Annotated in this window: 42 protein-coding genes, 1 pseudogene and 1 riboswitch; of the genes and pseudogenes, 23 read left to right on the top strand and 20 right to left on the bottom strand. The window is 67.9% G+C overall.

The genetic code is table 11. The annotated features are described in order from the left end of the window. The 4 genes and pseudogenes from G3N96_RS39275 to G3N96_RS21000 all read right to left on the bottom strand — a co-directional run. Positions 1 to 102, bottom strand: a pseudogene (locus G3N96_RS39275) (MotA/TolQ/ExbB proton channel family protein); the annotation flags it as partial. Positions 103 to 187: 85 nt separating this feature from the next. Then, complete coding sequence (locus tag G3N96_RS21010; protein ID WP_206138341.1) at positions 188 to 886, bottom strand: energy transducer TonB; 699 nt, start codon at positions 884 to 886, stop codon at positions 188 to 190. A gap of 824 nt (positions 887 to 1710) precedes the next feature. After that, positions 1711 to 2196, bottom strand: a complete 486-nt coding sequence (locus tag G3N96_RS21005; protein ID WP_031401741.1) for a YbaK/EbsC family protein — start codon at positions 2194 to 2196, stop codon at positions 1711 to 1713. Positions 2197 to 2320: 124 nt separating this feature from the next. After that, positions 2321 to 3298, bottom strand: coding sequence for a cysteine synthase A (locus G3N96_RS21000; RefSeq protein WP_206138340.1), 978 nt, complete (start codon positions 3296 to 3298; stop codon positions 2321 to 2323). Positions 3299 to 3443: 145 nt separating this feature from the next. Between G3N96_RS21000 and G3N96_RS20995 the strand changes: the two genes are divergently transcribed. After that, positions 3444 to 3932 carry an adenosine-specific kinase gene (locus tag G3N96_RS20995; RefSeq protein ID WP_206138337.1) on the top strand — a complete coding sequence of 163 codons (489 nt, stop codon included), beginning with the start codon at positions 3444 to 3446 and terminating at the stop codon, positions 3930 to 3932. Between the two features lie 223 nt (positions 3933 to 4155). Then, positions 4156 to 4449: a YciI-like protein gene (locus G3N96_RS20990; protein ID WP_089494917.1), complete on the top strand. Its 294-nt coding sequence runs from the start codon at positions 4156 to 4158 to the stop codon at positions 4447 to 4449. A gap of 7 nt (positions 4450 to 4456) precedes the next feature. Here the strand turns inward: G3N96_RS20990 and corA are convergent, their stop codons facing one another. Then, positions 4457 to 5434 (bottom strand): magnesium/cobalt transporter CorA, encoded by a 978-nt coding sequence (gene corA / locus G3N96_RS20985; RefSeq protein ID WP_206138336.1) that lies wholly within the window; start codon positions 5432 to 5434, stop codon positions 4457 to 4459. A 179-nt stretch (positions 5435 to 5613) separates the two neighbouring features. On the opposite strand from corA, the gene cydX reads away from it, so the two are divergent. Both cydX and G3N96_RS20975 read left to right on the top strand, forming a co-directional pair. Then, positions 5614 to 5760, top strand: a complete 147-nt coding sequence (gene cydX / locus G3N96_RS20980) for a cytochrome bd-I oxidase subunit CydX (protein WP_124583446.1) — start codon at positions 5614 to 5616, stop codon at positions 5758 to 5760. Then, positions 5757 to 6374 (top strand): ATP-binding protein, encoded by a 618-nt coding sequence (locus G3N96_RS20975; protein ID WP_124583444.1) that lies wholly within the window; start codon positions 5757 to 5759, stop codon positions 6372 to 6374. The genes cydX and G3N96_RS20975 overlap by 4 nt, the downstream gene beginning before the upstream one ends. Positions 6375 to 6470: 96 nt before the next feature. Here the strand turns inward: G3N96_RS20975 and G3N96_RS20970 are convergent, their stop codons facing one another. Continuing rightward, positions 6471 to 7571 carry a saccharopine dehydrogenase C-terminal domain-containing protein gene (locus G3N96_RS20970; RefSeq protein WP_124583442.1) on the bottom strand — a complete coding sequence of 367 codons (1101 nt, stop codon included), beginning with the start codon at positions 7569 to 7571 and terminating at the stop codon, positions 6471 to 6473. Positions 7572 to 8072: 501 nt separating this feature from the next. Next, positions 8073 to 8537, bottom strand: coding sequence for an Lrp/AsnC family transcriptional regulator (locus G3N96_RS20965; protein WP_006481526.1), 465 nt, complete (start codon positions 8535 to 8537; stop codon positions 8073 to 8075). A 255-nt stretch (positions 8538 to 8792) separates the two neighbouring features. Here G3N96_RS20965 and G3N96_RS20960 point away from each other — a divergent pair, with 255 nt between their 5' ends. Beyond that, a complete protein-coding gene (locus tag G3N96_RS20960) occupies positions 8793 to 9344 on the top strand; it encodes a Spy/CpxP family protein refolding chaperone (RefSeq protein WP_206138335.1) in 552 nt (183 codons plus the stop codon). A 134-nt stretch (positions 9345 to 9478) separates the two neighbouring features. After that, positions 9479 to 9910, top strand: coding sequence for a PGDYG domain-containing protein (locus tag G3N96_RS20955; protein WP_089494924.1), 432 nt, complete (start codon positions 9479 to 9481; stop codon positions 9908 to 9910). Positions 9911 to 9943: 33 nt separating this feature from the next. On the opposite strand, the gene G3N96_RS20950 is transcribed toward G3N96_RS20955, so the two are convergent. The 10 genes from G3N96_RS20950 to G3N96_RS20905 form a co-directional block, all read right to left on the bottom strand. Beyond that, positions 9944 to 10306 carry a DUF3022 domain-containing protein gene (locus tag G3N96_RS20950; RefSeq protein ID WP_047850836.1) on the bottom strand — a complete coding sequence of 121 codons (363 nt, stop codon included), beginning with the start codon at positions 10304 to 10306 and terminating at the stop codon, positions 9944 to 9946. Positions 10307 to 10319: 13 nt separating this feature from the next. Further along, the gene (locus tag G3N96_RS20945; RefSeq protein WP_206138334.1) at positions 10320 to 11111 is read right to left on the bottom strand and encodes a YhfC family glutamic-type intramembrane protease; all 792 of its coding nucleotides are present in this window, start codon (positions 11109 to 11111) and stop codon (positions 10320 to 10322) included. Between the two features lie 54 nt (positions 11112 to 11165). Further along, positions 11166 to 12209: a LacI family DNA-binding transcriptional regulator gene (locus G3N96_RS20940; protein WP_124583436.1), complete on the bottom strand. Its 1044-nt coding sequence runs from the start codon at positions 12207 to 12209 to the stop codon at positions 11166 to 11168. 158 nt (positions 12210 to 12367) lie between these two features. After that, complete coding sequence (locus G3N96_RS20935) at positions 12368 to 12583, bottom strand: hypothetical protein (RefSeq protein WP_206138333.1); 216 nt, start codon at positions 12581 to 12583, stop codon at positions 12368 to 12370. Positions 12584 to 12682: 99 nt separating this feature from the next. Then, on the bottom strand, positions 12683 to 13648 hold the full coding sequence (locus tag G3N96_RS20930) for an NAD(P)-dependent oxidoreductase (RefSeq protein ID WP_206138332.1): 966 nt from the start codon (positions 13646 to 13648) through the stop codon (positions 12683 to 12685). Positions 13649 to 13653: 5 nt separating this feature from the next. After that, the gene (locus G3N96_RS20925; protein ID WP_124583428.1) at positions 13654 to 14934 is read right to left on the bottom strand and encodes an MFS transporter; all 1281 of its coding nucleotides are present in this window, start codon (positions 14932 to 14934) and stop codon (positions 13654 to 13656) included. 212 nt (positions 14935 to 15146) lie between these two features. Then, entirely contained in the window at positions 15147 to 16139 is a 993-nt protein-coding gene (locus G3N96_RS20920; protein ID WP_206138331.1) for a sugar kinase, read from the bottom strand. 28 nt (positions 16140 to 16167) lie between these two features. Next, on the bottom strand, positions 16168 to 16932 hold the full coding sequence (locus tag G3N96_RS20915) for a sugar phosphate isomerase/epimerase (RefSeq protein WP_124583425.1): 765 nt from the start codon (positions 16930 to 16932) through the stop codon (positions 16168 to 16170). 173 nt (positions 16933 to 17105) lie between these two features. Next, on the bottom strand, positions 17106 to 17453 hold the full coding sequence (locus G3N96_RS20910) for an aminotransferase class V-fold PLP-dependent enzyme (RefSeq protein WP_206138330.1): 348 nt from the start codon (positions 17451 to 17453) through the stop codon (positions 17106 to 17108). Beyond that, a complete protein-coding gene (locus G3N96_RS20905) occupies positions 17450 to 18457 on the bottom strand; it encodes an iron-containing redox enzyme family protein (protein ID WP_124583423.1) in 1008 nt (335 codons plus the stop codon). Before G3N96_RS20905 ends, G3N96_RS20910 begins: the two co-directional genes overlap by 4 nt. 350 nt (positions 18458 to 18807) lie before the next feature. Here G3N96_RS20905 and G3N96_RS20900 point away from each other — a divergent pair, with 350 nt between their 5' ends. From G3N96_RS20900 to G3N96_RS20875, 6 genes are all read left to right on the top strand, one after another. After that, positions 18808 to 19014: a hypothetical protein gene (locus G3N96_RS20900; RefSeq protein ID WP_226207652.1), complete on the top strand. Its 207-nt coding sequence runs from the start codon at positions 18808 to 18810 to the stop codon at positions 19012 to 19014. 144 nt (positions 19015 to 19158) lie between these two features. Next, positions 19159 to 19338, top strand: a complete 180-nt coding sequence (locus tag G3N96_RS20895) for a hypothetical protein (protein WP_089494932.1) — start codon at positions 19159 to 19161, stop codon at positions 19336 to 19338. A gap of 76 nt (positions 19339 to 19414) precedes the next feature. Then, positions 19415 to 20380, top strand: coding sequence for an iron-containing redox enzyme family protein (locus tag G3N96_RS20890; protein WP_124583421.1), 966 nt, complete (start codon positions 19415 to 19417; stop codon positions 20378 to 20380). Positions 20381 to 20390: 10 nt separating this feature from the next. Then, positions 20391 to 21386 carry a hypothetical protein gene (locus G3N96_RS20885; RefSeq protein ID WP_241022751.1) on the top strand — a complete coding sequence of 332 codons (996 nt, stop codon included), beginning with the start codon at positions 20391 to 20393 and terminating at the stop codon, positions 21384 to 21386. 8 nt (positions 21387 to 21394) lie between these two features. After that, entirely contained in the window at positions 21395 to 22882 is a 1488-nt protein-coding gene (locus tag G3N96_RS20880) for a hypothetical protein (RefSeq protein WP_206138329.1), read from the top strand. 37 nt (positions 22883 to 22919) lie between these two features. Beyond that, entirely contained in the window at positions 22920 to 24416 is a 1497-nt protein-coding gene (locus G3N96_RS20875; RefSeq protein WP_206138328.1) for a GMC oxidoreductase, read from the top strand. 16 nt (positions 24417 to 24432) lie between these two features. Here G3N96_RS20875 and G3N96_RS20870 read toward each other — a convergent pair whose 3' ends face one another. After that, positions 24433 to 25326, bottom strand: coding sequence for a LysR family transcriptional regulator (locus tag G3N96_RS20870; RefSeq protein ID WP_089494937.1), 894 nt, complete (start codon positions 25324 to 25326; stop codon positions 24433 to 24435). Between the two features lie 112 nt (positions 25327 to 25438). On the opposite strand from G3N96_RS20870, the gene G3N96_RS20865 reads away from it, so the two are divergent. Together G3N96_RS20865 and G3N96_RS20860 are read left to right on the top strand one after the other, a co-directional pair. After that, a complete protein-coding gene (locus tag G3N96_RS20865) occupies positions 25439 to 26506 on the top strand; it encodes a YeiH family protein (protein ID WP_206138327.1) in 1068 nt (355 codons plus the stop codon). Between the two features lie 103 nt (positions 26507 to 26609). After that, positions 26610 to 28343, top strand: coding sequence for a ClcB-like voltage-gated chloride channel protein (locus G3N96_RS20860; protein ID WP_206138339.1), 1734 nt, complete (start codon positions 26610 to 26612; stop codon positions 28341 to 28343). 54 nt (positions 28344 to 28397) lie between these two features. Here the strand turns inward: G3N96_RS20860 and G3N96_RS20855 are convergent, their stop codons facing one another. After that, positions 28398 to 29018, bottom strand: a complete 621-nt coding sequence (locus tag G3N96_RS20855; RefSeq protein WP_089494940.1) for a TetR/AcrR family transcriptional regulator — start codon at positions 29016 to 29018, stop codon at positions 28398 to 28400. A 186-nt stretch (positions 29019 to 29204) separates the two neighbouring features. Here G3N96_RS20855 and G3N96_RS20850 point away from each other — a divergent pair, with 186 nt between their 5' ends. The 9 genes from G3N96_RS20850 to G3N96_RS20805 all read left to right on the top strand — a co-directional run bounded on the left by G3N96_RS20850 (position 29205) and on the right by G3N96_RS20805 (position 41239). Further along, the gene (locus G3N96_RS20850) at positions 29205 to 30314 is read left to right on the top strand and encodes an efflux RND transporter periplasmic adaptor subunit (RefSeq protein ID WP_124583409.1); all 1110 of its coding nucleotides are present in this window, start codon (positions 29205 to 29207) and stop codon (positions 30312 to 30314) included. Further along, positions 30311 to 33442 carry an efflux RND transporter permease subunit gene (locus G3N96_RS20845; RefSeq protein WP_206138326.1) on the top strand — a complete coding sequence of 1044 codons (3132 nt, stop codon included), beginning with the start codon at positions 30311 to 30313 and terminating at the stop codon, positions 33440 to 33442. The genes G3N96_RS20850 and G3N96_RS20845 overlap by 4 nt, the downstream gene beginning before the upstream one ends. Positions 33443 to 33444: 2 nt before the next feature. Continuing rightward, positions 33445 to 35274: an amidase gene (locus tag G3N96_RS39270; protein WP_241022749.1), complete on the top strand. Its 1830-nt coding sequence runs from the start codon at positions 33445 to 33447 to the stop codon at positions 35272 to 35274. Between the two features lie 139 nt (positions 35275 to 35413). Beyond that, a complete protein-coding gene (locus G3N96_RS20830; RefSeq protein ID WP_089424765.1) occupies positions 35414 to 35926 on the top strand; it encodes a disulfide bond formation protein B in 513 nt (170 codons plus the stop codon). Between the two features lie 631 nt (positions 35927 to 36557). Continuing rightward, on the top strand, positions 36558 to 37574 hold the full coding sequence (gene xdhC / locus G3N96_RS20825; protein WP_206138325.1) for a xanthine dehydrogenase accessory protein XdhC: 1017 nt from the start codon (positions 36558 to 36560) through the stop codon (positions 37572 to 37574). Between the two features lie 18 nt (positions 37575 to 37592). Beyond that, entirely contained in the window at positions 37593 to 38618 is a 1026-nt protein-coding gene (locus G3N96_RS20820) for an adenosine deaminase (RefSeq protein WP_206138324.1), read from the top strand. A gap of 26 nt (positions 38619 to 38644) precedes the next feature. Beyond that, on the top strand, positions 38645 to 38992 hold the full coding sequence (locus tag G3N96_RS20815) for a hypothetical protein (RefSeq protein WP_206138323.1): 348 nt from the start codon (positions 38645 to 38647) through the stop codon (positions 38990 to 38992). Continuing rightward, complete coding sequence (gene guaD / locus G3N96_RS20810) at positions 38989 to 40305, top strand: guanine deaminase (RefSeq protein WP_124576041.1); 1317 nt, start codon at positions 38989 to 38991, stop codon at positions 40303 to 40305. The genes G3N96_RS20815 and guaD overlap by 4 nt, the downstream gene beginning before the upstream one ends. Positions 40306 to 40450: 145 nt before the next feature. Then, a riboswitch (yybP-ykoY riboswitch) is annotated at positions 40451 to 40588 on the top strand. Between the two features lie 78 nt (positions 40589 to 40666). After that, positions 40667 to 41239: a TMEM165/GDT1 family protein gene (locus G3N96_RS20805; protein ID WP_046545165.1), complete on the top strand. Its 573-nt coding sequence runs from the start codon at positions 40667 to 40669 to the stop codon at positions 41237 to 41239. A 52-nt stretch (positions 41240 to 41291) separates the two neighbouring features. On the opposite strand, the gene G3N96_RS20800 is transcribed toward G3N96_RS20805, so the two are convergent. Further along, positions 41292 to 41990 (bottom strand): DUF4136 domain-containing protein, encoded by a 699-nt coding sequence (locus G3N96_RS20800; protein WP_206138322.1) that lies wholly within the window; start codon positions 41988 to 41990, stop codon positions 41292 to 41294. Positions 41991 to 42325 lie beyond the last annotated feature (335 nt).

Raw genomic sequence — 42325 nt, 5'->3', positions numbered from 1 at the left:
GCTTGCCTGCGCGTGGGCGAGCTGCGGTGCAACGAACCCGTCGATTGCGGCGACGGACATCAGGATGCTTGCCGCCAGCGCGGCCAGTGAACGCTTCGTCATACCTCACTCCAGTTATTTCGGTGAACTTAGCACGTCAGTTCGAGATGGTTTTTCCGGCCCGGATCGCACCGGGCCGCCCACTGCATCAATTCAGATTGAACGAGAACGGAACCTGGACCCGTACCGACTGGCCCTGCGCGACGCACTTGAAGCGCTTCACGGTGTTGAAGGCAGCACGATCGAGCACCGGATCAGCCGACTGCGCCACCCGCTCGTTCGTGATGTTCCCTTCCGCATCCACGACGAACTCGATCGTCACGTCGCCCGTGATGTTGTTTTCCTGCGCCTCTTTCGGATACTGGATCGACGCGCGAAGCGTGTCCGAATTCGGGCAGACCACCCCCACGTCATGGCTGACGGGCTTGGCCAGCGCGGGAGGCGCCACGACCGGCGCCTGCACGGCCGGCGCGGACGGTACCGGGGCCGACTGGTGCGTGATCGTCGCCTGCGGCGGCGCCTGCACCGGCACTTCCGGCGGCGGGACGAACGGCGGCGGCGGCGGCGCGAATTTCGGCGGCGGGAGCTTGACCACGGGCATCGGCGGTGGCGGCGGCGGCTTGACCGGCTCGATGATGCGGGTTTCGATCGGGTGCTGGATCACCTGCACGACTTTCGTCGCGAGGCCGTTGAGCAGTGCGTAGATCAGCACGGCATGCAGCACCAGGACGATTCCGATGCCGCCGAACCGGCGTACCGGATTCTGTTGCTTCTTGCCGAACTCTCGCGGACGGCCCAGCGTAGCCAGTCCGCTGTTCGACGTAGCCAGACGTTCTTCGACTTTCATGCCCACCATCCATCCCCCAAGCGATTCGCCCAGTATCGGATTGCTGCCGGCGGCGAAGCCAGGTCGGCATCGCCATCGCATCAACCCGAACATTTCATTTCAAGTTCAATTAGCAATCCGAATTGAAAGAATTCAATTCGAATGCAAATTCATTCTTTTTCAAGGAATCGTTCCGGCCGGCGCGGCGCGGTTATGCACCAAAGAAAAACGCGCCAGCACGTTCAGGCAATTGTTAGCTGAGCGGGCGGCACCTTACATTTCGTATGACGACCCGCCGTTCGTTACACGGTGATGTCAGTGGCGCCGTTCACTTGGGTGCAGACAATAGCAAGGAAAAAATTTTGACGTCAAACTTTATTTGATGCCCGAATACAAAGTTTGGAGGATTTATTCAAATAATATTCCGGTAAGCACAAATAAAACTTTTATTATAAAAACGGTAATTGAATTGTATGGATATATGCAAAAACGGATATTAAGCTGTTTCGACATAAATATCGGCATATTTCCTGCGGCGCATCAAGACCCGCCTCCGCGGAAGCGACCGGGGGTTCCCCCTTCCCTCGTCAATCAACATTCGCATCGGTCGCGCGATGCGCCGCCCGTCCACTTCGCGCTAGCGACACCACCTCCTCGCAACAGCCCACGTGCCACGGTTATCCGAACGGTTAATCCGGAATGCGATTCAAACTTCATGCCGACCCTTTCACCAGAAAATATGTCGCGATTATTTCGCATATCGAATTAACCGTGAGGCAACACACCCTCTGCCCGGGCACAACCCTGTCACCCGGGCATCGACCGGCGCCCTTGCACCGCGCGCGTCAGGAGTGCATGCCCTGCATCTTGTGCGAGAAATGCGCGCGCTCGGCCGTCTCCATCAGCATCAGGAATTCGTCCTGCATCATGTGGATCAGCGCCTCGTGGTCGCCGGCCTCGAAATAGACTTCCGGCTGCTGCGCGAGACGTTCCTCGAGAAACGTCTTCATCCCGTACGCCATGCACACCGGCGGCAACGCGCCCATGTCGCAATCCTTGAACAGCTCGCGCAGCTCGACCTCCCGGGCGAGCACGAGATGGCGTCCCGTCTTCACCCAGAGATCCGACAGGCGCACGGCATGCGTGGTCGGCAATACGGCGGCGACGTAGCCTTCGTCGTCTTCGAGGAGCACGGTTTTCGCGAGGCGATCGCCGGGAATATGCGCGGCGGCGGCCGTCTCCATGCTCGTATGGCTATAGGGGTGGTACACCACTTCGTAACGCGATGACTTCTGACGCAGGCAATCCTGCAGGGTGGCTGACACAGGCATGGCACACCTCGTCTGAACGAAACGGGCGAACGGCGTTCGCACCGGATTCGTTCAGCATAGGTCGCATTCCGGCGGATGGAAAACCTCGCCGCTCCCGTGCTTCGCACGGACTCGACCCACGGGTTCAGTCCCCCGGATCCAGTCCCTTTTCGCGTAGCCATTCCCGATTGAAAAGCCGCGTGCGATAGATGTCGCCACGGTCGCACAGCAAGGTCACGATCGTGTGCCCCGGCCCCATCCGGCGGGCCAGCCAGACCGCCGCCGCGACGTTGATGCCGCTCGATCCGCCGACGTACAGCCCCTCCTCGCGCAGCAGCCGGTAGACCATCGTCACGCACTGCTGATCATCGATCCGCACGGCGTCGTCGATCGGCGTGTCCGCAAGGTTCATCGTGACGCGCGTCGATCCGATGCCTTCGGTGATCGAACTGCCTTCCGCGCCGAGGTCGCCCATTTTCACGTAGCCGTAGAGCCCGCTGCCGTGCGGGTCGGCCAGCACGATCCGGACGTCCGGATTCTGCTCTTTCAGATAACGGCTCACGCCGGCCAGCGTGCCGCCCGTCCCGGTCGCGCACACGAACGCATCGATCGTGCCCGCCGTATCGCGCCAGATTTCGGGCCCGGTCGTCTCGTAGTGCGCCTGGCGATTGACGACGTTGTCGAACTGATTGGCCCACACCGCGTTGTCGAGTTCGTCCGCGAGCCGGCCGGCAATCTTCTGATAGTTGTTCGGGTCACGGTAGGGCGCCGCGGGCACCGGGCGCACCTCGGCGCCGAGCGTGCGCAGGATCGCCAGCTTGTCCGGCGATTGCGTGTCGGGAATCACGATCACGCAGCGATAGCCGCGCGCCGCGCAGATATGCGCCAGGCCGATGCCGGTGTTGCCCGCCGTGCCCTCGACCACGGTGCCGCCCGGCTGCAGCGCGCCGCGCCGCTCGGCGTCGCGGATGATGTAGTGTGCCGCGCGGTCCTTCACCGACCCGCCCGGATTCATGAATTCCGCCTTGCCCAGGATCTCGCAGCCCGTCTCGGCGCTGAGCTTCGTCAAGCGAATCAGCGGCGTGCGCCCCACGCAGTCGACGAAGCCTTGTCGCACGTCCATGTCGTCCTCCGGTGCCTTCGTGCGGCGCACGCGCCACACACAACCAAGGATAGGCCGACCGCGCCGCTTTCGTCGCCGGCCGCCGCGTACTAAGCTTGAAGCGCCCATTGCGGCGCACGCGCCGCATCGCGAGACGAGGTCCGCCATGCTGCAACTGCAAACCGTTGCCGTCGACAAGCCCGAGACCGTGAACTTCATCCTCGGCCAGTCGCATTTCATCAAGACCGTCGAGGACATCCACGAGGCGCTGGTCGGCACCGTGCCCGGCATCCGCTTCGGGCTCGCCTTCTGCGAGGCGTCGGGCAAGCGGCTGGTGCGCCACTCCGGCACCGATGCGGCGCTCGTCGACCTCGCCTGCCGCAACGCCAGCGCGATCGGCGCCGGTCACGCGTTCATCGTGTTCCTCGGCGACGGATGCTTCCCGGTCAACGTACTCAACGCGATCAAGGCCGTGCCGGAAGTCTGCCGGATCTATTGCGCAACCGCGAACCCGACCGAGGTGATCGTCGCGGAAACCGCGCAAGGACGCGGGATCGTCGGCGTCGTCGACGGCTTCGGCCCGCTCGGGGTCGAAAATGACGACGACATACGCTGGCGCAAGGATCTGCTGCGCACGATCGGCTACAAGGCGTAGGGATGCCCCCGCCGGCGGCCCTGTAGACCTGGCTGCATGGAAAGGGCGTTGCGGCTGGGATTCGAAGATGGGCAACATTCAGACCGTTAGTTGCATTTATGGGCGCAGAAGCGCGCCGCCCTCCGCGTCGTGTCGCCGCCGTCGGCCTGCCCTATACTGCCCGCAGCAGACTGACTGACGGCGCGCTGATGCACCGGCCGCCGCGATTCTTCCCGGAGCCGCCATGCATTACCAGTTGACCTACGAACTCGTCGACGATTACCTGTCCCGTCGCGAACCGTTCCGCGCCCAGCACCTCGCGCTTGCGCAGGCTGCGACCGAGCGCGGCGAACTCGTGCTCGCCGGCGCGCTGTCGGACCCGGCCGACCAGGCCGTGCTCGTGTTCGAAGGGGATTCGCCGGAGGCGGCCGAGTCGTTCGCGCGCGCCGATCCGTACGTGCAGAACGGCCTCGTGAAATCGTGGCGCGTGCGTCCGTGGCGCGTCGTGGTCGGCAAGCATGCGCCGCCCCGCACGTGAAGCGGGACTACAGCCACCCTGCCCGCTTGAAGCGCCACCACAACCCGAAGTCGGCGGCCACCATCACGGCGATACAGCCGTAGAAGCCGTATTTCAGGTGCAGTTCGGGCATGTTCGCGAAGTTCATCCCGTAGATGCCGGCGATCATCGTCGGGATCGCGAACAGCGCGGCAAACGAGCCGAGCCGCTTCGTCACCTCGTTCTCGGCCAGCGAGATCATCCCGAGGTTGACCTGGATCGCCGTGACCACCATCTCGCGCCGCCCTTCGATCGTCTTCACGATCCGCTGCAGATGGTCGTACACGTCGCGAAAGTACGGCTCCATGCCGCTGCAGACTTGCGGAATGCGCCCGCCGGTGAGCTTCGCCAGCGGCTCGAGCAGCGGCGCCGTGTGCTGGTACAGCATCACGAGCCGGCGCTTCAGCGAATAGAGATCCTCGATGATCGCGCGCGACGAGGCGGGCGTGGCCTTCGCGAAGATGCGGTCCTCGAGTTCCTCGAGCTCGGCGCCGAGCGTTTCGAGGATCGGGAAATAGCGATCGACGACCTGGTCCATCAGCGCGTAGAACACGAATGCCGAACCCTCCTGGAGCAGATGCGGCTCGCGCTCGCAGCGCTTGCGCACGTCGCGAAAATCGTGCTCGGTATGGTTGCGGATCGACAGCACGTAGTTCGGGCCGACGAACACGTTCAGCTCGCCGACATTGAATTCATCGTCGTCGTCCAGCTCCACCGTATGCAGCACCGCGAACAGCGAATCGCCGTACTCCTCGATCTTCGGCCGCTGATGCCCCTTGCGGGCATCCTCGAGCGCCAGTTCGTGCAGCCCGAATTCCTCGCCCATCAGGTCGAGTTCGTCGGGTGTCGGATCCTTCAGCGCGACCCACACGAAGCACTCGGGCTTCGACACGTAGTCGCTGATGGCGTCGATATCGATATCGGCCAGCTTGCGGCCATCCTGGTATGCAGCACAGTTGATCAGCATGGTGTCCGTGACGTTGCGGTTTGCGCATCAGTTTACCGGTTTGCTGCGCGGGCGGCCCGGCTTGCGCGGCTCGGCGATATTGGTCATGATCGGGCTGCGTGCGCCGCAGCATGCGCACCCGGCAAGTTCGGACCACCCGCCGCACGGCCGTGCGGCCCAATCGTCAAGGAGACGGACCCATGTGGTATTTCTCGTGGATACTCGGCATCGGCGTGGCGCTCGGCTTCGGCATCATCAACGCGATGTGGCTGGAAGCGGAAGTCTTCCCGCGCGGTGACAAGCGCAACGGCGCGTCGAGCCCGCGCTCGGGAGGCAAGGCTTCGTGACGCATCTGGTGTTCTTCTGCGGTCACGCCGGCACCGGCAAGACCACGCTCGCGAAGCGGCTCATCGGGCCGCTGATGCGCGCGACCGGCGAGGCCTTCTGCCTGCTCGACAAGGACACGCTGTACGGCCGCTACAGCTCGGCCGCGATGGGCGCGCTCACCGAGGATCCGAACGACCGCGACAGCCCGCTCTACCTGAAGCACCTGCGCGATCCCGAATACCAGGGCCTGCTCGACACGGCCCGTGAAAATCTCGCGCTCGGCATCGGCGCGCTCGTGGTCGGCCCGCTGTCGCGCGAAGTGCGCGATCGTCGCATTCTCGATCGCGCGTGGCTCGGCATCTCGCCCGACGTCACGCTGACGGTCGTCTGGGTCCACACGTCGGAAGACGTCGCGCACCAGCGGATCGTCGCGCGCGGCAACCCGAACGACGCCTACAAGCTCGCGCACTGGGACGAATACCGGCAGCGCCGCTTCGTGCCGACCGGCCACGAATGCGACGGCATCGTGATGTTCGACAACACCGCGCCCTCCGATGCCGACGTCGATGCGCTGCTGTACCGCATCGCGCCGCCTCCGCAGGCGGCCACGATCGTCCCGCCGCTGCCGGCCTGACCGGCCGCTCTTTTTCGTCACCCGCAAAAAACAACGCCGGAAGCGCTGTTGCGCTCCCGGCGTCGTACGGCCCTCGTGCCAGAGGCTGACGGGTGGTCAGGCCACTTCGTGCACGCGCTCCATCGTGCCGCCTTCGTACAGCTTGCCGAAGCGGTTCGACAGGAACGCCTTCAGCGACACCTTTTCCTGCGGGATGAAACCGCTCTGCGGCAGCTTCTTTTCGCGGAACAGATCCAGCACCGCGCACATCGCGCCGGCCGTCGTGATCTGGATCGCGCTCATGTGCATCCCGCACACGTCCTTCGCGAAAATCTTGCGCGTGAACACGTCCTGCACCAGCTGGCCGTCCTTCACGCCCGTCACCGTGATGAACACGAGCACGACGTCCTGCTTCGTCGACGGCACCGCGCGGCGCATGATCGACTTCAGCGTGTCGCGGTCGGTCGACAGGCGCAGGTCTTCCAGCAGGAACTGCACGAGATCGCGGTGGCCCGGATAGCGCACCGACTTGTAGTCGAGCGTCTCGACCTTGCCCGACAGCGTCTCGCACAGCGTGCCGAGGCCGCCCGACGTGTTGAACGCTTCGTATTCGGTACCGTCGAGCGAGAAGTGCTCGAGGCCTTCGAGCGGCTGCACCCACTGCTTGCGGCCGTCGCGGATCGCTTCGCACGGCTGGCAGTATTCGTTGATCAGGCCGTCGACGCTCCACGTCAGGTTGTACTTCAGCGCGTTGGTCGGATACTCGGGCAGCGCGCCGACGCGCATCTTCACGTCGCGCACTTCGCTGAAGCCGTTCACCAGCTCGTGTGCGGCGAGACCGATGAAGCCCGGTGCGAGGCCGCACTGCGGCATGAACGCACGGTCGGAGCCGTCGGCCAGTTCGCGGATCGCGTGGGTCGCGCGCACGTCTTCGGTCAGGTCGAAGTAGTGGACGCCGGCCGCCTTCGCGGCGGCGGCCACGTTGACCGCGAGGTAGTACGGCAGCGCGTTGACGAGCGCATCGAAGCCCTTCACGGCTTCGCGAATCGCGTTTGCATCGGCCGAATCGACCCGTTGCGTCGCGATGCCTTCACGCGACAGCTTCGCAAGCGCATCCGCGTCACGGTCGAACGCGACGACTTCATAGTCGCCCGTTTCACGCAGCATGTGAGCAATGGTGTGGCCGATCAGACCTGCGCCGACGATGGCGATTTTCATGCGCTTATCTCCTGATGATGGGTTGGTGTTGTGAACGGCGTTGAGCCATGAACACAGTGTAGGGACGCGCAAAATCAGTTCCAAGACGAAGAATGATGCGAAACGACCGATAATTTCGACGTTTCGACCACAAATTTCGTCATAACGACCAATTCATCTAAAAATCGCGTATCGGCGTTGGTGCAAACACGCTGCCTGGGGCTGCGTTCTCGATGACAACCGGGAGGATCGACCACGACGTGCAGGACGAGCGAACCGCATGCTCGCCAGGCTCGGCGAGACGGTCGACGCAGACGCGCAAGGGAATACTGCTGAGAAGCGTCGGACGACGCGGAGGACGCGTTGTCGCCCGAGCCCGTCATGAAACGCCGTAGCGTCGAGCGCGAACACATGGCGCGTGTGATTGCGACGTGCGTCAACCGCCGCATACGCAAAGGAAAGAAGACGTGCTCAGCACATGCGCTCGCACGATCGATCATGCGCCGCGCGGCGCGCGGCCCGTCAGCCGCCGATCGTCCCGCGATCGATCTTGCGCGACAGGATGATCGACGTCGTCGTGCGTTCGACGCCTTCGAGCGTGCCGATCTGGTCGAGCAGGTCGTTGAGCCGTTCGGGCGAATCGGCGCGCAGCCACGCGACGTAGTCGTACTCGCCGCTCACCGCGCACAGCAGCTGCACCTCGGGCATCCGGTCGAGCTTGCGCAACACGTCCTTGCCGAACTTCGGCGTGAGGATGATGCCGACGTACGCATAAATGCTTGCATCGAGCACGTCCTGCCCGAGCCGGACGCTGTAGCCGGCGATCACGTTGGTGCGTTCGAGCCGCGCGATGCGGGCGACGACCGTCGTGCGCGCGACATCGAGCTGGCGCGCGAGATCCGCGACGCTGGCGCGCGCATCGGCCTGCAGCAGCGCGACCAGTTGCCGGTCGAGATCGTCGAGTTGGTCGAGGCGGGGTGGACGCATGAGACTGGGCCGGGGCACGACGCGCCGGCTGAGTGGAAGGTGACGCGATGATAGCGCCGAACGCCGGCCCGCCCAAACGGCGCCGCCACGATCCGGCGAGAACCTTTCAATTTCGATTCGTATCGGATGTAAGCAAGTGTCGCATTCGCTGCTGCACCGCATTCAACGTGCTACTAATAGCTGGCGACGCGAGAAGCGCGCTTGCGGCAGTTGCCGCCGCGCCCGCTCGCAAGACACCACCCCGGAGAGCCAACCATGAAGAAAATCTCGCTCACCCTCGCTACGCTCGCCGTTGCAGCCAGCGCGTTCGCGCAAACCCCGGCGCAGCCGCAAGCGCCCGCGCAGGCCCCCGCAACGACGGCCGCGGCGTCGGCCCCGAGCGCCGAGCAGCGCGCGGCGCGCCACGAAGCGCGCGTCGAGCAGCGCATCAAGTACCTGCACGACCAGCTGAAGATCACGTCGGCGCAGGAACCCCAGTGGAAGACGTTCGCCGACACGATGCGCGACAACGGCGACACGATGGGCCGCCTCTATCGCGAGCGGATGGCGAAGCACGACGTCTCCGCACTCGACGACATGAAGCAGTATGCGGAACTGTCGCAGGCGAATGCCGACGGCGCGAAGAAGCTCGCCGACGCCTTCGCACCGCTCTACGAGAGCTTCCCGGCCGACCAGAAGGCGCTGGCCGACACGACGTTCCGCAGCTGGCTGCACCACGGCGGCGAGCATCGCGGCAAGGGCAAGACGAAGGGCACGGAGGGCAAGGCGGCAGCCGCGCCGGCCGCCACCGCACCCGCGCAACCCTGACGCCCGCCCTGCCGGCGCCGTACCGCCCGCCCGGGCCGAACGGCGCCGCGCCGCTCCAGGCGACCGGCGCGTCACACGGCGCGCCGGATTCGGGATAAGCTGCCGGCTTTTACCGCTTCCCGCCCTTTCCCGCCATGCTCGAACTCAAGCACCTCGACCTGCGTACCGATCCGCAGGCCCGTCGCGTCGTCAAGGACGAAACCGTCGCCGTTGCCTTCGCGGAGGCCGACGGCGAACTGATGAGCCTCGAAGGCCCGAACCGCTATGCGGCGGGCGACGCGTTGATCACGGGCTCGACCGGCGACCGCTGGGTCGTGTCGCGGGCGCGCTTCGACGCCAAATACCTGCCCGCCGATCCGGCACTCGCACACGGCGCACCGGGCGCCTACCGGAACCGGCCGGCCGTCGTGCTCGCGCGCCGGATGGACGAGCCGTTCACGATCGCCCGCTCGGAAAACGGCGACACGCTGCGCGGCGTCGCCGGCGACTGGGTGATGCAGTACGCGCCCGGCGACTACGGTGTCGTGCAGGCGCAGCGCTTCGCGCAGGTCTACCGCGACGCGTAATGCAGCGCGCCGGCATGGCGCCGGCGCGAACGGTCACGCAAAGTCTTCGTCGAGTACGAGTTCCGCGTCGCGCTCGACGGCCTCGCCGGCCGCGTGACGCTCCTCGAGCGACCCGAGCATCGCTTCCGTATACGCATGCAGCACCGCATGGCTGCGCGCCCGTTGCATCGGCTTGAGCGCCAGGTAGCGCGCGAGCGCGGCCGGCACGATGCGGATATCGAGCGTCATCCGCTTCGGCGCCGAGCCGAAACGCATCGCGAGCCACTGCACGGACAGGAACCGCCCGCGTGCATCGCTGCTTTCGGCGAAACGCGTCTGCTCCGGAAAGAGATCGCAGATCACGCGTGCGAGCGCGTCGAATTCCGCGCTCTGGCATTCGATCAGATAGTCATCCATCCCGTCTCTCCCGTCAGGCTGCCGATTGCGACGGCCGGCATGCCTTCACCAGCACGACGACCAGGATCGCGGCAAGCACGCAATACGCGGCCTCGACCCAGCCGGCCGGCAGCACGCGCACCTGGTACAGCAACGCCGGCGCGGCCGCGAGCGCATGCAGCACGATCGCGAGCGGCAACACACCCGCGCGGCCGGCGCGCACGCCACGCCAGACCAGCACCGACAGCGCGAGCTGCAGCACGAATGCCGTGCAGCGTTCGAGCAGCAACAGCAGCATCGACTGCGCCGACAGCGTCGCGAGCATCACGTGCAGGCGCACGACGGTATCGCCCGGCAGGTCGGCGAGCTGCGTCTCGAGCTGGCCGCGGCTCGCGAGCCACGCGAGATACGACCACTGGCCCCACACGAGTACGCCGACGAACCATGCTTCGGCGCCACCGTGACCGATCCCGTAGCCGATTCCGCGGCTGTCGCCGGCCGACGACGGGCCGTAGCGGCGGTTCAGGAAACGCATCCCGAGATAGCGGCCGACTTCCTCGAACACGGCGGTCGCGAGCGCGCTGTACGCGACGAACGCGAGCGGCTGCGTGAGCCAGCCATCCGGCGGCGTCTGGCTCAGCACCAGCCCGTGGAACGCGCGTTCGAGGATCATCGCGAACAGCGTGAAGACGGCCACACCGACGATCGTGTCGCGACGGTTCAGGGCCAGCGGCTTGCGCAGGATGCGGTAGAGGACGAGCGGCAGGAGCGCGATGATCAGCGTGGCGGCGATCAGCACCGCCAGCGTGACGGGAGCGACAGTCATGTATTTCCTTGTTCGGGGCAGCGCACCTGGCGCGCTGCGTGCCCCGAATGATACTCAGCTTGCGGTCGACGCGCGCGCAACCAGCTCGCCCGGCAGCAGCGAGACGCGTACGTCGCCCGCCGCGCCGTCGATCCGCTCGTGCACGAATTCGACGGCCTTGTAGCCGATTTCGTAGGTCGGCTGGCGGATCGTCGTGATCCCGATCAGCTCGGCCCATTCCGGATCGTCGATCGACAGCAACGCCGCCCGCTGCTGCCATGCGGTGCCGAAACGCGCGCGCAGGTGGCGCGCGATCGCGAGTGCGACCGGCGCGTTCGCGGCGAACAGCGCCGCGCGCACGCCACGCCGTGCCGCGTCGTCGATGCGGGCATCGATGTCGGCCAGCGCCGCCGCGACCGCGTCGGGTTCGTTCAGGTCGAGCACGACCGTCGACGGCACCGTCAGCCCGCGCGCCGCCAGTGCCGCGCGGAATGCGGCCTCGCGCAGGCGCCGCGAGCTGACGCGCTCGAACGGCTGCACGACGAAATGGATCGCGTCGAAACCGTGTTCGACCAGGTGCGCGAGTGCCGTCTCGATCGCGTCGGCGTTGTCGAGGCCGATCAGGTCGGCCTCGAAGCCTTCGACCGTGCGGTCGACGAGCACGGCCGGGATGCCGGCGCCGCGCAGCGGGCGCAGCACGTCCTCGTCGGCGCCGAGCGCGTTGACGATCAGCCCTTCGACGCGGTAGGTCGTGAGCAGCTGCAGGAAGCGGCGCTCCATCTCGACTTCGTTTGCCGCGTGGCAGATCAGCGGCATGTAGCCGAGCGCGTGGCATGCGGCCTCGACGCCCTGCAGCACTTCGACGGTATAGGGATTGGTCAGGTCGGCCGCGAGCATGCCGAGCAGGCGGTTGCGGCCGCGCTTGAGCCCGCGCGCCATCTGGTTCGGCCGGTAGTTGAGCCGCGCGATCGCCGCTTCGATCCGCTGGCGCAGGTCGGTGGACAGCACGTGCGTCTCGCCGTTCAGGTAGCGCGACACACTGGTCTTGCCCGTGCCGGCCTCGCGCGCGACATCGCTGATCGTCGCCGGACGCGTCGTGGTTGGTTGCGAATCGGTCACTGTCGTGCCTCGCGACGTACGATCCGCGCCGCTTCGTGAGCAGACGGACCTTTGTTGTTGGAAACGTAAGCCACCCGGTGGAATCTCCCTGTCGACCCGCGTTAGCGCTTTAGCGCTTACGCGGGTCCCATGCTTCGCGGTCGGTCAGCGTTAGCGCTTTAGCGCTTACGCTGACCCCATGCTTCGCGGTCGACCAGCGTTAGCCCTACAGCGCTTGCGCCGATCCCCTGCTTCGCGATGATCAGCGCCGGCGCGTCGGCATCCGCCCCGGTCACCTGCAACAGCAGTCGGCCGCACCGGACCTGGCGCGGATACCCGTCGCGAAACGCCGCCGGCAGCATTGCCGGGCCGTCGATACGACGCGCGGGGATCATAACGCAGGCAGCCCTCCGGCACCAAGACCATCGACTCTAACGAAGCCGGCGCCCCGCTGGCCGGGGGGCGGCCGCGGGTCGCCCCGCTACCGCCGCGGCTCAGGCGCGCGCGAGCGCGTCCGGATTGACGAGATTCGTGCGCAGCGTGCCGGCCAGCGCGCCGACCAGGTTTTCCGCGGCGCAGCGCGCCATCGCGTGGCGCGTCTCGTGCGTCGCCGAGCCGATATGCGGCAGCGCGACGACGTTCTTCATCTGCAGCAGCGGCGAATCCGCCGCCAGCGGCTCCTTCTCGAACACGTCGAGCCCCGCGCCGCGGATCGTGCCCGCGCGCAGCGCATCGATCAGCGCGGCTTCGTCGACCACCGGCCCGCGCGATGCGTTGATCAAAATCGCACCGCGCTTCATCTTCGTGAATTCGGCCGCACCGATCAGGTGGTGGGTTTCCGGCGACAGCGGCACCTGCAGGCACACGAAATCCGATTGCGCGAGCAGTTCGTCGAGCGTGACGCGCCGCGCGCCGTACTGCGTCTCGGCTTGCGCATGCGCGGAGCGGTTCGCGTACAGCACCTGCATCCGGAAGCCGAGCGCCGCGCGGCGCGCGACCGCGCCGCCGATCCGCCCGAGCCCGACGATGCCGAGCGTCTTGCCCTGCACGTCGGTGCCGTACAGGTCGGGACCGATGCTGCGATGCCAGTGGCCGGCCTTCACCCACTCGGCCAGCTCGACCACGCGTCGCGCGGACGCGAGGATCAGCGAGAACACCGTATCGGCGGTCGATTCGGTCAGCACGTCCGGCGTATGCGCGAGCACGATCCCGCGCCGCGTGAGATCCGCGACGTCGAAGTTGTCGTAGCCCACCGAGATCGTCGACCACGCCTTCAGCCGCGGTGCGCGGTCGAGCATTTCCGGCGTGACCTTCAGGCTCGCGCCGATCGCGCCGTCCGCGTCGCCGAGCGCATCGGCGAGGGCGGCGGCGCCGTCGGCCTGCACGACGTTCGCATGCTCGCGCAGGTACGCGAGGACGTCATCGGGCAGCGGCTTGTACGCGACGATACGGGGCTTCATCGGATTCATTTTCCTTGCAGCGGCGTCGCGAGCGGATGCGTATCGCGCGCCTGGGGTTTGACGGACAGCGTGAGGATCACCGCGGCGACGAGCGCGGCGCTCATGAACGCGTACGACGCGACGGGCGAGCCGGTCGCCCCGTTCAGGTAGCCGACGAAGTACGAGCCGACGAACGAGCCGAGCGCGCCCATGCTGTTGATCAGCGCCATCGCGCCGCCGGCGACGTTCTTCGGCAGCAGTTCCGGCACGATCGCGAAGAACGGGCCGTACGGCGCGTACATCGCGGCGCCTGCCACGACCAGCAGCGCATACGAGATCCAGAAGTGCGACGAACCGAGTGCGTACGATGCGGCGAACGCAGCCGCGCCGATCAGCAGGAACGGCCACACGAAACCGCGACGGGAGCCGACCTTGTCGGACGCCCACGATGCGGCAATCATCGCGATCGTCGCGGCGAGATACGGCAGCGCGGACAGCCAGCCGGTCGCGACCATCCCGAGGTCGGAGCCGTTCTTGACGATCGACGGCAGCCACAGCACGAAGCCGTACACGCCGATGCTCCAGCAGAAATACTGTGCGCACAGCTTGATCACGGCCGGCGAGCGGAATGCTTCGCCATAGTTGCGCACGGGCTTGATCGTCGCCTGCTCGGCCGCGAGCGCGGCGTCGAGGTCGCGTTTTTCCTGCGCGTTGAGCCACGGCGAATCGGCCGGCTTGTCCTGCACGAGGAACCACCAGCACACGGCCCAGAGCACGGCCGGCACGCCTTCGGCGATGAACATGTGGCGCCAGCCGAATTCGTGCACGAGATAGCCCGACACGATCGACATCCACAGCACCGTGACCGGGTTGCCGAGGATCAGGAACGTGTTCGCGCGCGAGCGTTCGTTCTTCGTGAACCAGTTGCTGATGTAGATCAGCATCGCCGGCATCACGGCCGCCTCGACGACGCCGAGCACGAAGCGGATCGCCATCAGCGACGGGATGTTGCTGACCACGCCCGTGAGTGCCGCGCAGGCGCCCCACAGGATCAGGCTGACGAACACGAGCTTCTTCACGCTGCGGCGTTCCGCATAGATCGCGCCGGGAATCTGGAAGAAGAAGTAGCCGAGGAAGAATAGCGCGCCGATCAGCGACGACAGGCCCTTGCTGATCCCGAGGTCCTGGTTGATGCCGGCCGCGGCCGCGAACCCGTAGTTCGCGCGGTCGAGGTAGGCGAGGCTGTACGTGATGAAGACGATCGGCATGATCGTCCACCAGCGGCGGGCAGCGAGAGAGTTGGCCATCAGAATGTCTCCTGTGTCGATCCACGTTAGCGCTTTAGCGCTTACGTGGATCCCATGCTTCGCGGTCGATCAGAGTTGGCGCTTCAGCGCTTACTCTGATCCCATGCTTCGCAGTCGACCAGAACAAACGCTTCAGCGCCCGTCCCGGTCCCGTACCTTGCCGTGCGCATGCACGACGAAATGAGTCCGCGGATTGTGCCGTGTCCGGCCTCTCATTGCGCGGTGAAGCTTTCCTCTAAGCGATCGGTGCGATTGCTGACGTTTTCGAATCGATCGAGCGCGGCGCGGGTCGGCAACCCTTCCGAGTCGCCGATCACCTGGATCGCGAGCGCACCGATCCGGTTGCCGCGCGCCACCGCCTGCTCGATCGTCCTGCCCTCCAGCAGCGCGCTGACCACGCCGACCGCGAAGCCGTCGCCGGCGCCGACCGTATCGACGACGTTCTGCACGCGCTCGCCCACCACGGTTCCGTCGCGGCTGTCGGCCGTCCGGTAGTACGCACCTTCCGCACCGAGCTTGATCACGACACCGCGCGCGCCCTGTGCAAGATAGAAGCCCGCGATGTCGGCCGGCGTGTCGTGCCCGGTCAGTTGCCGCCCTTCGGCGATGCCCGGCAGCACCCAGTCCGCGAGCGATGCGAGCGCGTTCAGCGTCTTCGCCATCACGTCGGCGGACGGCCACAGCGTCGGGCGCAGGTTCGGGTCGAACGAGATCGTCTTGCCGGCCGCGCGCATTTCGCGCGCGAGCTTGAACGCGAGCTCGCACGACGTCGCGGAGATCGCCGGCGCGACGCCGGTCAGGTGCAGATGGCGCGCGCCGAGCACGTAGTCGGCCACGTAGTCGTCGCACGACAGGTGGCTCGCGGCCGAGCCCTTGCGGAAATATTCGACGGTCGGGTCGCTGCCGTCGTCGTTGCGCGACTTGAGCTGGAAGCCGGTCGGGTAACGCGGATCGACGGTCACGCACGACGCGTCGATGCCCTCGCGCGCCAGCGTGTCGAGCACGTAGCCGCCGAACGAATCGCGGCCGACACGGCTCATCCAGCCGACCCGGAAGCCGAGCCGCGACAGGCCGATCGCGACGTTCAGGTCGGCGCCCGCGACCCGCTTCGTGAACTGCGTCGCGTGCGCGAGATGGCCGGGCTCGGTCGCGACGAACATCGCCATCGCTTCGCCGTAGGTCACGACATCGAGTGCTGCTTTCATGAATGAACTCTCCAGGATCCTTCCGCCGTCACGCCGTGGCGAGCCACGCAACGCGCCGGCATGCATCGCCCGCCAGGTCGGCCGCGTCGAACGGGAACTCGATGCCGCGCGGCGCGTGTTGCGGCAGCACCGCGAGCACGCCGGTCACGAGCGGGTCGTTCGGGGCCGGCGCGGTGGCGAAACGACGCGCGCCCTCGCCCGCGACTGCCTTGCAGTGAATGTATTCCACATGCGGCGCGAGCACTTGCGCGCAATCAAGCGGCGCTTCGCCCGGCCACTGCCAGTTGCCGATGTCGAACGTCATCCCGAGCGCATCGGGCATGCCCGCCGCGGCCAGTGCGTCGAACAGCCCGCGGAACTGCGCGAGCGCGCCGCCGACCGGAAGCTGACCGTTCTCGACCACCACCCGGGCCCGCGCGCCGCGCGACAGCGCGACGATCTCGGCCGCGTGCGCGGCGCCGGCGAAACCGCCGAGCTGGAATTTCACGAAGCGCGCGCCGAGCGCGTCGGCTTCCGCGAGCGCGCCGCGCAAGGCGTCCGCATCGAGCGCGCCCGTTTCCGTGTACAGGTTGGCCGGCGTCGAATAGACCGACCACAACCCGTGGCTGGCCAGTTGCGCGCCAAGCGCGGCCAGCGCGCCGGGCGCCGTGTCGTCTTCCGACGCGAACAGTTCGCGCCGCACCTCGAAACCGGTCGCACCGGATGCCGCCGCGGTCGCGACGAATGCACGGTGGCCCTCCTGTCGCACCCGGTCCATCCCGAATGCGCTCGCCACGATCACGATGTCTGCCATATTGCCCTTCTATTTCCGGTATGGAACCGGTTCCATTCATTTGAGACGGATGGTGCGCCTCGGGCGGGGTCCGCACCATAGTGGAAATCCCTAGGGCCTGTTCATCGCCGGGCGGCCGGCGCCATCACGCTGCGCGGCGGCCGCGGACTGGATCGACGGATGCTCGACCGCGCTCACGATGATCCGCCGGGCCGATGTAGGGATGGCGAAGGCCCGGCGCGCGCGTCGTCCGACCACGCGAAGCCGGCAAGTGCGAGGTCGTTCGCTTCGGTCGCGCCGCTCGTGAACACGATCCATTCGGGCGTGGCGCCGACGAGTGCCGCGACGGCCGCCCGCGCGCCGTCGAGCGCATCGCGCGCGAGCCGCCCCTGCCGGTGCGACGCCGACGGGTTGCCGTACACGTCGCGCCAGCACGGCGCCATCGCGTCGATCACTTCCGGCGCGACGGGCGTGCGCGCATTGAAGTCGAGGTCGACGAACCGTTCGCCCGCGCCCCGCCCTGTCGCGTCGGCCCCGCTCATAGCGAGAAGAAGTCGACCTTCAGCCGCGGCACGTAGTTCGACATGTCGGTGTAGTACTGGATCACCTGGTCATGGAACTGATCGAACGCGTGCTTCACGTCGTGCATGTGATTGATCGCGACGTGTGCGGCGTCGGCCGACACGTCGGGCGTGCGCGCGAGCGCCTGCTCCAGCAGGCCCGCATGGCCCGCGCCGACGTCGATGCGCATATGGCGCATCAGGCCGTCGAACACGTCCGCGTCGAGCCCGGCGGCGCGCGCGATCTCGCCCCACGCGCCGCGCGCGCCGGCCTCGTCCTCCGGGCTCGCCTCGATCAGCTTCAGGCAGCACAGGTAACCGAGCGACGACGCGCGGCCGACCTCGCACAGCATGTTCACGAGCGACAGCGTGCCGATCACGGGATGCGCGTCGCGGATCTGCTCGCGCGGGATGCCGAGCTTCTCGACCGATGCGGCGATCAGCCCGTGATGCGCGTACTCGTCGGCCAGGTAGCCGCACAGCAGCTCGGCCGTCGCCTGGTCGCGGCAGTGCGCGATCGCCGCGCCGACGTGACGCGGCGCGAGCCGAACGAAGTGGTAGGTCTCGAGCAGCAGCCCGGCGATCAGGTCGCGGCCGGCCTCGCCCCGCTCGAGCATGCCGAACAGCCGGTGATAGCCGATCTGCGCGCGCCACATCCGGGCGCTGCGCTCGACCCGCTCGAGAAAGTCCGCCGCGGCGATCGTGGCGGCCGGCCGTTCGCGGCGCAGCAGGCCGAGTTCGTCCAGTTGCCCGACGATCGTCCGCACGCTGCCGAACGACACGTCCGAGCGCTGCGCGATGTCCTCGAGCGTGTGCCGCCCGTCCAGGTAGCGCTTCATGCGCAGGAACGCGTCGCGCGTGCCCTGCACCTGCTCGAGCTCGAAGCGCTCGTCGCCCACGATCATCGCCAGCCGCTCGCCGGCCAGTGCGACGAGCGTGCAATGCCGCAGCCTCGGCCGCGCGCCGGTTTCCGTCGTCTCGCCCATGTCTTGGTCTCCTGGTTCGCTCGACCACCCGTCGATGCATTTTTCGAAACGATCGACGCATGTGCTGATTCAGGGAAAATAATCGCACATGCCATTAAATCGATCTTGAATCGCGCAAACGTTGTACTAGATTATCTCCAGGATTCCGGTAATTCAAGAAATCCGCAGATGCTTAAAATAACTTTCATTTTTACAAGAAGATAAAACGGGGCTCCATTCCAGCGAATCATTCCACCGTATTTGAAGATCGGAGATGCCGCCGCTCCGGTGCCGCCTTGGCCGCGGCATGGCTGCGTGCCGCGCTAATGGCGGCTGGGCGCTTGCGCCCGTTCTCATCGTCGGAGGTTGCTATGAGTGAACCGCTTACTGTCATCGTGCCGCGAGGCACCAAGGTCGCCGTCAAGGAGGTCGACGCGTTGCAGACCGTCGACCCGCGCGCCGGCGCCGATCGCCACGCGCTGATCGTCGGCGGTGCGGATCTCAAGGTCGCGATCGCGAAACAGGCGGACGGCCTGCCGCTTTCGGCACGGGCCGCATTCATGACCATGTGCGGATGAATATCGACCAATTAATCATCCGCACAACGGATGAAAGGAAATAAACCAGACATTCTCATTTCGTTCCGGATTTCGCTGTAAATTCTCCAGCCCGATTATTCGAATCAGGCCGGATGCCCTTTCATTTTTCAAACGGTGATCGATATGGCAAATACGCAGCAGGCAACGGTTCATGAAGTGAAAAACGCCGAACCGGGCAAGAACGTGTTCGACGGCCACAAGGTGGATCTCTACATCAATACGGGCACGCTCGGCGGCAAGCACTACCTTGTCACCGTCAACAAGCCCGATGGCACGCCGACGCTGATCGCGATCCACCTGTAATCGCCGCCGCACCGGTTCAGCCAGTTGCGGGGCGAGCCGCACGCCCGCCCCGCGCACCCACTTCGGGAGCCTCATCATGGAACGGATCGAATCACCCGCGCCCCGCCCGCGGCTGGTGGCGCCCGTGACGCTGCGGCACGTCGACGCGCTGCCCGGCAGCCCGCATGCCGCCGTCGCGCTGGCCCGCACGCTTGACCAGTTCGACGGCCGCCACGATCTCGACGAGATCGCGCGCGACGAGCCCGAGCTGCCGCGCGCGCTGCTCGACGAACTGGTCGGCACGCTCGACGAGGCCGGCCTGATCGACGACGACGCGCCGGTCGCGAGCCGCGCGGGCTCGGAAGTGATCCTCGAGATCGAGGATCTGGTCGAGCAGTACTGCGAGCAGACGCTCTACCGCAATCCGTTCTGGCGCGCGTGCCTCGACACGCGCTCGCCGGGCGACCTGCCCGAACGGCTCGCGATCGGCATGGTGATCGAGAACTGGCACTTCCTGTTCCGCGAAAGCTATTTCGATGCGCCCGTGCTGTCCTACGTGCCGAGCACGCCGGTGCGGCTGACGCTCAACCGTTTCTTCTCCGAGGAGTACGGGCACGACGAGATCCTGCTGCGCGCACTGAATTTCGCGGGGCTGAGCCGCGCCGACATGCTCGATGCGATCCCGCTGCCCGAGACGATGGGGCTGTGCAACGCGCTCGCGTACTGGTCGCACAGCGATCCGCTGTTCTTCTTCACGACGCTCGGCCTGCTCGAAGGCCAGGGCATGCAGCACGACAGCTTCATCCAGGCGTGCGAGCGCGCGCAACTGCCCGACGGGCTCGTCGGCCCGCTCAAGACGCACGCGAACATCAACCTCAACGCCGCGCACGGCAGCCTGACACGCGCGATCTTCCAGGACGTCCCGGTGCTCGACGCCGCTACCGTCGCGCGCGTGAAGGCCCAGCTGCGGCTGTTCGTCGAGCTCTACGACGACTTCTACACGGCCGTCTGGCATTACTACACCTCCGACGCGCCGCTGCTGCGGCGCGTGTCCGACCTGTGAGGCGACCACCATGGACAGCTCGCTAGCAGCGCCCGCGATGCCGAAATTCCGCGGCATCGTCACCTCGCAGCTCACGGATACCGACGCCGTGCTGTGTGCCGGCGGCCGGCAGTGCACGTTCCGCTTCGCGCCGGACGAGGCGACCGACGTCGCGCGCCTGATCGGCGACCTGCACGTGGGCGGCCTGACGCCCGAGGAACTGGCCACGCGCTCGCGCCGCATCGCCGACAAGATTCCGCCGCTGCTCGCCGATTTCAACGCGCTGCGCCTGCTGATCGAATCGGATCCGCGCCGCGCCGCGGTCGCGACGAGCGGCGCGCAGCTCTACCGCGACATCCGCCGGATCGCGGATCGCACCGCCGCGCGCAGCGCGCGATCGGCATTCCTGCGCGCGCTGGTCGAACAGCGCGCGACACGCCGCCAGCTGATCGGCTATGCCCTCGAGTATTACTGGATCGTGCGCGCGGCGCCGGGACTGATCGGCCCCGCGCTCGGCTGGGCCGCCAGTACCGCAGAGCGTACGCTGCTGCAGGACTTCCTGAAATCGGAGCTCGGCCACGACCGGTTTCTCGCGGCGGCGCTGAAGGCCGCGGGGCTCGCCGATGCCGAGATCGAGCAGCACCAGCCGCTGCCCGCGACGTTCTCGCTCGCGGCCGCGCTCGGCGTGCACGCGCGCCAGCATCCGCTGTCGTTCAAGGCGAGCCTGTTCCTGTTCGAGCGCGCACAGCCCGCGTTCATCGACGCGTTCGACGCGCGCTGCGTCGCGCTCGGCCTGCCCGAAGGGTTCTACCGGCCGCTGCGCGCCCACGCGGACCTGAACGACACGTACCGGCACGAGGACATCTCGCGGCAGTTGATGGCGCTCGACACCGCGATCGATCCAGAAGCCTGCACGGTCACCCAACGCAACGTCTCGCTGATGGTCGAGACGCTGGTGCGCCAGGAACACACCATCCTCGCCTACTACGCAGACGACAGCGCGCCGCTGCCGCGCATCTTCCACTGAGGGCCGCCATGGAGCTCTGGACATTTCAGCGTTATCAGTCGCCGCGCCTCGTCATCGACGCGATCCACCACGAGCCCGGCTCGGCGCTCGTCAGCATGCGCGCGGGCGCCCACGAATACCGGCTGGCGTTCGACGCGAGCGACGCCGCCGACCAGATCGCCGCGCAGCTCCACGGCCTGACCGACACGGCGTCGCCGCTGTGGTCGACGCTGCTCGACAGCGAACCCGACTCCGGCTGGCACGCGCTCGGCACGTTTCTCGACACGCATTCGCTGATTGGCGAGGCCGTCGATACGGCCGCCGATGCGCTCGCCGCGCAGGCCGCGCGGATCGACTCGTGCATCGCGCAGACGGTCGCCGCGAGCCTGGCCGGGCTCGACTCCGCGCGGCGCGACGCGATCGCGCGCGACGCCGCGACGCTGCGGCGGCACCTCGACCGGCCCGCCTCCGCGCGCACGCTGTTCGACGCGCACGACGATCCGTTCGACGCGCAGGTCGAACCCAACTTCCATCTCGCGCTGCTGCGCATCGAGTTCGAATACTTCCGCCGCGCGGCGCCGCTCACGCTGGCTGCCGTCGACCTGATGCTCGACGTGTTTTCCGGCGCGCCCCGCGCGAGCGCCGCGCAGGATGCGCGGTTCGACACGGCCGGACTGTACGACGAGCACGACCTGATGTCGCATCTGTGGCTCGTCGCGTCGAGCCTCGTCGCCGCGAGCGGCGCCGACGCGCCGCGGCTGCCGTGCGCGGACCTGCCGGCCGTGTCGCTGTCGAGCGGGCTCGAGTTCATGCGCCAGACCGAACTGATCACGCGCGAAACGCTGAACCGCTGGGGCGCGAATCCGTACGTGAGCGCGATCGACGCGCTGAACGGCGACTATTCGCCGCTCGTCGCGGGCCCGTTCATCGAGCAGTACCACGTGACGCGGCGCTTCGTCGAAATCATCGCGCCGCTGCTGAGCATGCGGCTCAGCATCCCGCTGCGCGCGATGTTGTTCCGCTACTACGGCGAGGAATACGGCCACGAGGCGCTCGAAAGCACGACCTGCGAGGCGCTCGGCGTCGCGCGCCACCTGCTCCCGCAGATCGTGCCGCTGCCGCTGCACTTCGCGTTCGTCGACGCGCTCACGCTGCTCGCCGATGCCGATCCGGTGTCGTCGTTCGCCGCGATCATGGTCGTCGAGGGCATCTTCGGGGAGCCGCCGAAGATGTCGCTGCGCCTGATGGCCGCGGTCAAGGACAACGACGCGTTCCACAGCGTGTCCGGCGATCACGAGGAGCTGAACGAATCGCTGAACCACAACAGCATCTCGCGCGACATGTTCGAGCGGATCGCCGCGATCGACCCCGCGCGCCAGGCAATCGCGATGCACCGCATCCTGTTCCTGCTCGAACTGAACCACCGCGCGTGGAGCGGCATCGCCGGCTTCTACGGCGCGCAGTCCACGCTCGCGCTGCACGGCCCGTACGGCCGGCTGCTCGACCCGCGCGGCTGACGGCACCGCGCCGGCTCACACGCACCAGGGGAACCCCATGGACGAACACTACGACTACATCGTCATCGGCTCCGGCTCGGCGGGCAGCATCGTCGCCGCGCGACTCGCCGCCAATCCGTCGATCAAGGTGCTGCTGCTCGAGGCCGGGCCGCTCGCGTCGCATTACCCGCCGATCCGCGACCCGAACCAGATCAACTGCCTGTATCGCATCGACGCGATTCACTGGGGCTACAAGAGCGTGCCCCAGACGCGCATGAACGACCGCGTGATGGACGTCTGGCGCGCGAAGGTGACGGGCGGCTGCACCGCGCACAACGACATGGTCTACGTGCGCGGCGCGCCCGCCGACTTCGACCAGTGGGCGAGCCAGTACGGCTGCGCCGGCTGGCGCTACCAGGACGTCGCGCCGCACTTCGAGCAGGTCGAAAGCATGCTGCAGCCGACCACCACGACGCGCAACGCGTTCGGCGAGGCGTTCGTGAGCGCGAGCGAGCAGCTCGGCCACCGCTACAACCCGAACTACAACGACGGGCGTCCGATGGCCGGCGTGTCGCCGCTGCGCTCGACGATCGACACGCGCTTCCAGCGCGTGACGAGCTACCAGCGCTACGTCGAGCCGCTGCTCGCGCGGCAGTCGAACCTGACGCTGGCCGCCGAATCGCTCGTCGAACGGATCGAGTTCAACGGCAGGGGGCGCGCCGCCGCGGTGTTCTACATCCGTGGCGGCACGCGCGTGCGCGCGGCGGCCGACCGGGAAATCCTGCTGTGCGCCGGCGCCATCAACTCGCCGCAGATCCTGATGCGCTCGGGCGTCGGCGACGCCGCGCAGTTGCGGCGGCTCGGCATCCCCGTGCAGGCGGACCTGCCGGGCGTCGGCGCGAACCTGATGGACGCGCTGATCTTCCAGGGCATCTGGACGTCGCGGCAGCCGATCCTCGACCAGCCCGTCAACGAGGGCTACGCGATCGTCTGGGCGAACGCGAATGCCGACGGCCAGCCGGCCAATGCGGCCGAGATGATGCGCGGACGCTATACGTGCGGCCAGTCCGAGCAGGAGCTGCGCGGTTTCTATTCGGTCACGGGCGACATGATGCGGCTGCAGAGCCGGGGCCGCGTCGCGCTGCGCTCGGCCGATCCTGCCACCGCGCCGCTGATCGACATGAACTTCCTGTCGGCACCGGGCGACTTCGAGCAATGCGTGCAGGGCTTCGAGCTGATGCGCTCGCTCGGCAACGCGCCGGGGCTGTCGGCCTGGCGCGGCGAGGAGCAGACACCCGGGCCGTCGGTACGCACGCCCGCCGAGATCCGCAACTGGATCCTGAGCAATGCGGGCTCGCTCAGCCACCCGGTCGGCACGTGCCGGATGGGCACCGGCAACGATGCGGTGGTCGATCCGCAATTGCGCGTGCGCGGGGTCGAGGGGCTGCGGGTCATCGACGTGTCGATCATGCCGCGCATCACGTCCGGGCACACGCAGGGACCGGCGCTGATGATCGGCGAGAAAGGCGCCGCGCTGGTGCTCGCACAAGAGTGACGGCGCGCGCGGCCCGTCACGCGGGCGTCTGCGCGAGGCTCATCGCGAGGAACTGCGCGGCGAGCCGCGACGGCGCGCCGCCATGCGGCACGAGGATCGAGAAGTGCCGCGTGAGCGGCTCAGGCGCGAGCGATCGCATCGCGAGCGCGGCATCGTCGTGACGCAGCGACATCGCGGATACGAACCCGACGCCCATCCCGGCCCGCACGGCTTCCTTCACGGCCTCGACGCCCGCGATCTCGAACGCGACGCGCATCGGCGCCGCGCCTTGCGCGAACGCGCGCTCGACGAGCTGCCGCACGGCGGAACCCGCCTCGCGCAGCACGAGCGGATGGGCGGCCAGCGCGTCGAGCGTGACCCCCGACGCGTATTCGGGCGCGGCCAGCGGGTGCCCGGTCGGCACGATCGCCACGATCTCGTCCTCTCGCCACGCGTGCACCGCGGTGCCCGGCGGCAGCGCCTCGCCGGGCGGCCCTTCGATCATCGCGATATCGAGCGACGGCAACGCCGCGACCACGTCGGCCGTGTTGCCGCTCATCGTCTGGATCGCCACTCGCGGCGCGCGCGGCTGGAACGCCGCGATCAGGTACGGCAGCAGGTAACTCGCGGGCGTCGTGCTCGCGCCGATGCGCAGCGTACCGGCCTCGAGGCCGCGTACCGCGTCACGAAACGCACGCGCCTGCGCAAACGTGTCGCGCTGCGCCTTCGCGTACTGCGCGAGCTGCTCGCCGACCGGGGTCAGGCGGATGCCGCGGCCGTCGCGCTGGTACAGCGGCTCGCCGAATTCGTCCTGCAGCAGCCGCAACTGGCCCGACACGGCCGGCTGCGACAGATGCAGCGCCACGGCGGCGTGGCTGATGTTCAGGTGCTCGGCGACGGCGGCGAACGTTATCAGTTGATCCGGGGTCATGGGGGTAAATTATCGGCTTTCCGGATAGTTTACGTCACAAATCACAATTTTTCATATCGATATAACGAAATTAGGATTACACCATCGCCACACGCTCCATCACGGTGCTTCCATGTCCACTGCTCCGAGTCCCCATCTCAGCCCCGCCGCGCCGTCGATGCGCGGCCAGTTGAACGGCGTGCTGTTCGTCGCGCTGTTCGCCGCCGCCGTCACGAGCCTGTCCCAGCTTCCCGCGATCGCGGGGCTCGGCCTGTCGCCGCTGATCGTCGGCATCGTCGCAGGCGCGTTGTACGGCAACGCGCTGCGCGACGGCATGCCGGCCAGCTGGGCGGCCGGCGTCAATTTCTCCGCGCGCAAGCTGCTGCGCATCGCGGTCGCGTTCTTCGGGTTGCGCGTGAGCCTGCAGGAAATCGCGCAGGTCGGGCTGCCGGGCCTGACTGTGTCGGTGCTGGTCGTCGTCAGCACGCTCGTGATCGGCACCTGGGCCGGCATGAAGATCATGAAGCTCGACCGCGATTCGGCCCTGCTGACCGCCGCCGGCAGCGCGATCTGCGGCGCGGCCGCCGTGCTCGCGTTCGAATCGACGCTGCAGTCGAAGCCGCACCAGAGCGCGATGGCCGTGGGCAGCGTCGTGCTGTTCGGCACGCTGTCGATGTTCCTGTACCCGATCGCGTATCACGCCGGGCTGCTGAACCTCGATCCGGCCGGCCTCGGCCTGTTCTTCGGCGGCACGATCCACGAGGTCGCGCAGGTGGTCGGCGCGGCGAGCGACATCAGCCCGCAGGTCGCGCACGTCGCGACGATCGTCAAGATGACCCGCGTGATGCTGCTCGTGCCGGTGCTGCTGGTGCTCGGCGGGTGGCTGGCCCGCTCGGCACGTGCGACCGCCGGCGGCGCGCACGGCAAGCGCAAGGTGGCCGTGCCCTGGTTCGCACTCGGCTTCCTCGGCTTCGTGATCGTCAATTCGCTGAACGTGCTGCCCGCCGACGTCACGCACACGCTGAACGTGCTCGACACCTTCGCGCTGACGATGGCCATGACCGCGCTCGGCATCGAAACCCGCGTCGCGCAGATCCGCGCAGCCGGCCCCCGGGCGCTGATGACCGGCCTGATCCTGTACGTGTGGCTGATCGCCGGCGGCTACGGGATCACCTGGGCCGTGCAGCACTGGCTTGGCTGAGTTGCCCGCCCGTGACACTTCGCGCGCCGCGCCCGACGGGAAGGTCCCGCGGGCGCGGCGCAGTGCTATGCTTCGCGTCGTTTTCCATCGCCCTCTTTCAGCCGTGCTCTCGTTCCTGCTGAAGCTGCGCACTCGCGCCCAAACGCTGTTCCGCCTGTCGGACGCCCATACGATGCTGATCTGGTCGGCCATCGTCGGCGTCGGCGGCGCCTTTGCCACGATGGCGTTCCGCGAAGGCATCGACCTGATGCAGCACCTGATCTCGGGGCAAAGCGGCAGCTTCGTGCAGATGGCCAAGCGCCTGCCGTGGTACGTGCGGTTCTGGATGCCGGCCGCGGGCGGCTTCCTCGCCGGCTGCGTGCTGCTGCTCGCCACCCGCGGCGACAAGCAGGCCGCCAAGACCGACTACATGGAATCGGTCGCGCTCGGCAACGGCATCGTGCCGGTCCGCCAGAGCCTGTGGCGCAGCGTGTCGTCGCTGCTGACGATCGGCAGCGGCGGCTCGATCGGCCGCGAAGGCCCGATGGTGCAGCTCGCGGCGCTCGCCGCGTCGCTGGTCGGCCGCTTCGTGCACTTCGACCCGCCGCGCCTGCGCCTGCTGGTCGCTTGCGGGGCGGCCGCCGGCATCACGTCCGCGTACAACGCGCCGATCGCCGGCGCCTTCTTCGTGTCGGAGATCGTGCTCGGCGGCATCGCCATGGAGAGTCTCGGGCCGATGATCGTCTCGTCGGTCGTCGCGAACATCGTGATGCGCGAATTCGCCGGCTACCGGCCGCCGTACGAGATGCCGGTGTTCCCGGCCGTGACCGGCCCCGAAGTGCTGCTGTTCGTCGTGCTCGGCGCGCTGTGCGGCGTGCTCGCGCCGCAGTTCCTGCACCTGCTCGATGCATCGAAGAGCCAGTTCAAGCGGCTGCCCGTGCCGTTGCCCGTGCGGCTCGCGCTCGGCGGCCTCGTCGTCGGCGTGATCTCGGTGTGGGTGCCGGACGTGTGGGGCAACGGCTACAGCGTGGTGAACCTCATCCTCCACTCGCCGTGGACCTGGCAGGCCCTCGTCGCGGTGCTCGTGTTCAAGGTGATCGCGACCTCCGCCACCGTCGGCTCCGGCGCGATCGGCGGGGTGTTCACGCCGACGCTGTTCGTCGGCGCGGTGTTCGGCTCGCTGTTCGGGCTCGCGATGCAAGCGGTGTGGCCCGGCCATACGTCGGCGTACTTCGCGTACGCGATCGTCGGGATGGGCGCGTTCCTGACGGGCGCCACGCAGGCGCCGCTGATGGCGATCCTGATGATCTTCGAGATGACGCTCAGCTACCAGGTCGTGCTGCCGCTGCTGGTGTCCTGCGTATTCGCGTACTTCGTCGCGCGCGCGACCGGCACGACGTCGATGTACGAGATCACGCTGCACCACCACCAGGATGCCGAGGAGCGCAGCCGGATCCGCACCACGCAGATGCGCGAACTGATCCAGCCCGCGCAGACGGTCGTGCCGCTCACCGCGAGCGTCGCCGACATGACGCGCGTGTTCCTCGAATATCCGGTGAAGTATCTGTACGTGACCGACGACGCCGGGCGCTTTCGCGGCGCGGTCGCGCTGAAGGACATCACGTCGGACCTGCTCGACAAGCGCGACACGGCCGACAAGACGGCCGCGCACTATGTGCACACGCCGTTTCCGCTGCTCACGCCCGACATGCCGCTCGCCACCGCGCTCGAACGTTTCATGGCGTTCCAGGGCGAACGCCTGCCGGTGATCGAAAGCGAAGCCGAGCCGACGCTCGCCGGGGTCGTCTACAAGACGTCGCTGCTCGATGCGTACCGGCGAATGACCGGCGAACGCTGACCGGCCGGTTCGCCGCCGGCAGCGTGACGAAGGCGGCTCGAGGCCGGGGCCCGCTCAGTCCGGCGCGCGCCCGAGCACCACGCGCGCGAAGAATCCCGCCAGCACCGACTCGGCCACCTCGGCCGACACGTGCTGCGGATCGGCCGAGTAGTACGACTGCACGCCATCGCACAGGCACATCAGCCCGAACGCCAGCGTCTCCGCCGGCAGCAGCAGCGGCGTGCCCGCGCGTTCGGAGAAGCGCCGGATGAACTCGGCCATCTGCAGGCGCTTGCCATGCAGGAACTGGTTGAAGCGCACGCGGAATTTCGCGTCGCGCGCGGCCTGCAGTTTCGCCTCGCCCCACAGCAGCGAATATTCGTCGTCCTGAAACAGCGTCCGGTAATACGCGAGCGACATCGACTCCATCTGCTCGCGCGTGCCGCCCCCGTCGAAGATCGCCTGGAAATCGGCCTGCACCTCCGCGTGATCGCGCTCCAGCAATGCCAGCAACAGGTCGGACTTGCTGCGGAAATTCGAGTAGAACGCGCCGCGCGTATAGCCGGCCGCGGCCGCGATGTCTTCGACGCTCGCGGCGACGAAGCCTTTCTTCAGAAAAATACGGTGTGCGGCAATCAGCAGACGTTCGCGCGTCTGGTCCCTGCTCTGCTCGCGAGTTAAGCGCTGAGGTTTCATGGCGCGCAGTCTAGCACCCTTTCCCTTACGGATTCATCTTTGCATTCAGATACAGGTGTGTATTAGAATTCGCCACAGTTTCTGAAAGAAGGTGTCCGCACGCCTGTGCCGGCGCCGCTCGGGGCAAGCGCCCGTCGCGCTTGCCGGCTTCGTTCCGCTCTCGCTCTCACCTCATCTGGGGGTTTCGTGAATCGCTCCGGTTCCCGCGTCGCGCTGCTGGTCGGCGCCGCGCTCGTCGTCGCCGCCTGTCATCCGAAAGACTCCGCGCCGCCCGCCCCGCGCCCCGTCGTCGCGCTGCCCGCTCATGCCGACGACGCTGCCGTCGCCCGCACGCTCCCCGGCGAAATCCAGCCGCGCTACGCCACCCCGTTGTCGTTCCGCATCGCCGGCAAGATCATCGAGCGCAAGGTGCGCCTCGGCGATACGGTCAAGGTCGGCCAGGTCGTCGCGCTGCTCGATCCGTCCGACGTCGAGAAGAACGCCGCGAGCGCACAGGCGCAACTCGATGCCGCGACGCACAGCCTCGCGTTCGCGAAGCAGCAGCTCGACCGCGATCGCGCGCAGGCGCGCGAGAACCTGATCGCGACCGTGCAGCTCGAGCAGACCGAGAACAGCTACACGTCGGCGCTCGCGCAGCGCGACCAGGCGCAGCAGCAGCTCGCGCTCGCGAAGAACCAGCTCCGCTACGCGACGCTCGTCGCCGATCACGCGGGCTATATCACCGCCGAACAGGCCGACACCGGCCAGAACGTGTCGGCCGGCCAGGCCGTCTACCAGCTCGCGTGGTCAGGCGACGTCGACGTCGTCAGCGACGTGCCCGAGGCCGCGCTTGCATCGCTCACGCCGGGCCACGCGGCCACCGTCACGCTGCCGTCGCTGCCGGGCCGCCCGTTCGCCGCAAAGGTGCGCGAAATCGCACCGGCCGCCGATCCGCAAAGCCGCACGTATCGCGTGAAGCTCACGCTCACCGCACCCGACCCGGCGATCCGGCTCGGGATGACGGCCAGCGTCGCGTTCGACGGCGCACCGGCCGCCGGCGACGCGCAGTCGATCACGCTGCCCGCGACCGCGCTGTTCCACGACGGCCAGCAACCGGCCGTGTGGGTCGTGCGCTCGAAGGACGACACGCTCGAGCTGCGCCGCGTCGACGTCGCGCGCTTCAACGAGCGCACGGTGACGGTGTCGCACGGGCTGCAGCCTGGTGAACGCGTCGTGCTGCAGGGCGTGCACACGGTCAGCGCGGGCGAGAAGGTCCGCGCGATCGCGCCGCTGCATCCGGAGGACTTCGCATCGTGAGCGTTTCCTACGAAGAAGGCCGCTTCAACCTGTCGGCGTGGGCGCTGCGCCACCAGGCGCTGGTCATCTACCTGATCGCGCTCGCGACGCTCGCGGGCATGCTTGCCTACACCCGCCTCGCGCAATCCGAAGACCCGCCGTTCACGTTCCGCGTGATGGTGATCCGCACGTTCTGGCCCGGCGCGACCGCGCGGCAGGTGCAGGAACAGGTCACCGACCGGATCGGCCGCAAGCTGCAGGAAACGCCGGCCATCGACTTCCTGCGCAGCTACTCGCGCCCCGGCGAATCGCTGATCTTCTTCACGATGAAGGATTCGGCGCCGGTGAAGGATGTGCCTGAAACCTGGTACCAGATCCGCAAGAAGGTCGGCGACATCGGCTATACGCTGCCGCCCGGCGTGCAGGGCCCGTTCTTCAACGACGAATTCGGCGACGTCTACACCAACATCTGGACGCTCGAAGGCGACGGCTTCACGCCCGCGCAGCTCCACGATTACGCCGACCAGCTGCGCACCGTGCTGCTGCGCGTGCCGGGTGTCGGCAAGGTCGACTATTTCGGCGACCCCGGCCAGCGGATCTTCATCGAGGTGAACAACGCGCAGCTCACGCGCCTCGGCATCTCGCCGCAGCAGCTCGGGCAGGCGATCAACGCGCAGAACGACATCTCGTCGGCCGGCACGCTGACGACCGCCGACGATCGCGTGTTCGTGCGGCCGAGCGGCCAGTTCGACAACGTCAATGCGATCGCCGACACGCTGATTCGCATCAACGGCCGCACGTTCCGGCTCGGCGATCTCGCGACGGTGAAGCGCGGCTACGACGATCCGGCCGTCACGCAGATGCGTTCGAACGGCCGTGCGGTGCTCGGCATCGGCGTCACGATGCAGCCGGGCGGCGACGTGATCCGGCTCGGCAAGGCGCTCGACGCGGAATCGAAGGACCTGCAGGCGCAGCTGCCGGCCGGCCTCAAGCTGACGCTGGTATCGAGCATGCCGCACGCGGTCGCGCATTCGGTCGACGACTTCCTCGAAGCCGTCGCCGAAGCCGTCGCGATCGTGCTGGTCGTGAGCCTCGTGTCGCTCGGCCTGCGCACCGGGATGGTGGTCGTGATCTCGATTCCGGTCGTGCTCGCGGTAACCGCCCTCTTCATGTACCTGTTCGACATCGGGCTGCACAAGGTATCGCTCGGCACGCTCGTGCTCGCGCTCGGGCTGCTGGTCGACGACGCGATCATCGCGGTCGAGATGATGGCCGTGAAGCTCGAACAGGGCTACACCCGTGCCCGCGCCGCCGCGTTCGCCTATACGAGCACCGCGTTCCCGATGCTGACGGGCACGCTCGTCACCGTGTCGGGCTTCCTGCCGATCGCGCTCGCGAAATCGAGCACCGGCGAATACACGCGCTCGATCTTCGAGGTGTCTGCGATCGCACTGATCGCGTCGTGGTTCGCGGCGGTCGTGCTGATCCCGCTGCTCGGCTTCCACCTGCTGCCCGAGCGCAAGCGGCAAGCGCATGAAGCGCACCTGCCCGACGACCACGAGCACGACATCTACGACACGCGCTTCTACCGGCGGCTGCGCGGCTGGATCGACTGGTGCATCGAACGGCGCTTCGTCGTGCTGCTGATCACGGGCGCGCTCTTCGTCGTCGCGCTGATGGGCTTCTCGCTCGTGCCGCAGCAGTTCTTCCCGAGTTCCGATCGCCCCGAGCTGCTGGTCGACCTGCGGCTGCCCGAAGGCGCGTCGTTCGCGGCGACGCTGCGCGAGACCGAACGCCTGGAAAAGGTGATCGACAAGCGCCCCGAAATCGATCATTCGGTGAACTTCGTCGGCAGCGGCGCGCCGCGCTTCTACCTGCCGCTCGACCAGCAGCTCCAGTTGCCGAACTTCGCGCAGTTCGTGATCACCGCGAAATCGGTGAAGGACCGCGAGAAGCTCGCGACCTGGCTCGAAACCACGTTGCGCGAGCAGTTCCCGGCCGTGCGCTCGCGGCTGTCGCGGCTCGAGAACGGCCCGCCGGTCGGCTATCCGGTGCAGTTCCGCGTGAGCGGCGACAGCATCGCGACGGTCCGCTCGATCGCCGAGAAAGTCGCGGCGACGATGCGCGGCGACGCGCGCACGGTCAACGTGCAGTTCGACTGGGACGAGCCGGCCGAGCGCTCGGTGCGCTTCGAGATCGACCAGAAGAAGGCGCGCGAGCTGAACGTCACGTCGCAGGACGTGTCGAGCTTCCTCGCGATGACGCTGTCCGGCACGACCGTCACGCAGTACCGCGAGCGCGACAAGCTGATCGCGGTCGACCTGCGCGCGCCGCGGGCCGACCGTGTCGATCCGGGCAAGCTCGCCGGCCTCGCGCTGCCGACCCCGAACGGCCCCGTGCCGCTCGGCTCGCTCGGCCGCTTCAAGCCGACGCTCGAATACGGCGTCGTGTGGGAACGCGACCGCCAGCCGACCATCACCGTGCAGTCGGACGTGCGCGCCGGCGCGCAGGGCATCGACGTCACCCACGCGGTCGACGCGAAGCTGAACACGTTGCGCGCGCAACTGCCGGTCGGCTATCAGATCAACATCGGCGGCTCGGTCGAGGAAAGCGCGAAGGCGCAGAAGTCGATCAATGCGCAGATGCCGCTGATGGCGATCGCCGTGTTCACGCTGCTGATGATCCAGCTGCAGAGCTTCTCGCGCGTGCTGATGGTCGTGCTGACCGCGCCGCTCGGGCTGATCGGCGTGGTCGCGACGCTGCTGCTGTTCGGCCAGCCGTTCGGCTTCGTCGCGATGCTCGGCGTGATCGCGATGTTCGGGATCATCATGCGCAACTCGGTGATCCTCGTCGACCAGATCGAGCAGGACATCGCCGCCGGCCACGGCCGCGTCGACGCGATCATCGGCGCAACCGTGCGGCGCTTCCGCCCGATCACGCTGACGGCCGCGGCCGCCGTGCTCGCGCTGATCCCGCTGCTGCGCTCGAACTTCTTCGGGCCGATGGCGACCGCGCTGATGGGCGGCATCACGAGCGCGACCGTGCTGACGCTGTTCTACCTGCCCGCGCTGTATGCAACGTGGTTCCGCGTGAAGCACGACGAACGCGACCCGCAGGGCGGCACGCCTGCCGCGCCGTCGGGAGCCTGACCATGGATCGATCGATGAACCTGAAAACACAAGCCGCGCGGGCACTCGCGGTGGCGAGCCTCGCCGGCCCGCTCGCCGGCTGCGCCTGGTTCGCGCCGAGCGGCGAGCCGCCCGCGACGCCGTCGCCCGCGCACTATGGCGCCGCGCCTCAAGTCCAGCAGACCGTGTCCGCGCAAGGCGTCACGCAGCAGTTCGAGGTCGGCGCGCAACCGGTACCCGACTGGTGGAAGCAGTACCGCTCGGACGCGCTGAACGCACTCGTCGACGAAGGGTTGCGCAACAGCCCGACGTTGAGCGCGGCATCGCACTCGCTCGATGCCGCGCGCGAGCAGTTGCGCGGACAGATCGGCAGCTCGATGCTGCCGTCGATCGACGCGGGCGGCCAGGCCACGCGTCAGCGTGCGCTCGGCGTGCCGATTCCCGCGCTCGGCGCGCCGACGCTGCTGTACGACACGTTCGTCGGGCAGCTGCAGGCGAGCTACACGATCGACCTGTTCGGCGCGTCGCGTTTCGCGAACCGGGCGCTGGCCCGCCGCGTCGACGTCAGCGCGTTCCAGCTCGAATCCGCGCGACGCGCGCTGGCCGCGAACATCGTCACCGCGTCGATCACGGTGTCGGTGCTGAATGCGCAGATCAATACGACCGAGCGGCTCGTCGCGCTCGCGAACGATCAGGCGCACGATGCCGAACGCCGTTACGCGCTTGGTTCCGCGTCGCGCAGCGACGCGCTGAACGCGCGGCAAAGCGCCGACACGTTCGCGGCGAGCCTGCCCGCGCTGCGCCAGCAGCGCGACTCGGCACGCCACGCGCTCGCGGTGCTGGTCGGCCGCACCAACATGAGCGAGTTCGCGTTCTCGGGGCTCGGGCTGAACCCGCACTTCGGCCACCCGCGCTCGCCGTACCACCGCGACGTGCCGGGCGACGCGCGGATTTCCGGCGGTTCGTCGTCCGGCGCGGCCGCGTCCGTCGCCGACGGGATGGCCGCCGTCGCGCTCGGCACCGACACGGGCGGCTCGATCCGCATTCCGGCCGCCCTGTGCGGGCTGACGGGCTTCAAGCCGACCGCGAGCCGGATCCCGACGCAAGGCGGCGTGCCGCTGTCGACGACGCTCGACTCGTTCGGCCCGATCGGCCTGACGGTCGCCTGCTGCGCGCTCGTCGACCGGATGCTCGCGGGCCTCGAACCGCACGTGCCGGCCGCCCGGCCGCTCGAAGGCGTGCGGCTCGGCGTGCTGACGAACTACGTGACGGACGGCGTCGATGCCGACGTCGCGGCCGCGCTCGACGCCGCGCTCAAGCATCTCGAAGCCGCCGGCGCGATCGTCACGGAAGTGCGCTTCCCCGCGCTCGACCGGCTGCCGGACGTCAACCGCTTCGGCTTCTCGCCGATCGAGGCCTACGCGTGGCATCGCCCGCTGCTCGCCAAGCACCGTGACCAGTACGACCCGCGCGTGCTCACGCGGATCCTGAAGGGCGAACCCGCGAGCGCGGCCGACTATCTCGACCTGCTCGCCGCGCGCACGGCAATGCTCGACGAAGCGGCCCACACGGTCTGGTCGCGCTTCGATGCGCTCGTCGCGCCGACGGTGCCGGTCGTGCCGCCGCGCATCGCCGAACTCGAAGCGGACGACGATGCCTTCACGCGCACCAACGCGCTGATCCTGCGCAATCCGAGCGCGTTCAACTTCCTCGACGCGTGCGCGTTGTCGCTGCCCTGCCATCCGCGCGACGCGGCGCCGGTCGGCCTGATGCTCGCGGCCGCACCGCATCGCGACGACGCGCTGCTCGCGATCGGCCAGGCGGTCGAGGCCGTACTGAATACGATCCGCTGAGCGCCGCCAACCGGGCGCCGGCGGACACGACGCGCGGTGCGGCAGGTTGCCGCACGCGCGCTGTCAGTTTCGTGCCAGACCGTTCGCGCTAAAATCGCGCGATTGTTTTCCGGACCGACCCACGAGGAACCCCGCCGACATGAACGACTACACGCTCGCCATCCGCCGCGAACGCCGCCTGCTGATGCTGCTCGGATGGGTATGCATCGCCCTGCTGGCCGGTGCGCTCTACCTGCAGTACGTGAAGAACGAAGATCCGTGCCCGCTGTGCATCATCCAGCGCTACTTCTTCTGCGCGATCGGGATCTTCGCGTTCCTGGCCGCCGGGATCCGCAACTGGCGCGGGGTCTGGGTGCTCGAGCTGCTGATCGCGATCGCCGCGGCCGGCGGCGTCGGCACGGCCGCCCGGCATCTGTCGATCCAGATGAATCCGGGCTTCAGCTGCGGCTTCGACACGCTGCAGCCGATCGTCGACAGCCTGCCGCCCGCGCAGTGGTTCCCGGGCATGTTCAAGGTCGCCGGGCTGTGCGAGACGGTCTACCCGCCGATCTTCGGCATCCTGCTGCCCGGCTGGGCGCTGATCGCCTTCGCGGTGATCCTGGTCGCGGTCGCCGCGAGCCTCTGGCGCCATCGCCGCAAGCTCGTGGCCTGACCGGCGGGTTTCGCAACGGCCTGCGCGCGGCCCGTTCGCCCGGGCCGCACACTACCGCCGGCCGGTGACCGCCCGGCTCCAGAGCGCTCGCCGGCCCAGCCCGGCGAGCCGCATCCGGCCCGCCAAGCGTAAACACCTACCCCGCCGCCGCCCGGGTCTCCGGGCGAACGCGCATCGCGCGACTTCCGCGCCCAGCCCCGCCACGCCTGCGTTTCGGCCCGATGTGCAAGCATCGGCGCCCCGATCCCGCGCGGCGGGCCTATGATCGACATGATCGCCTCCTGATAGCCCGGATCACCGCCCCGCGATGTTCCCGTCGCCTCGCGGTGCTATCTTCGTGACTGGATGGCGATCTACGTGCGCGAGGCCAGGCGGTCTCCCCCCCCTGCGTAACGCGCGCCCGATCCGCAATGTCGACTGGATTCATCATGACAACGCAAACCATCCGCATCCGTCACCCTCATGGCGTCCGCGCATCCGGCGGAGCCGTCCGCCCGCACCGTTCGCGCGCCGCCGCCGCACTGCATCGGCCGTGCGGCCGGTCCGCGTCGCTCCCGTCCGTCATCGTTGCCGCCACGCCCGCCAGCCCGCGCCGCGTGTCGTGCCGCGTCGTCCCGAACGGAGCGTGCTGATGGAAGCCTGGCTCGGCGATCTGCAGCAACTGCTCGCGCATGGCGAAGCGGCCGTGCTCGTGACGGTCGCGCACACCGACGGCTCCGCACCGCGCGAAGCCGGCACCAAGATGCTCGTCACGCGCGACACGGCCCGCCATACGATCGGCGGCGGTCATCTGGAATGGAAGGCGATCGAGATCGGGCGGCATCTGCTGAAGGATGGCGCGCACGTGCCGCACGCGCGCCGGCTCGAACGGCTCGCGCTCGGCCCGAGCCTCGGCCAGTGCTGCGGCGGCGCCGTGGTACTCGCTTTCGAGCGGCTCGATGTGGGCGATCTCGGCTGGATCATGTCGCTCGCGAAGCGTGTCGCGGCCGGCGTCGCGACCGTGCGTAGCGTATCATTCGGCCCCTCGCCGGGCGCGCCGCTGTTGAGCGAGCCCGAATCGGAAGCCGCGCGTGCCGACTGCCTGCTGTGGGAAACCGGCGGCGTGTCGCTGATGACCGAAACGATCGCGCCGTATGCGTTCCCCGTCGTGCTGTTCGGCGCCGGACACATCGGCACCGCGCTCGTGAAGGTGCTGGCGACGCTGCCGTGCCACGTGCGCTGGATCGACGGGCCCGATGCGGTGTTCCCGCCGGCCGACGCGCTCGCCGGCATCGGCAACCTCGCGATCGAGGCGGCCGCTGCCCCGGCCGACGCGGTCGACGCCGCACCGCCGCAGTCCTACTTCGTCGTGATGACGCACGACCACGCACTCGATTTCGTGCTGGCCGAGCGCATCCTGCGGCGCGGCGACTACGCGTATTTCGGGATGACCGGCTCGCACGCGAAACGCGTGCAGTTCGATCATCGCCTCGCCGCGATCGGCATCGACCCGGCCCAGGTCGCGCGGATGCGCTGCCCGATCGGTGTCGAAGGCATCATCGACAAGGCCCCCGAAGTGATCGCGATCTCGGTGGCTGCGCAATTGCTGCAGGCCGTCGAGGCAAACGCGAATGCGAACGCGTCCGCGCAGGCTTCCCCTACCTACTGACCGACCAAGAACGACGCCATGACCCCGACATTCAAGGACAAGATTGCCCGCGCGCCGAAGGCGGAGCTGCACATCCATATCGAAGGCTCGCTCGAGCCCGAACTGATTTTCGCGCTCGCGCAGCGCAACGGCGTGAAGCTCGCGTACGACTCGATCGACGCGCTGCGCGCCGCGTACGCATTCACCGACCTGCAGTCGTTCCTCGACATCTATTACGCCGGCGCGAGCGTGCTGCTGACCGAGCAGGATTTCTACGACATGACGGCCGCGTACTGCGCACGCGCGCTCGCCGACAACGTCGTCCACACCGAGCTGTTCTTCGATCCGCAAACGCACACCGAGCGCGGCGTGCCGATCGAGACGGTGGTCGCGGGCATCGAGCGTGCACTCGCCGATGCCGAACAACGCGGGCTGTCGAGCAAGCTGATCCTGTGCTTCCTGCGCCACCTGTCCGAAGAGGACGCGCTCGCGACGTTCGAATCCGCGCTGCCGCTGTTCGAGCGCTATCGCCATCGCCTGATCGGCGTCGGCCTCGACTCGTCCGAGCTCGGCCATCCGCCGGCGAAGTTCGCACGCGTGTTCGAGAAGGCGCGCGCGCTCGGGCTGAAGCTCGTCGCGCACGCTGGCGAAGAAGGCCCGCCCGCGTACATCTACGAAGCGCTCGACGTGCTGAAGGTCGACCGGATCGACCACGGCGTGCGCAGCATCGAGGACGCGGCACTCGTCGAGCGCCTCGCGAAATCGCGCACGGCGCTCACCGTCTGCCCGCTGTCGAACCTGAAGCTGTGCGTGTTCGACGACATGGCGAAGCACACGCTGAAGGCGCTGCTCGAACGCGGTGTCGCGGTGACGATCAACTCCGACGATCCGGCCTATTTCGGCGGCTACGTCAATGAAAACTACTTCGCGACGGCCGAAGGGCTGCAACTCACGGATGCCGAAGTCCATGCGGTGATCCGCAACGGCTTCGAGGCGTCGTTCATCGAACCGGCGCAGCGCGACGCACTGTACGCGCGCCTCGACGCGTACTGGCAGGCCGCGTGACGGCCGGCATCGAGGAACGCTGACAGATGAAACACGGCAACGGCATCCGCTTCGCGACCACCGGCCCGGCCTTGCGCCGGGACGACCGCGTGCGTGAGTGCGCGGCGACGGCGTTGTTCGTCGTCGCGCGCGCGTGCCTGCCGTCGCGATTTGCCGTTTCGCTCGCCACCGCATCGGCCGTGAGCGCAACGGCTGCGAGGCCCGCCGGCAACCACTCGCTGGCGGCTTCGGCCGCCACGTTCGCCCGCGCAATCGCTTCCGGTCGTGCCGCACGCTGCGTGCCGCACCTGCTCGCCAGGCACCGCCTTGCCCTCGTGCGGCGTCGCCCGTTTTCTTCTGTTCGCCTTACCTTGATGCAGGACCATTCGTCATGACGCAAACCGCTTTCCGTTCCCAGCTGCTGACCTTCAACGGCGACCCGGCGCAATCGAGCCAGGCCGCGAACTACGAGACCGACGGCCTCCTGGTCGTCGACGACGGCAAGGTGGTCGCGGCCGGCCCGTACGCGCAACTCGCCGCGACGCTCGCGCGCGACGCGATCGTCCATGACCTGCGCGACAAGCTGATCGTGCCCGGCTTCATCGACACGCACATCCACTATCCGCAGACGGACATGATCGCGTCGCCGGCGCCGGGCCTGTTGCCGTGGCTGGACAAGTACACGTTCCCCACCGAGCGCCAGTTCGGCGATCCCGAGCATGCGCGCGAAGTCGCCGACTTCTTCGTCGACGAACTGCTCGCCTGCGGCACGACGAGCGCGCTCGTCTACTGCACGGTGCACAAGCAGTCGGCCGATGCGCTGTTCGCGGCGAGCGACGCGCGCGACCTGCGGATGATCGCGGGCAAGGTGCTGATGGACCGCAACTGCCCCGAATTCCTGCGCGATACCGCGCAATCGGGTTATGACGACAGCGCCGAGCTGATCGACCGCTGGCACGGCAAGGGCCGCCAGATGTACGCGCTCACGCCGCGCTTCGCGCCGACGTCGACCGAGGCGCAGCTCGAGGCGTGCAGCGAACTCGCGCGCCGCCATCCGGACGTGTTCGTGCAGAGCCACGTCGCGGAAAACGTCGACGAAGTGAAATGGGTGGCCGAGCTGTTCCCCGGCCATCGCAGCTATCTCGACATCTACGACCGCTACGGGCTGCTGCGCCCGCGCGCGGTGTACGGCCACTGCATCCACCTCGACGACGAGGACCGCCGCCGGATGGCCGAGACACGCACCGTCGTCGCGCACTGCCCGACGTCGAACTTCTTCCTCGGCAGCGGGCTGTTCGATTTCGACAAGGCCGGCGAATACGACGTGCCTGTCACGCTCGCGACCGACGTCGGCGGCGGCACGTCGTTCTCGATGCTGCAGACGATGAACGAAGCGCACAAGGTCGCGCGGCTGTCGGGCCACCACCTGACCGCGACGCGGATGTTCTGGCTCGCAACGGCCGGCGCCGCGCAGGCACTCGACCTCGCCGATACGGTCGGCACGCTCGCACCGCGCACCGAGGCCGACTTCGTCGTGCTCGATCCGCAGGCCACGGCGCTGCTCGCGCGCCGCACGAAGCGCGCGGATTCGCTCGAGGAACTCCTGTTCGCGTTCGCGCTGCTCGGCGACGACCGCGCGGTGTACCGCACCTATGCGGCCGGCCAACTCGTCCACGAGCGCGGCGCGGCACGCCGCCCCGCCGCGTAACGACTTGCCGGGGTTCGCCCCGGCACGCGCGGGCCTCCACCGCTGCGCGGGCCGGCCGCCGAGATTGCCGTAGGCCGATCCCGCCCCGACGCCGGGCGCAGCGCCCGCCAACCGCTTTCCCGTGCGCAACGCACCGTGCTAGAATTCGCCGCTCATTGGGGAGTAGCCGCTCCGCTCGATGTCCCGCGCTCCCGGCGCGCATCGTGACGGAGGCGTCCGTCAACAGACTTGGCCGTACGGCCATGGCGGACGCAGCCACCTAGGCCTGGCGAGACCGATGGTTCACAGCGCGCCGCATCAGGGCCCGGCGCGCGGTGGATCGTCGCTCGCACGCACAACATCGGCCCGTGGAACCCCATCCGTGTCCCAAGCCTTCCTGATCTCCACCGGCGCCGTCGCCCTCGCTGAAATCGGCGACAAGACCCAACTGCTTTCCCTCGTACTGGCCGCGCGCTATCGCAAGCCGGTGCCGATCATTCTCGGCGTGCTCGTCGCGACGCTCGTGAACCATGGTTTCGCCGGCGCGCTCGGCGAATGGCTCGGCGTGCTCGTCACGCCGTCGATCATGCGCTGGGCGCTCGCGTTCTCGTTCATCGCGATGGGGTTGTGGATCCTCGTGCCGGACAAGCTCGATGCCGACGAAGCCAATGCCAACCGCTCGCGGCTCGGCGTGTTCGGTGCGACCCTCGTCGCATTCTTCCTCGCGGAAATGGGCGACAAGACGCAGATCGCGACCGTCGCGCTGGCCGCGCGCTTCCAGGACTACATCGGTGTCGTGGCCGGCACGACGTTCGGGATGATGCTCGCGAACGTGCCCGCGATCCTGCTCGGCGACCGCTTCGCGCACCGCCTGCCGACGAAGCTCGTGCACGCGATCGCGGCCGTGCTGTTCGTCGTGCTCGGCGCGCTGGCGCTGCTGGGTATCGGGGTCTGACGGAAGGGCATGGCCGGCGCGGCCGGACGGCCGCGCCGAGAGGGGTACCGCGTTACTTCGCGGCGGCGGCGCCCGAAGCGGGCGTGGCCGGCACCACGCGTTCGTTGGCAGCCGGCGCCGCCGGGCCGCCGCGCTTGTCGACCGGCAGCCGGACCGAGCGAACCGCGCCGTTGGACAGCGGGAAGTCGGCGAGCGCACTGCGCGCGAGGAACGGCATCGCGTACAGCAGCGTGCCGTTGTCGCCGGTCGTGCGCGCGGACACGTTGTACACCTCCTTGCCCGTCGCGCGCTCGGTGATGCGGATGCCAAGCGTGTAGTCGAACACCTGGTACGTCTGCGCGACGTAGCCGGCCGGCATCGGCCCCCAGGGACCCCACGGGCCCCACGGCCCGCGCCGCCAGTACGGCCCGGGCGCGAACCACGGATCGTAATAGACCGGCTGCGGCACCGTCACGAGATCGCTGCCGACCGCATAGGTCAACCCGACGAGGTAGCGCGCCTGCGCCTGCGGCACCTGCCGGAATGCATACGTCGACAGCTCGTTCGCGACGATCGGCTCGTAGGTCGACTGCTCGATGCTGTTCTTCTGCGCCTCGGTACGCGTGAACGCATAGGTGCGTGTCGCGTCGCTGCCGCTCCAGTCGGAGAAGGCCGTGACCTGGGTCGTCACGTAGCTGGTGCAGCCGGTCAGCAGCGCCACGCACAGCACCGCCGCCCAGCCCGCACCGCGTTGAATCCATTCGCGTTTCATGTTGATCCTCTTCGATCCGTCACCCGTTCGTCGCACCGCGCGAACCGTAATGGGATGCCGATAATACGCGGACTCCCGGAACCGGTAAAAAGTTCGCCCGGCACGCGGCCGCCAGCCTTTGTACAATGGCCCGGTTCGCCCGGCCCGTGCCACGGGCCCGTCCCCCACTCCACCGATCTCGACGACCATGTCCGACAACGCCTCCTCCACCGTGATCCGCCGCGCCGACTACACGCCGCCGGCCTTCCTCATCGATTCCGTCGCGCTCGAATTCGATCTCGCGCCGGCCCGCACGATCGTCAGGAACACGATGCGCGTGCGCCGCAATCCGGACG

Origin of the sequence: Burkholderia sp. Se-20373 (assembly GCF_017104705.1) — a bacterium.
Lineage (GTDB): Bacteria > Pseudomonadota > Gammaproteobacteria > Burkholderiales > Burkholderiaceae > Burkholderia.
This window is presented reverse-complemented; position numbering and strand designations above follow the sequence as displayed.

Bases quoted from the DNA above. Each gene is read 5' to 3' on its own strand.
- G3N96_RS20990 (WP_089494917.1), top strand. From the start codon at position 4,156: ATGCATTACCAGTTGACCTACGAACTCGTCGACGATTACCTGTCCCGT.
- G3N96_RS39270 (WP_241022749.1), top strand. From the start codon at position 33,445: ATGGATCGATCGATGAACCTGAAAACACAAGCCGCGCGGGCACTCGCG.
- G3N96_RS20910 (WP_206138330.1), bottom strand. From the start codon at position 17,453: ATGAGCGGGGCCGACGCGACAGGGCGGGGCGCGGGCGAACGGTTCGTC.
- G3N96_RS20965 (WP_006481526.1), bottom strand. From the start codon at position 8,537: ATGCGTCCACCCCGCCTCGACCAACTCGACGATCTCGACCGGCAACTG.
- G3N96_RS20935 (WP_206138333.1), bottom strand. From the start codon at position 12,583: ATGATCCCCGCGCGTCGTATCGACGGCCCGGCAATGCTGCCGGCGGCG.
- G3N96_RS20950 (WP_047850836.1), bottom strand. From the start codon at position 10,306: ATGGATGACTATCTGATCGAATGCCAGAGCGCGGAATTCGACGCGCTC.
- G3N96_RS21005 (WP_031401741.1), bottom strand. From the start codon at position 2,196: ATGCCTGTGTCAGCCACCCTGCAGGATTGCCTGCGTCAGAAGTCATCG.
- G3N96_RS20815 (WP_206138323.1), top strand. From the start codon at position 38,645: ATGAAACACGGCAACGGCATCCGCTTCGCGACCACCGGCCCGGCCTTG.
- G3N96_RS20900 (WP_226207652.1), top strand. From the start codon at position 18,808: ATGAGTGAACCGCTTACTGTCATCGTGCCGCGAGGCACCAAGGTCGCC.
- G3N96_RS20830 (WP_089424765.1), top strand. From the start codon at position 35,414: ATGAACGACTACACGCTCGCCATCCGCCGCGAACGCCGCCTGCTGATG.
- G3N96_RS20960 (WP_206138335.1), top strand. From the start codon at position 8,793: ATGAAGAAAATCTCGCTCACCCTCGCTACGCTCGCCGTTGCAGCCAGC.
- G3N96_RS20970 (WP_124583442.1), bottom strand. From the start codon at position 7,571: ATGAAAATCGCCATCGTCGGCGCAGGTCTGATCGGCCACACCATTGCT.
- G3N96_RS20875 (WP_206138328.1), top strand. From the start codon at position 22,920: ATGGACGAACACTACGACTACATCGTCATCGGCTCCGGCTCGGCGGGC.
- G3N96_RS20880 (WP_206138329.1), top strand. From the start codon at position 21,395: ATGGAGCTCTGGACATTTCAGCGTTATCAGTCGCCGCGCCTCGTCATC.
- G3N96_RS20895 (WP_089494932.1), top strand. From the start codon at position 19,159: ATGGCAAATACGCAGCAGGCAACGGTTCATGAAGTGAAAAACGCCGAA.
- xdhC (WP_206138325.1), top strand. From the start codon at position 36,558: ATGGAAGCCTGGCTCGGCGATCTGCAGCAACTGCTCGCGCATGGCGAA.
- G3N96_RS20855 (WP_089494940.1), bottom strand. From the start codon at position 29,018: ATGAAACCTCAGCGCTTAACTCGCGAGCAGAGCAGGGACCAGACGCGC.
- G3N96_RS20870 (WP_089494937.1), bottom strand. From the start codon at position 25,326: ATGACCCCGGATCAACTGATAACGTTCGCCGCCGTCGCCGAGCACCTG.
- G3N96_RS21000 (WP_206138340.1), bottom strand. From the start codon at position 3,298: ATGGACGTGCGACAAGGCTTCGTCGACTGCGTGGGGCGCACGCCGCTG.
- G3N96_RS20885 (WP_241022751.1), top strand. From the start codon at position 20,391: ATGGACAGCTCGCTAGCAGCGCCCGCGATGCCGAAATTCCGCGGCATC.
- G3N96_RS20865 (WP_206138327.1), top strand. From the start codon at position 25,439: ATGTCCACTGCTCCGAGTCCCCATCTCAGCCCCGCCGCGCCGTCGATG.
- G3N96_RS20925 (WP_124583428.1), bottom strand. From the start codon at position 14,934: ATGGCCAACTCTCTCGCTGCCCGCCGCTGGTGGACGATCATGCCGATC.
- G3N96_RS20930 (WP_206138332.1), bottom strand. From the start codon at position 13,648: ATGAAGCCCCGTATCGTCGCGTACAAGCCGCTGCCCGATGACGTCCTC.
- G3N96_RS20995 (WP_206138337.1), top strand. From the start codon at position 3,444: ATGCTGCAACTGCAAACCGTTGCCGTCGACAAGCCCGAGACCGTGAAC.
- G3N96_RS20945 (WP_206138334.1), bottom strand. From the start codon at position 11,111: ATGACTGTCGCTCCCGTCACGCTGGCGGTGCTGATCGCCGCCACGCTG.
- cydX (WP_124583446.1), top strand. From the start codon at position 5,614: ATGTGGTATTTCTCGTGGATACTCGGCATCGGCGTGGCGCTCGGCTTC.
- G3N96_RS20915 (WP_124583425.1), bottom strand. From the start codon at position 16,932: ATGGCAGACATCGTGATCGTGGCGAGCGCATTCGGGATGGACCGGGTG.
- corA (WP_206138336.1), bottom strand. From the start codon at position 5,434: ATGCTGATCAACTGTGCTGCATACCAGGATGGCCGCAAGCTGGCCGAT.
- G3N96_RS20820 (WP_206138324.1), top strand. From the start codon at position 37,593: ATGACCCCGACATTCAAGGACAAGATTGCCCGCGCGCCGAAGGCGGAG.
- G3N96_RS20890 (WP_124583421.1), top strand. From the start codon at position 19,415: ATGGAACGGATCGAATCACCCGCGCCCCGCCCGCGGCTGGTGGCGCCC.
- G3N96_RS20920 (WP_206138331.1), bottom strand. From the start codon at position 16,139: ATGAAAGCAGCACTCGATGTCGTGACCTACGGCGAAGCGATGGCGATG.
- guaD (WP_124576041.1), top strand. From the start codon at position 38,989: ATGACGCAAACCGCTTTCCGTTCCCAGCTGCTGACCTTCAACGGCGAC.
- G3N96_RS20800 (WP_206138322.1), bottom strand. From the start codon at position 41,990: ATGAAACGCGAATGGATTCAACGCGGTGCGGGCTGGGCGGCGGTGCTG.
- G3N96_RS20955 (WP_089494924.1), top strand. From the start codon at position 9,479: ATGCTCGAACTCAAGCACCTCGACCTGCGTACCGATCCGCAGGCCCGT.
- G3N96_RS20905 (WP_124583423.1), bottom strand. From the start codon at position 18,457: ATGGGCGAGACGACGGAAACCGGCGCGCGGCCGAGGCTGCGGCATTGC.
- G3N96_RS21010 (WP_206138341.1), bottom strand. From the start codon at position 886: ATGAAAGTCGAAGAACGTCTGGCTACGTCGAACAGCGGACTGGCTACG.